Source organism: Falsigemmobacter faecalis (assembly GCF_003863335.1).
In the GTDB taxonomy this organism is placed as follows: domain Bacteria; phylum Pseudomonadota; class Alphaproteobacteria; order Rhodobacterales; family Rhodobacteraceae; genus Wagnerdoeblera; species Wagnerdoeblera faecalis.
In genome coordinates, this window is sequence record NZ_RRAZ01000024.1 from 1 (window position 1) to 56,637 (window position 56,637).

The window sequence follows — 56,637 nt, forward strand, 5'->3', positions numbered from 1 at the left end:
GCTTAAAAAGCGCCACATCCTGTCCAAGAGATGGGGATCACCTCAATCTCACCCTGCGATTAGGATCGATCCATTCGGTCAAAGGTAAAAGCGTTGATGGCACTCTCGTTGTCGAAAGCGAGGTATGGAAAGGTCGGCGAGCCGAGCAGCAGTGCATTGATCTCACCACAGTGCTTCCTCGCGCGTTCGGTGTTGTTGCTCAGTCATTCACCGGAGTAGGGCTGACCGCTGCGACGAACGTTTTTGTGGGTGTGACACGCCCGAGAGAATTTCTCGGGCTTGCACTGCGAAAATCTGAAGCAACGACGTTGGTGGGGCCGGCTATGGACCAAGGCTGGAAAGTTGTTGACTTGGTATCGCTAGCTGCGCAGTTGAATGAGTAAATCAGCTTGCCAACTCGTGAGCGAGGGGAGCGCTGACATAGGTCAGATGACCGTCGGGTTTGACCTCTCACTGTCACAGAAATGCTGCGACACCTACAGCCTCCCTTCCGCCAAATACGGTCATATTACTCATGGGATTCCAAGTAGGCTGGCGAGATAGGACGATTGCCCGCAAAGTCACAAAGAAATCATTTGACATGAGTGCGCACGCAAAACCCCGCTTTTGCGCACTCTTATGCTTCATCCGCAACAAATAAAGGGGATGGCGCTCTCGGCAGGATTCGAACCTGCACTCGTCGGTTTAGAAGACCGCTGCATTATCCATTATGCTACGAGAGCCGAAGCCATTGTCTGTATTCTATCTTTTTGGCTTTCTCAACCAGTTTCTACGCCAGTTTCCTGCCGCAGTGGCCAGAACTCGCGAGGTATCCCGAAAACTCTCGCCTTGCTTTATGAGCCCTTTAGCCAAGTTCGGATGTCCTTAGAGTGAACATCCATGCTTCATCCGTTATACTACGGAGGTAGAAAGCTTTTTAGCCTTATGACGGCTTCTTATAGATCATACTCTAAGCCTTGAAAACCCATTTCTACGCCAATTTCCGGCCGTACTGGCCCCATTTCGACCAGGCACTTAACAGGCTGCTGAAAAAGTCAGCTGCGCAGGACGGTTATTCTTCACCAGGGCCGGTTTTGCTTTGATTTCTCGTCCTAATCGCACGCTTGCATGCCGTGCTTGCCTGAGGTCGTCATGCAGCCGGCAATTTCGGCAGCCTTGCGAGATTGTTGGCGGCCATGGCCCTGATGAAGCGCGCGCATGAATCCGATGCCGCGACAGGCGGTTTGTGCAATGCCTCCGATGATTTTTGCCCAGCCGAACGCGTCCTCGATCCGTTTGCGATGTTTGAGGGACATGGCGTATCCCTTGCGGCATGTAGTCCGACGATCAATGGCTGAGTGCTGTGATTTCCGGGCAGCATGGGGTGTGACACAAGCTTTTCGCAGGTCGGGCACGAAGAAGGCGACATCGAAGTTCCGGTCACCACCCAGCGTCAATCTGCGGGCGAACCCGGGTGACTGACAATGGATCATGCGACGCTGTGCTCTGCCTGTCCATCAGCCTGGGTCAGATCGCCCTGCACGATCAGGCCCGCACGGTTTTCCATCAGCGCATGGCCAGTGTAGCACAGCATGTGCACTGGCACCCCGCGACTTCCTGTAAAGCCGTGCCTGCGGATCCGTTGCCGAGGCATGAGTTGCGTTGCTGCCCGTCTCTGCGCGGAAATCGACTGCCGCATTGCGGCTCTGGAGGTATCTGGCGGGCATCTGGCTGGCTTCGGTATTCTAGGACGTGACTGGCGCGACGGTGGCGGCTTGAGGGCCTGGAGATATGCCTGGAGCATCGCCCCCGGGGTCCTCTCCTCCTTCCGGCGAAAACTCTTCATGGAAGCCCAGGCTTTGACCAGAGTGCCATCAACCGAGAAAGGCTTATCGGACAAGAGAGGCTTTACCTCACGATGGGCAAGGATCGCCGCCATGATGCGGCGGAACATATCCGTGTTCAGCAACCGATCACGGTGCTTGCTGCATACGGCAGGACCCCAGACACGCTCCTCCACGCGCAGGCCGACGAACCCGCACAACAGCAGGTTGTCGGTCATCTGCTCCATCAGCTGCCATTCGGATCGGAGCGCGTAAAGGATCTGCAGCAGGCTGGCACCGGTCAGACGCTCAGGCGAAATCGAGGGACTGGCCTGATGGCTTCAGAGCCCCTGTCGGCCAAGGGTTCAGATTTCCGAACACCTCAGCAGGCCACCAGCCTTGATCCTGTGTCTGGGGGACGCTGAAGGTCGGGGTTGAGGCCACAGGAGGTTTGGAATGGCGGCTTTGGCAGCGCTTAGAGCAGGCGGATATCGCAGCGGTTCCGCTGCCTCCGGCTCAGATCAAGGCCTTTGCGAGGTCTCGCGGCACGCATGCCAAAACGGAGCGCATTGATGCGGAATTCATTGCTGCCTTCATGGCTTTTCGCCCTGAAGCCGGCCGGGAGCTGCCGGATGAAACCATTGTGGCATTAAGGTCTTACACGACCAAGCATGCGCAACTCGTGGAGATAAAGCAGCGCCTGAGAGCGCAGAGTTCGGCGCGACGGAAACAGGATGCGCCAGCGGCTATAAAGACTCTTGATCAGGAACTTATTGTGGCAATCGAAGCCCGGATCCGTGATATCGAGAGCGGATCCGAAGGCTGATCTGCGCCTCTGACGACATGGACGAAGAATGGACGAAGATGAGAGGCTGCTGCGCTTTGTGCCGGGCATTGGCCCTGTTTGTGCCAGCCTTCTGAGTGCAGAAATGCCCGAACCGGGCTCCATGACAGGCCTGGCACCCTCGCCCAGGACAGCGGCGCCCTGAGAGGACGCCGTATGAGCGCTGGCGGGAGAAGGGACTTACGGCAGGCGCTGTTTCAGGCAGCGCTCACGGCTTCCCTGCACAATCCAACTCTGACGACCGCAGCACAGCCTCTGCGCGATAAGGAGAAGCCCCATAACGTCGTGATCATTATAATCGCCGCGCGGCTCGTGGCGATTGCGAAATCAAGGCAGAAATGGAACGCTGCAGCCGGAAAGAAACACAGTTGCTGGCACGTCCCGTCAAAACAAAAACTCAAAGACATGCACGCAACAGCGCCCGGTGAATGGCGCCTGTTCCTCTCCGGCGGGTCGCCGTTTCGACTGCGACTGCCCCCAAAGGGGCCAGGTTCCTTTCCCCCTGGCAGGCTTAACCGCGCAGCACCCGATGTGAGACGGTCTTGCAGGTGAGAGCCGATGCTCCTCCTTACGATATTGACTTGTCATAGTCTTACGAGTGCCTTGAGACTGTCACGGGGACCTGCAGTGAGCCGCTCAGAAGCGGATCAGCCCCGCACAGCCCATGCCGCCCGCCACGCACATAGTGACCACGCCCCATTTTGCCCCCCGGCGCTGCCCTTCGCGCAGCAGATGCCCGGTCAGGCGCGCGCCGCTCATGCCGTAAGGATGACCAATGGAAATCGCGCCGCCATTGACGTTCAACCGATCAGAGGCGATGCCCAGCTCTTCGGCGCAATAGACCGCCTGGCTGGCGAAGGCCTCATTCAGCTCCCAAAGATCAATGTCTTCGACCCGCAGGCCATGGCGCTGCAGCAGGCGCGGCACCGCAAAGACCGGGCCGATCCCCATCTCTTCGGGCGCGCAGCCCGCAGAGGCAAAGCCCGCAAAGCTGCCCAGAACCGGCAGCCCGCGCGTCTCGGCCTCGTGGCGCGACATCAAAAGCACCATCGCCGCCCCGTCCGAGAGCTGGCTGGCGTTTCCGGCGGTGATAAAGCCGCCCTCGCGGACGGGCTTCAGCGCGGCCAGTCCCCCGGCGGTGGTCTCGGGGCGGTTCCCCTCATCGCGGCTGAGGGTGACGCGCTTTGCCGAGGTCTCGCCGGTGGCGCGGTCGGTGACCTGCTGGCTGACGGTCATCGGCAGGATTTCGTCGTCGAAAATTCCCGCCTCCTGCGCGGCGGCGGTGCGCCGCTGGCTTTCCAGTGCAAAGGCATCCTGGGCCTGCCGCGAAATGCCGTAGCGCGCGGCGACCAGATCGGCGGTCTCGATCATCGGATGATAAAGCCCCGGCATATGCTCCGCCAGCCAGTCATTGCGCAGACGCTTTCGGTTGGGATCTGAGGCGGTCAGGCTGATCGATTCAACGCCCCCCGCAATCACCGCGCCCAGACCGTCGAGCCGGATCGCCCGCGCCCCTTGGGCAATCGCATCCAGCCCCGAGGCACAAAAGCGCGAGACCATCACCCCCGCAGAGCTGACGGGCAGCCCTGCCCGCAGCGCGGCCGCGCGGGCCAGGTTGCCGCCCGTGGCCCCTTCGGGATAGCCGCAGCCAAGGATCACTTCCTCAATGTCCTGCGGCTGCAGGCCGCTGCTTTCGACCAGATGACGGATCAGGGGAGCGGCCAGATCCACCCCGGCGGTGTCGTTAAAGGCCCCGCGAAAGGCCCTGCCAATGGCCGTGCGGGTGGTGGCGACGAAAACGGCTTCGGTCATGGCGTCACTCCTGAAAGGGTCCGGGACGGGTCGGTCAGCCGCCCGCCTGTGGCGGCCAGCCCGCGCAGCAAAGCGCAGGGGCGCAGACGGGCATTGCCGGTCTGCTCCGCGTAGTGATCAAGACCTGCGACAATCCCGGCCAGCCCGCGTTCATCGGCGTAAAACATCGGCCCGCCGCGCCAGCGCGGAAAGCCGTAGCCATTGAGCCAGATCGCATCGATATCGCTGGCCGAGGCGGCAATCCCCTCCTCCAGGATCCGCGCGCCCTCATTGATCATCGGCAGGATCAGCCGGTCTGTCAGCTCTGCCTGCCCGATAGCGCGCCGCGTGATGCCCAGCCGCGCAGAGGTGTCGCGGATCAGCGCCGCCACCTCCGGGTCGGGCTCAGGCCTGCGGCCATCGGCGCCGTAGCGGTAATAGCCGCGCCTGGTTTTCTGCCCGAGCCGCCCCGCTTCCACCAGCGCATCGGCGACCGGCGCTGTCTGCCCCGTCGCCTGTCGGTTGCGCCAGCCGATATCGAGGCCCGCCAGATCCGCCACCGCACAGGGGCCGAGCTTCCCGCCAAACGCAGTGAAGGCCGCGTCGAGATCTTCGGGCAGCGCGCCTTCCTGCAACAGCGCCTCGACCTGGGCGGTGCGCTGCGCGAGCATGCGGTTGCCGACAAAGCCATGGCAGTTCCCGACCACCACCGGCAGCTTGCCGATGGCCCGCGCGGTCGCGGTGATCAGATCAATGGCCGCCGGAGAGCTGCGCGGGCCGCGCACCACTTCCACAAGCTTCATCACATTGGCGGGGCTGAAGAAATGCATCCCCGCCACCCGCTCTGGTCCGGATGCAAAGCCCGCGATCCGGTCGATATCGAGATAAGAGGTATTGCTGGCCAGCACCGCATCGGGGCGCGCGATCTGCGCGATCTGGCCGAAGATCTGCTCTTTGACGGCGATGTCTTCAAAGGCCGCTTCGATGATCAGATCCGCGGCGGCAAGCCCGGTCAGAGCGCCCTCAAAGCGGATCGCCGCCAGTTGCGCATCCCGCGCCGCCGCGCTCAGCGAGCCGCGCGCCACGGAATGGGCGTAGCTTTCTTCGACGCGCGCCCGCGCCCGTCCGGCTGCGGCCTCATCGGTCTCGCAAAGCGTCACCGCAAAGCCTTTCGCCGCAAAGGCCATGGCGATGCCCGCCCCCATGGTGCCGCCGCCGATCACCCCGATCTGACGCGGCAGGGCCGGACGCCCCGCGCCACCCGTACCGCGCTCAGCAAAAAACGCATAGCGCAGCGCCTTGGAGCGGGGATGAAGACGCAGTGCATTAAACGCCTCCCGCTCACGGCTCAGGCCCTCCGCCAGGGGCAGATGCGCCGCCGCGCGCAGGCAGTCGATGATGGCCGCGATGGCCGGATCATCGCCGCGGGACTGCATAAGCGCGGCCGCTGCCTCTTCAAAGCCCGCCGCGTCGATCCCGGCAGGGCGCGGCAGGGCGTCCCCCGCTGCAAGGCGCAGCGCGAGGGCCGAACCCGCCTCAATCAGCTCCTCAGAGGGGGCGAGCAGATCCGCCACACCCGCCGCAAGCGCCGCCTTTGGATCCAATGGCTTACCCGAGGCGATCAGATCAAGCGCCCGCACCAGACCCGTCAGAGGCGGCAGGCGCTGCGTGCCGCCCGCGCCAGGCAGCAGCCCAAGCGTCACTTCCGGCAGACCAACACGGGCTTTGGGGCCCAGCACCCGGGCGCGACAGCCAAGCGCCAGCTCCAGCCCGCCGCCAAGGGCCGCGCCATCGATCGCCGCCACAACGGGTTTACGACCCGCCTCAATCTGCAAAATCAGATCGGGCAGCAGCGGCGGCAAAGCGCCCGCCTCAAACTCGCGGATATCGGCCCCCGCGCTGAAGGTCTTCAGCCGCGAGGCCAGCACAATGGCCCGCACACCGGGATCGGCCTCAGCCGCAGTCAGCGCATTTTGCAGCCACAGACGCATCTCATGCCCAAGCGCATTCACCGGCGGCTGCGCCAGCCAAAGGACCGCCACCTGGCCGCGGATCTCACTTTCCATTGTCTCTCTCCCCCTGCTCCCGCCCGCAGCCTGCAGGAGAGAGACCTCTATCGGCAACTCTTTTTGATCTGCAGGCTGCGCCCGGCCCGGACGCAGCCCCTGGTCTCAGCGCAGCACGGCGACCCGCGGATCGGCAGGCCGCTCGGAATAGGGATGCGAGGACGACAGGCCACCGTCGACCGGAATGGCCTGGCCGTTCACATAGCTTGCCAGATCCGAGACCAGAAAGAGCGCCGCCTTGGCGATCTCATCCGGGATCCCGCCACGGCGCATCGGGTTGCGGCGGCCGATCTGGTCCTCCTGCCCGGCCGCCCGCGCCTGGTCATAAAGCCGCTTCGTCATCGCCGTTTCAATCAGGCCCGGGCAGAGCGCATTCACCCGGATGCCGCTGCCCGCCAGCGCTTGAGCGGCGGTCTGCACCAGGTTGATCACACCCGCCTTCGAAGCCGAATAGGCCGCCGGCCCCGCCCCCGCCCGCATCCCCGCCACCGATGCGGTGACGATGATCGAGCCGCCGCCCCGGCGCTGCATCTCGGGCGCGGCGTGGCGGATCGCCAGATAGGGGCCGATCAGATTGACCCGCAGAATTTCGGCCCAGGCCTCAGGCGTGGCATCAAAATAAGAGGCGAGCGGCCCGCCGGTAATCCCCGCATTGGCGAAACAGGCATCAAGCCCGCCAAACCGCTCCCGCGCAAGGGTGACGGCTGCGATCACATCCGCCTCTGCCCCCGCGTCCATTTCCAGCGCTGCCGCCTGACCGCCAGCCGCCTCGATCTCAGCCGCCAGCGCGCTCACGGCGCTGTCGCGATCCCCCAGCACCACCAGCGCGCCCGCCTTTGCAAAACGCAGCGCCGTTGCGCGGCCAATGCCCGATGCGGCTCCGGTGATCAGCACCACCTTACCTTCGATTGAGACTGTCATTCTGTCCTCCCTTGCTCCATACCCGATCCCGCATTATCAGTGCGGTATGCCTGAATTTTAAGGCTTTAGCGCCTCATTCCTTCGTTTTCATTTTCAAAAGGACGGCCTCCCTTGACCGATCCCACCCCTGAGCGCCGCAGTTCCGCAAAGTTTGAGAAGCGCCGCCGTGCCATTCTTGATGCCGCTGCGGTGCTGATAAACCAGCACGGTGTGCGGGGACTGACCTTTGTGGAGGTGGCGAAAGCGGTGGAAATGAACACCACCTCGATCACCTATTACTTCCGCAAGCGCGAGCTTCTGGCCGCGGCCGCGATCGAAGAAACCATCCTGCAGCTCGATGAGATGACCCGCGAAGCGGCGCTGGCCCCGGACCCCATGGCGCGGGTCAGCCGTCTGTTGCGGCTGCGGCTTGATTACAGCGCCGCCGTGCGGCGCGGGGAAAAGCCGCCGCTGGCGCTTTTGGGCGATCTGCGCGCGCTGGAGGATCCGGCGCGGGCCGCGCTGATCAGCGGCTATGCCGAAATCTCGCGCCGGGTGGCCGGATTTTTCGGCCCTCTGGAGGACCGGGGGCTTTATCTGCAGCGCCGCGCCTGCGCGCATGTGCTGCTGGATCTGCTGCATTGGATGCGCGCCTGGCTGCCCGATTTCGCGCTGCATGACTTTGACTTTGTGCATGACGCGCTGATGGATCTGCTGCGCCATGGCTTTCTGGGCGCTGCCACCCCCTGGCAGCCCCATCTCAATCAACCCGCACCCGGCGAGGAGGACAGCAGTGCCGCCTATCTGCGCGCAGCGACCCTGATGCTGAATGCGCGCGGCTATCGCGGGGCCTCTGTCGATGAGATCGCGGCGCAGCTGAACCTTTCGAAGGGGAGCTTTTATCACCACATCGACAGCAAAGACGATCTGGTGCTGGAATGCTTCCGGTCGAGCTACAGCCGCGTGGTGCAGATCCAGGACCGCGCCTCGGCCCTGGCCGGGCCCTGGGGGCAGCGGCTGGCGCAGGTGCTGTCGGATCTGCTGGCCATTCAGTTCGACGCCCGCTTTCCGCTGCTGCGCACCACCGCCATGCAGGCCCTGCCCGCCGAGATGCGGCGCGAGACCATCACCCATGCGGCCTGGATGGCCAATGGCTTTGGCGCGATGCTGGCGCGGGGCGCGGCGGATGGCTCGCTCAGGCCGGTGCATGCCGGGATCGGCGGGCACTGCCTGCTGGCGCTGATCAACTCGGCCTTCGACTTTCACCAATGGCCCGACACCATGCCCTCGACCGCCCGCGCGATCGAGGTCTATGCCGGGGCGCTGGCGCGGGGCCTGCCGCTGACGGCCGCGATTGACGAGGGCTGAAAGGCCCCTCATTCCGCCGCAACCTGGTCAGACCCCTCCGCAATCTGGGCCGCGGGCAGCCGGACGGGCGTGCCGCGGCTGAACTGCAGCGTGCCGTCATCAATCCGGCCGCGCTTCAGGGTTTTGCGGTCCCAGAAATAATCCTGCTCATGGATCCAGGGCCAGGCTTTGCCGTGTTTAGGCAGGCGGTGCGCGGCACGCACGACATAGCCCGAGATGAATTTCAGCGCCGAATTCACATTGGCCACATCGGCCTCATTCGCCGCCGGGACCACCTGGGTATGGCCTTTGCGCTGCATGAAACGCAGCAGGCGGCAGGCATAATCGGCGACCAGATCCACCTTCAGCGTCCAGGAAGCATTGGTATAGCCGGTGAAATAGACGAGGTTCGGCAGGTTCGAATACATAAAGCCCTTGTAGATCAACAGCTTTGAGCGATCGACCGCCTGGCCGTCCACCACAATCTCCAGCCCGCCCAGCGATTCCATCACCAATCCGGTGGCGGTGATGATGAGATCGGCCTCCAGATGGGTGCCATCGGTCATCTCAACCCCGGTCGGCGTAAAGCGGCGGATCTCGCCGGTGACCATGCTGGCCTTCCCCTCTGAGAGGGTACGGAACATATCGCCATCGGGCACCGCGCAGATCCGCTGCTGCCCCGGCAGATAGCGCGGCACGAAATGGGTTTTCCAGTCGTAATCGGGCGGCAGTTCCTTTGCGACCGCGCCGATCAGCATTTTCCGCGTGCCCTCAAGATTGGCAACCATGCGTTTACGCCGTTTCGCGCTGCCAAAAATGGTGCGCCAGCGGGTGATCGGATAGGCGAGTTTCTCGGGCAGCCAGCGCCGCAGGCGGTTGGCAAATTCATCCTCACCCGGGCGCGACACCACATAGGTCGGCGAGCGCTGCACCTGCCAGACATGCGCCGCCTTCTGCGCAAGGGTCGGGGTCAGCGTCACCGCCGTCGCACCCGAGCCGATCACGATGATCTTTTTGCCACTGTAATCAAGGTCTTCGGGCCAGAACTGCGGATGGACCAGCTGTCCCTGATAGTCCTCATAACCGGGCCACTCCGGCAGATAGCCCTCATGGTGGCGGTAATAGCCCGCGCAGGAGAAGAGAAAGCGGCAGGTCAGGCTGCGGATCCCGCCGTCATGAAGCACCTCCAGCCGCCAGATCTGCTCGGCCGAGGACCAGGTGGCGCTTTTGACCTGGTGATCAAAACGGATCATCTGCGTGAGGTGATTTTCCTCGGCCGTCTCGCGGATGTAGTTCAGAATCGCGCCGCCGTCGGCGATGGCCCGGGCATTGGTCCAGGGCTTGAAGGCATAGCCCATGGTATGCATGTCACTATCCGAGCGGATGCCGGGGTAGCGGAAAAGATCCCAGGTCCCGCCGATGCGCGGCTTGCTCTCCAGAATGGCAAAGCGCTGATCGGGGCAGCGGGTTTTCAGATAGCGGGCCACCCCGATCCCAGACAGACCCGCACCGATAATCAGCACATCAAACTCCGGTTGCGTCATGGCCATCCCTCTCACTCCTCCTGCTTTCTCTCTGGCTAGCAAAAACATACTCATCTTTCAAATAGTGTTTGTCCAGAGCGCAGAAAATCGTTTCACTGTGTCGGAACGCAACCGGGCACTGCCCGGAATTTAAGAAGGAGATCCCCCATGCAAAGACTGAAGACCGCAGGTCTGACCCTGTGCCACGACATCGAAGGCGAAGGAAATCCCACTGATCTGCTGCTGATAAGCGGAATTGGCACCCAGATGTTGTGGTGGAAAGACAGCTTCGTGAAGACGCTTGCAGGCCGCGGATTCCGGGTGATCCGCCTGGACAACCGCGACACCGGGCTCTCGGACGGTTTTGAGCAAAGTGGCATACCTGATATTCAGTCAATGATGGCAGACCGCGCGGCAGGGCGTGGATTGACGCCGCCCTACCGACTGGAGGATATGGCCGATGACTGCGCCGATCTGCTGAGCGCGCTTGGGGTTAAAGCCGCCCATGTCGCCGGCGGCTCCATGGGCGGGATGATCGCGCAGCTTCTGGCGATCCGGCATCCCAACCGGGTTTTGTCGCTGACCTCCATCATGTCGGGGACCGGAAATCCCGCGCTGCCTGGTGCCACCCCGCAGGCGCAGGCCGTTTTGCTGCGCCCGCGCCTTTCCCCCGAGACCGACCGCGAGGGCTGGCTTGACGCCTCGGTCTCCGGCGCCCTTATTCTGGGCAGCCCCGGCTATCCCGAGGATCCCGCCGATCTGCGCAGGGCGTCGGAGGCCTCGTTGGACCGTGCCTACCGGCCCAGCGGCTTTCTGCGCCATTATGCGGCCGTCATGGCGGCCCCGGATCGCCGCCCGCTGCTGAACGACCTGCGCCTGCCCGTCACCGTGATCCATGGCGCCGAGGATCCCCTGGTCCGCCCGGAGGGCGGCCGCGATACCGCCGCGGCGATCCCGGGCGCGCAGTATCACGAAATCCCCGGCATGGGGCATAACATCCCGCCCGCCCTTGAGGCGCAGATCGCGGATCTGATCGCCCAAACCGCCGCCCGCGCCTGAGCGCCCTGCCCTGCCCGGACCACCGGGCAGGGATCAGAGCGGGTGATGGCAGGCGACCATCCGCCCCGCCGAGAGCGGGCGCATCTGCGGCACCTCTGCCGCGCAGCGCGGCGAGGCCAGCGGGCAGCGGGTGCGAAACCGACAGCCCGAGGGCGGGTTCAGCGGCGAGGGCAGCTCCCCCGGCACCAGCTGCGGCGCGCCTCTGGCATAATCCGGATCAGGCCGCGGCACCGCCGCCAGCAGCGCCCGGGTGTAGGGATGCGCAGGCCGCGCATAAAGCGAGGCGGACTCCGAGAGTTCGCACATCGCACCGAGATACATCACCGCGACCCGGTCCGAGACATGCCGCACCACCGCCAGATCATGGCTGATGAACAGCATCGTAAGGCCAAATTCCGCCCGGATCTCTTCCAGCAGGTTCAGGATCTGCGCCTGCACCGAGACATCCAGCGCCGAGACCGCCTCATCACAGACCAGAAGCTCGGGCCGCAGGATCAGCGCCCGCGCGATCGAGATGCGCTGACACTGCCCGCCGGAAAACTCATGCGGCCTGCGGTCCAGCGCCTGGGTGCCGTGCAGCCCCACACGGTCGAGCATGGCGATCAGACGCGCCTCCCGCGCGGCGCGCGGCTCGCGGATCCCGGCAATCTCCAGCGGTGCGGAGAGGATCTGCCGGATCGTATGGCGGGGGTTCAGCGCGGCAACCGGGTCCTGAAAGACGATCTGAAACCGCGCCCGGGCCTGCTGCAGCGCGCGGCCGCGCAGCGCGGTCAGATCGGTGCCACCCAGCCGTACCTGCCCGGCCGAGGGGCGGGGCAGCTGCATAATGGCACGCGCGGCTGAGGATTTTCCGCAGCCGGATTCGCCCACCAGCCCCAGGGTCTCGCCCCGGTGCAGGGTGAAGCTGAGCCCTGCCACCGCCTGCAGGCTGCGACCCCGGCCAAGGGAATAACTGACCGTCAGATTGTCGACATCAAGAAAAGGATCGGCGGGCGGGCGGGTCTGGGCATTCATCGGTTCTGTCCCGTCATCTCAGAGGGTGCCAGCAGGCAAAGCTGTGAACTCCGTCGCCCTGAAGGGGCGGCGCATCGGCGCGGCAGCGCGCGGTGGCAAAGCGGCAGCGCGGCTCAAAGCTGCATCCGGGCGGCGGCTCCACCAGATCGGGGGGCCGCCCGCCAATGGCCTCCAGCCTGCCATGGGCGGGGGCGGAAAGCTGCGGGATGGAGTCGAGAAGCGCGCGGGTATAGGGCATCCGCGTCTGCGCAAAAAGCGGGCGCACCGGCGCGCGCTCAACGATGCGACCGGCATACATCACCGCCACCTCATCGGCATGGCCGGCCACGATCCCCATGTCATGGGTGATCAGGATCATCGACATCTGCCGCTCGCGCACTTCGCGGCGCAAAAGATCAAGGATCTCGGCCTGGACCGTTACATCCAGCGCCGTTGTCGGCTCATCCGCGATCAGCAGATCCGGCTCACAGGCCAGCGCAATGGCAATGGCCACACGCTGGCGCATGCCCCCGGAGAGCTGATGCGGATAGCGGTCAAGCTGCAGCCCGGGCTCGGGCAGACCGACCGAGCGCAGAAGCTCTGCCGCGCGGGCGCGGGCGGCAGCTTTGGCAAGCCCCATGTGAAAGACCAGCACTTCGACGATCTGCGCCCCGATGCTCAGCGTGGGGTTCAGCGAGGTCATCGGATCCTGAAAAATCATCGAGGCCCGGCGCCCGCGCAGGCGACGCAGCTGACGCTCGGGCAGGCGCGTGAGGTCCTGACCGTTCAGCAGCACCTGCGCCGTGGCAGAGGTCTCTGCCCCCCGGGGCAGCAGCCCCAGAATGCTGCGCGAGAGCACCGATTTACCGCTGCCGGATTCGCCGACGATGGCGAGGATCTGTCCGCGCTCCAGCCGGAAGGAGACGCCATCGACGGCCTGAAGCATACCGCGTGCGGTGACAAAGGCGGTGCGCAGATCCTGCACTTCAAGGACCGGGGTTTGCAGGGTCATCAGATCGCTCCGCCACGACCGCCTGAGACGCGCCGGCGCATGGCATCTCCTGCGAGGTTGAAACTCAGCACGGTGAGAAACATCACCGCCGTCGGGATCAGGCTGATATGGGGGGCAGCCTCAAGATATTCGCGCCCCTCTGAGATCATGCCACCCCAGCTTGGGGTCGGGGCCTGGACCGAAAGCCCCAGAAAGCTGAGCGAGCCCTCGACCACGATCGCGATGGGAATGTCGATCATCACAAAGGCCAGCAGCGGCCAGATGATATTGGGAAAGACCTCGCGGGTGATGATGCGGAAATCCGAAGCCCCGAGGGCGCGGGCGGCCAGAACATACTCCCGCCCCGTGCAACTAAGGGTCGCGGCCCGGGTGATCCGCGCAGCCGAAGGGATGAACAACAGCCCCAGCGACAGGCAGACCATAAAGAGGCTACCGCCATAAAGCACCGAGAAAAGCAGCAGGATCACCAGCCCCGGAATGGCCAGCCAGCTGTCAATCACAATGCCGATCACCTCATCAATCCAGCCACGGTAATAGCCCGCCGCAAGGCCAAGGATCAGCCCCAGCCCCACGCCGATCACCGGCGCGGTAATCCCCACCGTCAGCGAGACCCGCGCGCCATGGATCACCCGCGACAGCACATCGCGCCCCAGAGGATCGGTGCCAAGCAGATGCCCCCCGGTCCCCGGCGGGGCTTTCAGCGCCATCCAGTCGGATTGATCGGGGGCGGCAAGGCCCAGCACATCCGCAAAGACCGCCGCCAGAGTGACCAGCGCCAGCCAGGCCAGCGAGATCCAGAACACCGGACCCACCCGGCGCGCCTTTTGATGGGCGGCCGCCGCGCGGGCATTGCGGGCCGCCCGATCCATGGGGGCGGCGGTGCCGGAGGGGGCAGCAGGTCGCGGGGCCCTCTCAGCCCGTGAGAGATCAGCCATGACTGCGGGCCTCCCGAACCCGGGGGTCGAGCCAGGCATAGGCCAGATCGACAAGGAAATTCACCGCCACATAGGTCAGCGCAAAGAAAGTCACGCAGCCCTGGATGACGACCAGATCGCGGGTATAAACCGCATGGACCAGCAGCCGCCCGATGCCGGGAATGCCGAAAATCTGCTCCAGAATAATGGCTCCGCCCAATAGCCGCGCCACCTGCAGGCCCAGAATGGTGATGGTGGAAAACCCCGAGGGCCGCAGCGCATGAACCAGCAGAATGCGCAGTGTTCCCATGCCCTTGGCGCGGGCCAGCGAGATGTAATTTTCCTGCAGCGTGCTGATCATCTCAGCCCGCAGGGTACGCATCAGCGCGGTCCATTCCACCAGCGCAAGACTGAGCGCGGGCAGGATCATCGGCTTCAGATTGGCCCAGAGACCCGCACTCATCGGCTCATAGCCGGTGGCCGGAAGCCAGCCGAGATGCAGCGAGACATAATAAATCAGCAGGATCGCCGTCATAAAGCCCGGCATCGAGACGCAGGCGAAGCCCACCGCCGTCAATGCCCGGTCGGCCGGACCATCGGGGCGCCAGGCCCCGATAATCCCCGCCGGAATGGCGAGTGTCAGCGCCATGATCTGCGCCATGACCATCAGCTGCATCGAGACCGGCACGCGCTCAACCAGCGCGTCCCAGACGCTTTCTCCGGTCAGCAGCGAGGTGCCCCAGTCGCCCTGGATCAGACCCGCCACCCAGGAGAGATAGCGCAGGATAACGGGGCTGTTGAGCCCCAGATCCTCGCGGATCGCTTCAATCTCTTCGGGCGACGCATCCATGCCGCCGATCTGATAGGCCGCATCACCCGGCAGAACACTGACCAGAAGAAAGGTCGAAAACGTCACCACCAGCAGAACAATCAGCAGGCGCTGCAGCCTGCGCATCAGATAAGGCAAAAGCGTCCCCTCTCCTGCAGCCCGTAAGCGCCGGTCAATCGGCCACGCGGATGCGCGTCACATCCACGATCCCGCGCCAGGGTTTCGGCATCTCGGTGACCCGCGGGTTGGTGAACACGTGATAGCGCCCGCCACCGCGGTACATCACCGCCACTTCCTCATTCATCCCCGCCACCACCTCGCATTGCAGCTTCAGGCTGTCTTCGCGGGTGGAGGCCAGACGCATCTTCTCGGCCAGGGCATCAAGCTCCGGGTTTGAGACGCCGCTGAGATTGGTCGTCGAGCCGGAATGGATCGCCGAGAACAGCTGCGGGGCCATGTCGGCACTGTCCGGGAAGCGCCAGCCGATGATGTCATAGTCATGGGTGTAATAGCGCCGCATCAGCGTGGACTGATCGACCGGCTCCAGCACCACCTGAACGCCGACCTGCCTGAGCATCTGCTGCATCAGCTCGCCCAGCTCGCGCCCGCGGGAGGTGGCGGTATGAACGAAATTCAGCGGCGCCACGGCACCGACCTCCGCCAGCAGCTCTTTGGCCTTTGCCGGGTCATAGGCGCGGTAATTATCGGGCCCGCAGTCCACATTGGTGCCCAGAGGATGCGAGACCACCGGGCGGGTATTCTGCCACGAGACCTGCACCAGAGCCGCCTGGTTCCAGGCATGAGCCACGGCCGCGCGCACCCGCTTGTCCGACAGAGGCGCTTTGCGCGCGTTCAGGATAATCGTCTCGGCCCCGGCGCCGTCGATGATATGGGGCTTCAGACCCGGGTCCTTCAGCGCGTCATGGATGGTCTGCCCGCGATCGGTCCAGAGCACATCAATATCGCCCGATTTCAGCGAGGCATAGCGGGTCTGCGTGTCCGGCAGAAAGCGGAAGACAACCTGATCCAGCGTGATCTCATCTGAGGCCCAGTAATCCTCAAACCGCTCAGCCACGATCCGGTCCCCCGAACTCCAGCGCGCCATGCGGAAGGGTCCGGTGCCGATGGGATTGCGGTTCTGCGTCCCCGCGTCCACGGCTTTATGCGACGGGATCGGCCCGCTCATCCCCGTGCTCGCCAGCATCAGCGGCAGCGCGGGCCAGGGGTGTTTGAGATGAAATTCCACAACATGCGGATCAATCTCGACAACCTTGCTGATCGCCGAAAGCGTGCTGCGCGCCGCCGCCTTCTGCGCCGGATCGAGCGTGCGGTTGAAGTGATGCGCGACATCCGTGGCGGTGAAATCAGAGCCGTCGTGGAATTTCACGCCCGGGCGGAGTGTGAACGTCCAGACGGTCTGATCGTCACTTACGCTCCACTCCGTCGCCAGCAGCGGGCGGAATTCACCGGTCTCATAATCATACTTCAGAAGCGGCTCCTGAATCGCCCGCATGGTGATCTCACCTGCCGGATCAAGCGAGCCCCCCTGCACGGTATCAAAGCCGCGCAGTTCAGATTCCAGCCCGACCGCCACGCTTCCCGCCGCAGCGGCTGAGGCGGCGCTCAGAATGGTTGTCGCCAGCAGCGCGGCCACAGGCCGACACCACATCCGCCATGCAGGATGCCCGGACATTGAATACTCCTCCCAAAGTAACCCGACTCTTCCACCGGGCAGGTATGAGACTATGCGATATGGCGCGAATTGCTATACCCAATACTCAAAAAATTAACTTCCGCTTCAGAATTTTCCGTATGTGACCTGTCTGATTTAAATAACTCAACGGATTACCCTGTGGCGCGTGACATACTGATAACTCAAAGCCAGATCCGACCGGTCGCCGCATACCCAGGTCGTGACCGCGCCCGCTCCCCCTTATCGGCAAAGCGGGCGCCACCTCAGCCAGCGGTTTCCGACCGCCTGCGGCGATCCTCGTCGCGCAGCGCGAGGCGAGAGGTTTTTCCCACCGCCGTGCGCGGCAGATCCGTGCGGAATTCCAATTCCTGCGGCATCTCATGCCGCCCGATCCGCTCTGCGAGAAAGCGGTTCAAGGCCTCAAGCGTGAAGGGCTCTGCGCCCTGGCGCAGCACCACAAAGGCCCTGGCCGCCTCTCCGCGGTAAGGGTCGGGAATGCCGATCACCGCCACATCCGCAACATCGGGATGCTCATGGATCGCCCGCTCAATCATCACCGGATAGACGTTGAAGCCCGAGGAAACGATGAGATCTTTCTTGCGGTCGACGATATAGAAATAGCCGTCGCTGTCGCGGTAACCGATATCCCCCGTCATCAGCCAGCCATCAACAAAGGCCTCCTGCGTGGCCTCAGGCCGGTTCCAGTACCCGCGCGTCACCGAGGGGCCGCGCACGCGCAGCTCGCCCCGCTCCTCAGGTCCCAGAACCCGGCGCGGATCCCCGGCATCGACGATCTCAATATCAATCCCCGGCACCGGAATCCCCACGGTGCCCTCTTTGCCAGGCGGCAGATCGGGCGGAATATTGATCCCTACCGGCGAGGTCTCGGTCATGCCCCAGCCGCCACGGATATTGACCCCGGTAAGCTCGCGCACCCGGCGCATCACCGCCACCGGCAAAGGCGCACCGCCCGAGACGGCATAATTGATCGAAGACAGGTCTTTCCCGGCAATCCCGGGCTGCTGCAGAAGGGCAATCCACATCGTCGGCACACCGCCAAAGGCCGTGATGCGGTGCTCATGGATCAGATCAAGCGCCTCTGCGGCATCAAAGCGCTGGCGCAGATAGACCTTCGCCCCCTCATTGAAGCGGCGCAGCAGATTGGTCGTCAGACCGAAGATATGAAAGAGCGGCGTATAGACCAGCGCCCGCTGGTCGCTGCCATATTGCGGCTCAAGGCGGAAAAGCTCACCATAGCTCTGCACCGCGGCCGCCAGATTGCGCTGGCTGAGGATCGCGGCCTTCGGCTCTCCCGTGGTGCCGCCGGTATATTGCAACAGCGCCACGTCTTCGCCCGTGACGGGGACCTCCGGAAGGTCTGCACCGGCATGGGGGTGCAGAAAGCCTTCCGCATCTTCGGCATAACCCGGCAGGGGCACCACCGGCGGCGTCACCCGGTCTTCACAAAGCAGAATGCGCAGATCCGGCAGCGCCTGGCGCAGACCCGCGATACGGCTGAGACCGCTCTCGCCATTCACCCCGATCAGCCAGCGCGCACCGCTGTCGGTCATCTTATGAGCAAGCTCGCGCGGCGCATCGAGCGGCGAGAGATTGACCACCGTTCCGCCCGCTGCCAGCACCCCCAGAAACCAGACCGGCTGCCAGTCCGTATTGGGCAGATAGAGCGCCACCCGATCGCCGCGCTGCAGGCCCGCCGCCAGAAACGCCCGCGCCACCCGGGCCACCCGGGCGCGCAGATCACCATAGGTCATTTGCGCGCCGTAATACTCCAGCGCCGGATTGCCCGCGAATTCCGACATGGCGCGGCGCATCAGCTCATTCAAAGTCGCCACGGGCGGATTGTAATCTGCCCGCACCCCCGGCGGCAGCAGGTGAGACCAGGGGCGGTCAGACATTGCGCGCACTCCCGGCCTGATCACGACCCGCATCTGTGTAGTTTTCAAGTATTTGGTATGCTTTACACGGCTGCATCTTCACCCCCTCCCAAGGGACATTTCCGCTCTGTCCGACGATATGAACCCGTGAGGGGTCCAAGGATCAACAGCCCTCCCGCTGCTGCTGAGAACCCAGCCCCGATCGCAAATCCGACAGAACCCGGCCTCAAACCTGCAGAAAAGCTAGACTTCAATGACAGCTATGTCAAACGAACTGCCGCGGGCGCCCTCGTTTTCGCAGGCGCAACCTCCCCATCCGGCAGAGCGGATGCTTGGCTCAGATATAGAGGATTGCGCTCTCGCCCGACCTGAGGCACAGATGGTCGAAAGCACGTTTTCTTGGATTGAGTATGGAAAGCATCCTGCGAACCCGCGCGTCTGACCCGCAGCCCGGAGCCGGGGTGTGAAACGCCCCGGCCGGATCTGGGGAGAGGTCAGCCCCCGCACCGCCCTTGGCACGCTGGCTCTGGCGCTCTGCGGCGGGGCGCTGGCGGCCTGGCTCGCCCTCCCGCTGGCCTGGCTTCTGGGCTCGGTCTTTGTGGTGGGGCTCGCCGCGGTGCTCGGGATCTCGCCGGGGCCGGGCCGGGTGGATCTGCCCCCCATCGCCCGCAGCCTCGCCATTCCGCTGCTGGGCGCGGGGATCGGCGCGGGCTTCACGCCCGAGGTTGTCGCGGGCATGCCGCAATGGTGGGTGACGATCCTGGCGCTTGGCCTCTATCTGCCGCTGCTGCACCAGATGGTTTACCGCATCCTGCGCCGCTCTGCGCATCTTTCAGAGCCAACGGCCTTTTACGCCGCCGTGCCCGGAGGCCTGGTCGAATCCGTCCAGATGGGCGAGGCGGCGGGGGGCGATGTGCAGATGATGACCCTTTTGCATCTTCTGCGGATGATTGCCTGCGTGCTGCTGATCCCGCCGGGGCTTGCGCTGGTCTCAGGCCAGGATCTCAGCCGGCTGCCGGTCAGCCCGCAGGGGGCGGATCTGGCCTGGTGGCGGGCGGCGGCAGAGCTGATCGTCATCAGCCTTGCGGGCGCGGGCCTTGGGCATCTGCTGCGCCTTCCGGCTGCGGTATTTTTCGGCCCCCTGCTGATGAGTGCCCTGGCCCATGCGACCGGGCTGAGCACCGCCACGCTCTCCCCTCTTGTGATCATTGCCGCGCAGGTCGTGATCGGCGCCGGGCTGGGTGCGAAATTCGTGGCGATGTCGCCGCGCCTTCTGCTGATCGCGCTGCGGCTGACGCTGTTCACCTCTCTGGCGAGCGGGACACTCGCCATCGGATTTGCGCTGGCGCTGTCGCGCCTTGCAGGTGTCGACGGCTACGCCGTGTTCCTGGCCTATGCGCCGGGCGGTATTATCGAGATGTCGCTGATCGCGATGAGCATGCAGCTGAACCCGATTTTCGTCTCCAGCCACCATCTGCTGCGGATCGTTTTCGCCCTCATCGGAGTGCGCCTGATGGCCCCCGCCACCGCGCGCCCGCCGGTTGCCGGCACTCACTCTGCGCGCCGCGGAAAAGCCGTCAGATAAAGCCGGGAAGGTATACCCGAGGCTGTGCCCCGGCACCACGGCGGTTCCTCGCCTTGGGAAAAGCAGGCCGGCATTTGCGCGGCCCTGAAGAACCTGGTGCCTGGTGTAAGATCGGCCCCGGCCCCTCCGCTGGCAGGCTTGGGATCAAGGCGGGCTCCGGAAAAGCGCAAGGCCGCAAAGCGGGAGATCAGTTCTGAGCCCCCCTAAAGCCAGCTCTTCCGCAATCGGAGCTGCCCCGGTTCTGTTCCGGTCAGCCTGCTGAAAAGGGTTTAAGGCCTTACTCTGATCCGGCAGCGGGACGCGGAGGCGACGTCCCCAGGCCGGATCCCGCCTCTTTGCACCATAGACATGCCCTGATTTCGGGCAGGACTGCCTGTCCCGCAGGCGGCGGGAGCCGCGCCGGAAGAAAGGCAAAAAGCAGTTCGCCTGCAGGGCATTTTTTGCTTTACTGCGCGACAGAGCCCTCCTTAGAGGGCCCATCCCCCGGGCATCCGGCCGGACCGGACGGGCGTCAGTGCCGTCAGGCCCTGGCGGGCGCATCGGGAAGGCATCTCCTGCGGCAGCGACGACACCCTGCGGCAGAGAGACCCCAGTCAGACCAGGAGGCTCATGGCACGCTATCACATTGATCTGGGCGGACATCGCCACGCTTTTCCGGATCTGGCGGATCTCATGGCCAAAGCCACGCCGCGCAGATCCGGCGATGAGCTGGCGGGCGTGGCGGCGCGGGACGCCGAAGAGCGGGTGGCCGCGCAGATCCGGCTGGCCGATCTGCCGCTGAAGACCTTTCTCACCGAAGCGCTGATCCCCTATGAGCGCGATGAGATCACCCGGCTGATCATGGACAGCCATGATACGGCCGCCTTTGCGCCGGTCTCCTCGCTGACGGTGGGGGGGCTGCGCGACTGGCTGCTGTCGGATCTGGCAAGCCCGCAGGCGCTGGCCGCGCTGTCCCCTGGGCTGACGCCGGAAATGGTGGCCGCAACCGCCAAGATCTGCCGCAACCAGGACCTGATCCTGATTGCCGCCAAATGCGAGGTGGTCACCCGCTTTCGCAATACCCTGGGCCTGAGGGGGCGGCTTTCGACCCGGCTGCAGCCCAATCACCCGACCGATGACCCCCGCGGCATCGCGGCCTCGGTGCTTGACGGGCTGATGTATGGCAGCGGTGATGCGGTGATCGGCATCAACCCCGCCACTGACAGCCCCGGGGCCACGGCAAAGCTGCTGCACCTGCTTGATGAAGCGATCTCGCGCCATGAGATCCCCACGCAGAGCTGCGTTCTGGCCCATATCACCACCTCGATAGAGCTGATCTCGCGCAATGTGCCGGTGGATCTGGTCTTTCAGTCGGTGGCCGGGACCGAGGCCGCCAACCGCTCTTTCGGCATCGATCTGGCGCTGCTGCGCGAGGGCCGTGAGGCGGCACTGTCGCTCAACCGCGGCACGCTGGGGCAAAATGTGATGTATCTCGAAACCGGCCAGGGCTCGGCGCTTTCCGCCGGGGCGCATCACGGCTGCGATCAGCAGACGCTGGAGACGCGGGCCTATGCAGTCGCCCGCATGGTTGAGCCGCTTTTGGTTAACACCGTCGTCGGCTTTATCGGACCGGAATATCTATACGATGGCAAACAGATCCTCCGCGCGGGGCTGGAGGATCACTTCTGCGCCAAGCTCTTAGGCCTGCCGATGGGCTGTGATATCTGCCACACCAATCATGCGGAGGCCGATCAGAATGATATGGATGATCTGCTGACGCTGCTTGGCGTGGCGGGGGTCAATTTCATCATGGGAATCCCCGGATCGGATGATGTGATGCTGAACTATCAGACCACCTCGTTTCATGACGCGCTGTATCTGCGCCGGGTCCTGGGTAAAGACCCCGCGCCGGAGTTTCAGGACTGGCTTTTGGCAAAGGGCATCGCAGCAGCGGACGGCCCCGGACGGCTGGCTGACAGCGCGCCACAGCTTCTTTTGCCGGGGCTTGCCCCATGAGCGGGCTGCGCCCCGATCCCTGGCAGGGGCTGCGCCAGCTGACGCCCGCGCGCATTGCGCTCGGCCGCAGCCTGCCCACGGCAGAGCATCTGCGGTTTCAGCTCGATCACGCCCGCGCGCGCCGCGCCGTCCATTATCCGCTACCTGCCGCGCAGATGGAACAGGACCTGGCAGGTTTAGGGCCGCCGGTGCTGCGGCTGCACTCTGCCGCGCCGGACCGGAGTGTTTATCTGCAGCGCCCGGATCTGGGCCGCAGGCTCAGTGAAGCCTCCGCCGCGCGGCTGACGCCGGGGGAGTACGATCTGGCGCTGGTGGTGGCGGACGGGCTCTCTGCTCTCGCCATTGAGGCCAATGCAGCGGCCTTTCTGCAGTCCTTTCTCGGTCATCCCGCCATGGCGGGTCTGCGCATCGCCCCGCTGACGCTGGTGGAACAGGGGCGCGTGGCCATCGGCGATGAGATCGCCCACCGGCTCGGCGCCCGCCAGGTCGCCGTGCTGATCGGCGAACGCCCGGGGCTCTCTTCGCCCGACAGTATGGGGATCTATTTCACCCATGCGCCCCGGCCTGGGCTGACGGATGAGGCGCGCAACTGCCTGTCCAACATCCGCGCCGCAGGTCAGAGCGTGCAGGATGCCGCCGCACGGCTGGCCTGGCTTTCGGTCAATGCGCGGGTGCGGGGTCTCTCCGGGGTCGCGCTGAAGCTGGAGGCTCTGCTCTGAGCGCGCGCACCTGACCGAAGCTGCGCCAGAATAGCCCGCCCTGACACCAAACACCCCCGACCGCTAACGGTCGGGGGTGTTTACGTTTTCTGTCCCGCCAACCGGCAGTCGGATGGCATCGCCGCACAGGGATGCAAAACCGATGCCCCAGGCCCCGGCTGCCCAGGTAAAAACACCGGGCATGCAAAATTGCATACAGCTTCTGCCGGATTTTTGCACAAAGACTGCATGCATTGCAGGAATTTCCATCTTCGCCTTGCAGCCGCGTTTTTTCCTGCGGGCGTCAGCTTGCCCGTTCCGCTGCCCGGGCAGAAAGCTCGGGAAGTAGCCTATCCGCTTATCAGTGACTGCCCCCTCCCCCCGACCGCTCAGGCCTGACGGCTTTTGCGGACCGGTCCAGAATTGCCTGAAGAACGGACCAGATATGACCTTTTCCATGACCCGCCGTGCGCTTTTGCTCGCCCAGCTTGCCCTCGGCCTCAGCGCCTTCGCCTTTCCCGCCCATGCCGATGCCGATGCCCGCAAAGACATTCTGGTCGTTGTCGGCGAACAGGGGCCGAACTCGCTCGACACGCTGACGCCGACCGCCAATGACTACACCCGCTTCGTCGCCTGGCATGCCTATGACCGCCTGGTCTCCTTTGGCACCAAAGTGAATGCCGATGGCGTTAAGACCTACGACAAAGACACCATCACGCCCGAGCTTGCCGAAAGCTGGGACGTGATCGACGGCGGCAAAGCCTATATCTTCCACCTGCGCAAAGACGCGACCTTCCACGATGGCTCGCCGGTGGAGGCAAAGGACGTCAAATGGTCCTTTGACCGCGCCCTGGCCGCAGGCGGCTTTCCGCAGATCCAGATGGATGCAGGCTCGCTTTCGTCCCCCGATCAGTTTGAAGTGATCGACAGCCATACCTTCAAAGTCTCGGTGCCCGATGGCAATAAACTGGCGCTGCCTGATCTCGGCGTGCCGATCCCGATCGTCCTCAACGCGGACCTCGCGCTGTCACATGCGACGGCTGAGGACCCCTGGGCCAATGCCTGGCTGGCCAATAACACCGCCGGCGGCGGCGCTTATAAGGTGATCAAATTCACCCCCGGCAGCGAGCTGATCTTTGAGCGTTTTGACGACTGGAAGAACGGCCCCGTCCCGGCGATGAAGCGGGTGATCTACCGCCAGATCTCCTCGGCGGGCACCCGCCGCGCGCTGCTGGAAAAAGGCGATGCGGATGTCTCGCTGGGCCTGCCGCCGAAGGATTTTGCCGAAATCGCGCAGGACGACCGCCTCAAAGTGATTGGCGTGCCGAAACAATCCTCGCTGGTCGGCCTTGAGCTGAACCTGAAAGATGAGCACTTCTCGAACCCGAAGGTGCGCGAGGCCGTGGCTTACGCGATCCCCTATCAGGACATCATCGACAAAGCCTGGCATGGCCGCGCCAAAGGCATGTTCGGCGCCGATCCGGCGGCAGGCTATGAGGCTTCCTGGCCGGTGAAATCGCCCTATTACACCGATCTCGACAAAGCCAAAGCGCTGCTGACCGAAGCGGGCTACCCGGAAGGCTTCACAACCAACCTTTTTTTCGATCTGAGCAACTCGACCATCTATGAGCCGGCGCTGCTGCTGATCCAGGAAAACCTGGCCAAAATCGGTATCACCTCAGAGGTGGAGAAAGTCCCGGGCGCGAACTGGATCGCGCGTCTGCTGGACAAGAAGATGCCCGCTGTCTTTACCGGCTTCTTCGCCTGGCTCGATTATGCCGATTACCACTTTTACTGGACTTATCACGGCGGCAACAATTCGGTCTTCAACACCTCCGGCTATCAATCGGCTGAGTTTGACGCGCTGATCGATCAAGCCCGGTTTGAAACCGATACCGCCGCCTATGAGGCGCAGCTGAAAGAGGCCATCGCGCTGGCGATGAAAGATCTGCCGAAGATCCCGATCGCCCAGGATTTCCACGATGTGGCCTTCCAGAAGAACATCGACGGCTATGAGTATTGGTTCAATTCACATCTGAACCTGCGCACGCTCGTGAAAAACTGACGCCTGCCGCATCCCCCCCTTGAGACGACCCTGAGGAGCATCGCCATGCAGCGATATGTCGACGGCCTTTATCCCTGGCCCTTTGACGGCAACCTGAAGCCCGAAAACACCGCGATCCTGGTGATCGACATGCAGATTGATTTCTGCGCCGAAGGGGGATGGGTGCATTCATGCGGTGTGGATCTGGCCAATACCCGCCGCCCCATCGCGCCTTTGCAAAAACTGCTGCCCGCCTTGCGGGCGGCAGGCTACACGGTGATCTATACCCGTGAAGGTCATAAACCCGATCTTTCCGACCTGCCCGCCAACAAGCGCTGGCGCTCGCGGCAGCTGACCGGCAGGGGTCTGGGAGATATGGGGCCTTTGGGCCGTTTTCTGGTCCGGGGCGAGCCGAACTGGGACATCATTCCTGAGCTTGCGCCGGAACCGGGCGATCTGATGATCGACAAGCCCGGCAAGGGCTCTTTCATGGCCACCGATCTTGATGAGGTGCTGCAGCGGCGCGGCATCCGCAACCTGATGCTCTGCGGCGTGACCACCGACTGCTGCGTGCAGTCCACCCTGCGCGATGCCAATGACCGCGGCTATGAATGCGTGATGCTCGAAGACTGCTGCGGCTGCGCCGATCATCAAAACCACCTCGATCAGGTTGAGATGATGCGGATCATGGGCGGGCATTACGGCTCGGTCTGCGCCTCGACCGATGTTCTCAAAACGCTGGAGGCCTGAGCCATGACCGCAACCGCTTTCCCTCAGGTCGCCTCTCAGCCCTATGCCTGGCCCTTTGACGGCGGCTTCAGCCCCGCAGAGACCGCGCTGATCCTTATCGATATGCAGATCGATTTCGTCGGGGCTGAGGGCTGGTGCGCGCAGTCGGGCGGGGATGTAAGCCGCATGGCCGCCGCCGTCGCCCCCACCAGAGCGGTGCTGGAGAAGATGCGTGAAAAAGGCTTCACCATCATTCACACCCGCGAAGGTCACCGCGAAGATCTGGCCGATCTCAACCCCAACAAGCGCTGGCGCTCGGCACGGCTTGGCGCGGAAATCGGCGCAAGCGGCCCGCATGGCCGGATGCTGACCCGCGGCGCGCCGGGCTGGGATATTGTGCCCGAGCTTTACCCCGCCGCCGGTGAGCCCATCATCGACAAGCCCGGCAAAGGTGCTTTCTGGGCCACCGATCTTGAACATATCCTGCGCGTGCGCGGCATCCGCAATCTGATCTTTACCGGCGTCACCACGGATTGCTGCGTGCATACCACCATGCGCGATGCCAATGACCGTGGCTTTGAATGCATGCTGCTGGAAGACTGCTGCAATGCCACGCTGCAGAAAAACCACGAGACCATTTTGCGCATCACCAAAATGGGCCACGGCATTTTCGGCACGGTGGCCAGGTCTGACGATCTTCTGGCAGCACTGGCATAACGGTCATGACAGGCTTCATCCTGAAACGTCTGGCCAGTGCGGTCCCCTCGCTTTTCGGGGTGATGGTGCTGACCTTTGTGGTCTCCCGGGCGATGCCGGGGGATCCGGCGGCCTTTTTCGCCGGACCCGCCGCCACGCCTGAATCCATCGCCCGGGTGCGCGCGCAGCTGGGCTTTGATCAGCCCATCGTGTGGCAGTTCCTCGATTATATCACCGACCTTCTGCACGGCGATCTGGGCCTGAGCTTTGCCTCGGGCCAGCCGGTGCTGGACGATCTGATGCGCCGCCTGCCCGCCTCGATGGAGCTGACGCTGCTGGCGCTGGTCATCGCGCTGGCGGTGGCGCTGCCGATGGGCATTCTGGCCGCCGTAAAGCCCGGAACCTGGATCGACCATATCTGCCGCGGCTCGACCACCCTGGCGGCGGCGCTGCCGTCGTTTTTCATCGGGCTTTTGCTGATCTATGTCTTTTACTTCCGTCTCGGCTGGGCGCCTTCGCCCATCGGGCGGCTGGAGATCTGGTATTCTTCGCCTGCGGAAGTGACCGGATTTTACACCATCGACGCCCTTCTGGAGGGCAATTTTGAGACCTTCCGCGCGGCCGCCGCGCAGCTGGTGCTTCCGGCGCTGTCGCTGTCGCTCTTTGCGCTGGCCCCGCTGGCGCGGATGACCCGGGCCTCGATGCTCGGGGTGCTGAATGCGGAATTCATCACCACCGCCACCGCCCTTGGTCTTTCGCGCCGCACGATCCTGATCAATTACGCGCTGCGCAACGCCATGATGCCCATGATCAATATCATCGGCATGGTCTTTTCCTTCCTGCTCGGCGCCAATGTGCTGATTGAGCAGGTCTATGGCTGGCCAGGCATCGGCTCTTATGCAGTCGAGGCGGTCTTGATCTCAGATTATGCCGCGATCCAGGGCTTCGTGGTGATAATGGCGGTGATCTATATCCTGCTCAATCTCATCATCGACATTACCAATACCATCATCGATCCGAGGGTGAGCCATGACGCGTGATCTCTCTCAGAAGCGGCCCTCGGGGCTGCGGCGGGTGGCCGGGAACCTGGCCTTCATTCTGAAGCAAAGCCCGCTCACCCTCTTTGCTGCGCTGATCTTTGCCGGCCTCGTCTTTGTGGCGATCTTTGGCCCCTGGGTGGTGCCCTATGGCCCGCTCGAAAGCTCAGCCAATACGCTGCAGCCGCCAGGCCTGCAGCATCTCTTTGGCACCGATCATCTGGGCCGCGATATCTTCTCGCGCACCCTGGTGGCGGCGCGGATTGACCTCGGCATCGCGGTGGCGGCTGTCGCGATGTCCTTTGCAGGCGGTCTGATCCTGGGCGCCATCGCAGGCTATTGGGGCGGCTGGACCGACCGCATTCTGGGGCGGCTGTCAGATACCATCATGGCCTTCCCGCTGTTCGTGCTGGCCATGGGGGTGGTGGCCGCCCTTGGCAATTCGATCTGGAACATCATCCTGGCGACGGCCATCATCAACCTGCCCTTCTACATGCGCTTTGCGCGCTCTGAGGTGAACGCGCGGCTGGGTGCCGGCTATGTGGAGGCCGCGCGGCTGACCGGCAACAGCCGGATGCAGGTCCTGTGCCTGCATATCATCCCCAATATCCTGCCGCCGATGATGGTGCAGATCTCGCTGAACCTTGGCTGGGCCATTCTGAACGCGGCGGGTCTGTCGTTCATTGGTCTCGGCGTGCGGCCACCGACCCCGGAGTGGGGGATCATGGTCTCGGAAGGGGCGCAGTACATCATCTCGGGCGAATGGTGGCTTTTCTTCTTCCCCGGACTCGCACTGGTGCTGGCGGTCTTTTCCTTCAACCTGCTGGGCGATGGTCTGCGCGACCTGCTCGATCCGAAAGGGCGTGAATGATGCCGAGGGCTGCCGATGTTCCGATCATTGAGGTCGAGGATCTGAATGTGCGCTTCCGCACCCGCGAGGGGCTGCTGCATGTTCTTGAAAACGTAAGCTTCTCACTGCGCCGGGGCGAGACCATGGGCATGGTCGGGGAAAGCGGCTCAGGCAAATCGGTTTCCGCCTATGCGCTGACGCGGCTTTTGCCGAAAACCGCCGATGTTCAGGCCGGAACGATGCGCGTGGCGGGGCTCGATTATCTGAGCGCGCCGAAGGCGGATATTGAGGCGCTGCGCGGCAAGACCATCTCGATGATCTTTCAAAACGCCCGCGCCGCGCTGAACCCGATCCGCCGGATCGGCGATCAGATCGCCGATGTGCTGCACCGCCACTCGGGCCTGACACGCAAAGACGCCCGTGAAGCGGCCGTGCAGGCCCTGGCAGAGGTGAAAATCCCTGACCCTGCGGCGCGCTACAAATCCTATCCCTTCCAGCTGTCCGGCGGCATGTGCCAGCGGGTGATGATCGCCCTTGCCCTCGCCGCCCGGCCCGAGATCCTGATCGCGGATGAGCCGACCACCGGGCTTGATGTGACCACCCAGGCCGCCATCATGGATCTGATCCGCGAGAAAGCGGCCTCTGAGCGGATGACCACCCTTCTCATCACCCATGATCTCGCGCTTGCGGCCGATTACTGCGACCGCTTTGTGGTGATGCATGCAGGCCATGTCGTGGAAAGCGGCGCGACCGGGCCGATCTTTGCGAGGCCCGCGCATCCCTATACCCGGCGTCTGCTGAAGGCGACGCCGGACGGAACCTCGGCGCTTTCTGATCTGGAGCCGATCCCCGGCAATCTGCCGGATCTGCGCAAAGCGACCACGCTTTGCCGGTTCGCCGCGCGCTGCCCGCATTACGCAGCAGATATTTGCGATGTGCCGCAGAAACTGCGCCCCGCCGCAGGGGCTGTCTGGCCCGCGCATCACGTGGCCTGCGCCCGGGCCGCAGACCTGAATGCAGAGGCTGCCTGATGTCTGATCTTCTGGAACTCACCCGCCTGAAACAGCTCTATCCGGTCAAGGGCGGCCATCTTCATGCGGTGGACGATGTCTCTTTCTCCATCGGCAAAGGCGAGAGCCTGGGGCTGGTGGGCGAAAGCGGCTGCGGTAAATCCACTCTGGTACGGCTGATTTCCCGCCTCGTTGACCCGACAGAGGGGGCGATCCTCCTGAACGGGCGCGATATCGCAGGCTGCCCGGCGAAAACCTTTGGTCGTGATGCCGACCGCCGTCGGATCCAGGTGGTCTTTCAGGACCCGACCGACAGCCTGAACCCGCAGTGGCGGGTGGGGAAATCCATCGCCGATCCGCTGCGCCGTCTGACCAAAGGCATGTCTGAGGCGGAGATCACCAAAGCGGTGGCGCTGGCCGCAGAGCGCTCGGGCCTGCCGGTGGCGCTGCTGGACCGCTTTCCGCACCAGCTGTCCGGCGGGCAGAAAGCCCGTGTGGGGATCGCCCGCGCCATCGTGCTGGAGCCGGAGCTGCTGATCCTTGATGAGCCGACCTCGGCGCTCGATGTGTCGGTGCAGGTGCTGATCCTGAAGCTGCTCGATGATCTGCGCAGCCGCCTCGGCATGAGCTATCTCTTCGTCAGCCATGATCTGAATGTGGTGCGGATGATCTGCGACCGCGTGGCGGTGATGTATCTCGGCAAGCTGGTCGAAATCGCGCCGACGGAGGCGCTGTTTGAAAACCCGCGCCACCCCTATACCCGCGCGCTTCTCTCCGCCATTCCGGGCCGCAGCGAGGGGCGCATCACCCTGCAGGGCGATGCCCGCAGCCCGATCAATCCCAATCCTCATGTCTGCCGCTTTTATGGCCGCTGCCCGGTGGGGCAGGACCGCTGTGCGCAGTCCGCTCCGCTTTTGACATTCGCGGCGCCGGATCACGGCGCGGCCTGCCATTTTGCCTGAGGACTGCGTCATGACGCTGAATCACAAAGACTATTCCAAACTCTCCGCGGCTGAGATCGTTGCTCAGGTGAAGGCGGGCGATATCTCCGCCCGTGACGTAACAGAAGCAGCCCTCGCGCGCATGGCCCTTGCCGAGCCGCATATCCACGCCTATTGCCACCCGGCCCCCGATCTCGCCCGCGCCATGGCCGATGCGGTGGATGCAAAGATCGCCGCCGGAGAAGATCCCGGCCCCCTCGCCGGTGTGCCGGTGGGGATCAAGGATCTGGTCGCCACCAAAGATCTGCCGACCGTGATGGGCTCGAAATACTACCTCGGCTTCATGCCGGAGGATGACGACATCTCGGTCGCGCGTCTGCGCAAAGCCGGGGCGGTGATCCTTGGCAAAACCAATGTGCCGGAGTTTGGCTATTCCGGCGTCGGCCACAACCCGGTCTTTGAGACCGCCCGCAACCCCTGGAACCTGGCCATGACGCCAGGCGGCTCGTCCGCAGGGTCGGCCGCCTCGGTCGTGGCGGGGGTCTCGCCCTTTGCGATTGCCTCAGACGGCGGCGGCTCGATCCGTATTCCGGCCTCGCTCTCGGGTCTGGTGGGCTTCAAAGCCTCGATGGGGCGGGTGCCGCTTTGGCCGGGCTGTCGCGATCCGCGGTTTCCGGGGCTGTCAGGCTGGGAGTCGCTGGAGCATATCGGCCCGGTTGCCCGCACGGTGAAAGATGCCGCCCTGATGCTTTCGGTCATCTCCGGGCCGGATATGCGCGACCGTCACACCATTCCGCAGGATTTCGACTGGATGGAGGCCTATGAAGAGCCGCTGCCGCGCGGCCTGAAGATCGCCTTCTCAGAGGATTTCGGCTTTCTGGCCGTCGATCCGGAAGTGCGCCGCCTGGTGCGTGAGGCGGCCTTTGCCTATGCCGAAGCGATCGGGGCAACGCTCACCGAAGTGGATCCCGGCCACCGCAACCCGCGCGACGCCTTTACCGCGCTGATCATGGCCGAAAGCGATCTGAAGGGCATGCGCGCCATGCTGTCCGGGCATCCGGAGTATATGTCGCCCCATCTTGCGGCGATGATCTCACGCGACTGGACGGCGGAAGATTTCACCAATGCCAATATGGTCCGCAAGGAAGTGGTTGAAGCGCATTGGAAACTGATGTCGCAATATGATCTGCTGATCTCGCCGACCCTCGCCGTGCCGGCCTTTCCGGTGCATATGCAGGGGCCCGAGAAGATCGACGGGCAGATGGTCTCAGGCTTCACCTGGTCGGGCTTTTGCCAGCCGTTCAACTTCACCGGACAACCGGCGGTCTCGCTGCCGGCGGGTCTGACGAAAGAGGCGCTGCCCGTGGGTCTGCAGATCGTGGGTCCGCATCTGGGGGATGCGCTGGTGCTGCGCGCGGCGCGTGCCTTTGAAGAGGCGCGCCCCTGGGCGCATCTGAGCGCACCGCTGGTCGATATGCTCGACCTGGCCTGAGGGGATACGCGCAAATGGTCAAAGCAGATCCCGCAAGCAAGGCCCGTGAGCCGATGGCCAGCCGCATCGTGCGGGAGCTGACGGAGGCCATTCTGACCGGTCGCCTCGGCTCGGGCGCGCGGCTCGAAGAGACGCTGATCGCTGAGCATTTCGGCGCGTCCCGCACGCCGGTGCGCGAAGCCCTGCGCGAATTATCCGCGCTTGGGCTGGTTGAGATGGCCCCGCATCGCGGGGCCTCGGTGGCGCGGATCGATGACGAAGTGCTGCTCGACCGGTTTGAGGCCATGGCGGAGCTGGAGGCCGTCGCCGGGCGGCTGGCCGCTTTGCGCATCACGCCGGAGGCGGCGCAGGGGCTGATTGCAGAGGTGGAGGCAGCGGCCTCCCTCGTCGAGGCGGATGATCGTGAGGGCTTTCGCGCCCATAACCGCGCCTTTCACAACGCCATCTATGAGGCCACCGGTAACCAAACACTGATCCGGGCCATCCGCCAGGTTCGCATGTCGGTGGCGGTGTTTCGCGCGCGTCAGTTCGATCTCGCCCGCCGCCTCGAAAGCTCTCATGCCGAGCACCGCGAGATCGCCGCTGCCATCGCCGCAGGCGACGCCGTGAAAGCGGCGGATCTTTTGCGCCACCATCTGCTGATCGTGCGCAAAGCGGCGGCGCAACATTTGAGACAGACCCGGATCGCCCCCCTGTGATCCGGGATGAAAGACAGGAAATTTAATGACTTATCAAGAGATCCTGCTCGCCGTCTGTGGTGCGCATCTCTCGGGCATGGCGCTTAATCACCAGCTGACCGGGTTGGGGGCAGAGCTGCGCGAGACCACCACCACGGCTGCGGATTATCAGCTTTATGCCCTGAACGACCTCGCCCCGCCGCGGCCCGGGCTTCAGCGGGTGGCCGAAGGCACCGGCCATGCGATCGAGGTTGAGATCTGGGCGCTGAGCCCGGCAGCCTTTGGGGCTTTTGTGGCGGCCATCCCCGTCCCCATGGCCATCGGTATGAACCGGCTGATCGACGGGCGGTGGGTGAAGGGCTTTGTGGCCGAACCCATCGCGCTCGGCCAGGCCGAAGACATCAGCAGATCCGGCGGCTGGCGCGGCTATTGCGCGGCCCTCACGCATTCAAACGGAGAGATGAAATGACCCTGACCTGGGACCCCATGACCGGATCGCTGGATCTGGCCACCCTGCGCCGCGCCTTTGACGGCGGCCTGACGCCCACCGCGCTGATCAACGCAGTCTACGACCGCATCGAGGCGCGCGGCGAGGATCACGTCTGGATCACCCTTTTCCCCCGCGAAGAAGTCCTCGCCCGCGCGGCGGATCTGGAGGCAAAGGGCCGCTCAGACGACCAGCCCTTCTGGGGTCTCCCTTTCGGGGTGAAGGATAACTTCGTGATGAAGGGGGTTCCGGCCTATTCGGCGGTGAAAGCCTGGAAGCACATCCCGCAGGAGACCTCCTGCACGATCCAAAAGCTGCAGGATCTGGGGGCGATTGCCCTTGGCACCCAGAATATGGACCAGCTGGGGATGGGGCTTGTGGGGGTGCGCACGGACTTCGGCATCCCCGCTTCGGTCTTTGACAAGGACTATATCTCAGGCGGCTCAAGCTCCGGGGCGGGCGTCTCGGTTGGCGCGGGGCTTGTCAGCTTTGCGGCCGCCAATGACGCGGCAGGCTCGGGCCGGGTGCCCCCGGCGCTGAACGCAATTGTCGGCTATAAACCGACACCCGGCCTTGTGCCACGGGCCGGGAAATCCCCGGCGGGGATGTGCGGCTCGGACAATATGCTGACGCTGAGCGTGGCGGATGCGGTGGAGCTGCACAATGCCTGGTTCACCTGGGACCCGAGTGATCCGAACTCAAAGCCCGAGGCGGAGGCCTTCCGCATCACCCTGGCTCCGATCCCGGCAGCGTTCCGCTTTGCGATCCCCGATCAGCAGTCGATCTTCTTTGATGGCGACGCCGAGGCCGAAAAGCTGTTCCGTCACTCGGTCGAGGTGCTCAAAAGCCTCGGCGGTGAGGCGGTTGAGGTCGATGTCAGCGATTATCTGACCGTGGCCCGCATGCTCTATGAAGGGGTCTTCATCGCGCAGCGCCATGCGAATTTCCACCAGCGCTTTGATCAGGACCCTTCGGCGCTGCATCCGGCGACCGCAGAGATCCTGTCCTGGGGCGCGAAATGGACCGCGACCGAAGTCTTCAAGCAGATGTACATCGTCAATGCTGCCAAACAAAACTTCCGCAAGCTGTTGAAAGAGGTGGATTTCCTCGTCACTCCGACCACCCCCACCACCTATACGATTGCCCGGCTGGAAGCCGATAATATTCGCCTGAATGCCAATATGGGCAGCTATACGAACTTCGTGAACCTGCTCGATCTGCCCGCCATCTCCGTGCCGGCAGGGCGGCGGCCGGATGGTCTGTCGCTGGGTACCATGCTGATCGGCGGCACGCTTGAAGATGAAAAGATCTGCCGCTTCGGCCATGCGCTGCAAAGCGCGATGAATCTGCCGGTCGGCATCACCGGAACGCGCCCGTCAGAGATGATCTGACCGCTGCGCAAAGAAAGACAGGGCAGAGCCATGGGCTCTGCCCGCCTGCATCAGGCCGCGGTCTCAAGGATGCGGATGAAATCTTCCGGGCCGGTGATTTCACGCGGGTTGGTGCGGCCCCAGATGTCCTGCATGGTATAGTCGGCGATGGTCGCGAAACGCTCGGGCGTCACACCGACAGCCGAGAGCGAGCGCGGCATGCCGAGCGAGGTGATGAAGGCGCAGGCCAGATCCCCGGCCGGGGTCCCGGGCGCGCCAAAGGCCGCCGAGATGCGCTTTTGCCGCTCGCCGTTCACTTCCGCATTCCAGCGCAGCACGAAGGGCGACATCACACAGGAGGTATAGCCATGCGGCACATCGCAAAGCCCGCCCAGCACATGGCCGATGGCATGGCTTGCGCCCATCGGCACGCCGCCGATGATCGGCAGCATCGACTGCCACACGCCGATCTGGCATTTCAGCCGCGCGTCGAGATCCTGCGGATCGGCTTTCACCCGCGACAGCCCCTCAATCAGCAGCCGCAAAGCACTTTCGGCAAGCCCGTCGCAATAATCATTCGAGCGGAAGGACTGCAGCGTCTCAATCGCATGATCAAGCGCGCGCACCCCGGTCGAGAACCAGAGCCATTCGGGGGTATGCTGCGTCATGGCCGGATCAAGGATGATGCTGACCGGGGCCATCAGGCGGTGCTCATAGCCCTGCTTATGGCCGGTCTCACGATCCGTCGCGCCCGAGAGCGGGTTGAACTCACCGCCCGAAAGCGTGGTCGGCACGCAGATCGTGCGGATGCTCTGCGGGCGAAACTCCGGCAGCGCGGTCGGGTTGATCAGCTGGCCTTCGGCATTCACCTGGATATGCAGACGCCCCATATCGGCGGCGGTGCGGATATCATTGGACAGGCAGATCGGCACGATCTTGGCACAATCCGTGACCGAGCCCCCCCCGACCGAGACGATCAGATCGGCCTTGCAGTCCCGCGCCATCTCGGTCGCTGAGATAACATCGGTGCGCGGCCCATGCGGAGCAACCCCGCTGAAGGTCGCGGCATGGCGCGCGCCAAGCGCGGCCTCAATGCGGCTGATTTCATCGGTGCTTTCACGCAGCGAGGCGCTGGTGATCAGCATCACCCGGTTCGCGCCCAGAAGGGCCGCTTCGGCGGCCAGAGCCTCAGCGGCGGGCTGGCCAAAAATCACCCGCTCGGTAGCGGTCAGGATAACGGTTCCGGCAGATATGGTCATAGAGCTTCCTCCCATGGGTGTAAGACCCGGCCGCACCCCCTCCTCCGGGGCGCGCGGTGGCCGGGCAGTTGGTCAGGCAGTGGCGGTAAAACGCTCGCTTTTCAGGCGGATCCCCGAGGCCTCGCGGTCCCAGGTGTCGGGGGTCACGGCTTCGGCGCGCAACTCGTGCTTCAGCACTTTGTTGGACGGGGTTTTCGGCAGCGCCGGCAGCACGCGGATGTAGCGCGGGATCATGAAATAGGCCATGCGCGGGCGCAGCCATTCGATGAGTTCGGCCGGATCAAGGCTGCGACCCTCAACCGGGGCCACGATGACCATGACGTCATCCTCCGCCAGATCCGAGGGCACGGCCACGGCGGCGGCTTCGCTGACATCGGGATGGGCGGCGACCTCGGCCTCCACCTCAAAGCTGGAGATATTCTCGCCGCGGCGGCGGATCGCGTCTTTCATACGGTCGACGAAGAAGTAATTGCCCTCTTCATCCTGCTGAAACGCATCGCCGGTGTGGAACCAGCCATTGCGCCAGGCTTTGGCGGTGGCCTCAGGATTTTTGTAATAGCCCGAGTTCATCCCCCAGGGACGGTCAGAGCGCAGGATCATCTCACCGGTTTTGCCGCGCGGCACTTCGCAGTCGTTCTCATCGACCAGACGCACCTCAACACCGGGGCGGGCTTTGCCACAGGTGCCGCGCACCCTTGGGTTGGCTTCTGAGATGATCGGCGTTGAGATCTCGGTCATATTGAAGATCGTATGAACATCGACCCCAAAGCGGCGGGCAAAGCTTTCGGAATTGGCCGCCAGCGGCACCATCAGCACAAGACGCAGCGGGTTTTCGGCATCCTCCTCGCGGGGGGGCTGCTTTTCAAGAAAGGTCGCCATAACGCCCAGAAGAAAGGCCACGGTGCAGTGGTTGTTGCGGATGGTCTGCCAATAGGTCGCGGTCTCAAAGCGCTCCACCACCGCGAAAGAGGCCCCGCGCGCCAGCATGCAATACATCGGCCCCATGCCACCGATATGGAACATCGGCGAATTGATGAGATAGCGGTCGGTGTCGCGCACGAAGGTCCAGGTCTCAGGCCCCGCATTGGTCCACAGATGCAGATAAGACGACAGCACCCCCTTGGAGGGACCCGTGGTGCCGGAGGTGAAGATGATCGACTGCGGATCCCAGGGCTCAATCGGGCGCTTCAGGGGCTGCAACACGCCGGAGGCGGGCAGCATGCTCTCTGCCCAGGTTTTGACCGGGAGCGGCGCATCGGCACCGTCGCCGGACCCGAGCAGCAGGATCTGTTCGAGCCGGTGCAGCCCAAGCCCCGCCAGTCGCCCGGTCAGATCGGAATGCACCACCGCCAGTTTCGCATCCGAAACCTCGATCACATGCTCCAGCAGGCGACCCTTATAGGCGGTGTTGATCGGCACATAGACCGCGCCGATGTAGTTCAGCGCGAAGAACAGCCGGATCTGCTCGCGGCTGTTGGGGGCAAAGACCAGCACGTGATCGCCCTGGGCCACGCCAAGCGCCTGAAGCCCAAGCGCGGTCTGCAGGATCAGCTCGCGGAAGGCGGCGAAGCTCCATTCCTCGCCGGTATCGTCATAGCGCACGAAGGTCGCTTCGGGTGTTTCGCGGGCAAAGCGGTCGATCAGATTGCGCGTGACCACGCGGTCGCGGGCCGGGATGCGCGGATCGGTGGTTTCGGGAACGGCGGGCGCGTCGATACAGCTGAACATGAAGTCCTCCCCAATGGTGTCGGGCGGTGCGGGTCCGGAGTTCTCCTCCGCCGGACCCGGCCGCAGATGGTTTCAGGCGCACGCAGCCTGTGCGGTGGCGGCCGGTGTCAGCTCAAAATCTTCCGGCCTGGCCCGGCGTGTCATGCGCCAGAAGTCATCATTGCGCCAGGGCGTAATGGCAACCACCCGGCCGCGCGAATTGCGGTACCAGTTCTCCATGCCCGGATGGGTCCAGACCATGCGCGAATGGGCCTCATCCACGCGGCGGGCATAGTCTTCATAGACCGGGGATTTCACCTCAACCGCCGCGAGATTTTCGCGCAGCATCATCTCAAGGACGCTCATCACATAATCCATCTGGTTCTCGATAGAACTGATGATGCTGCCGCCATGGCCAAGCCCCACATTGGGACCCAGAAGCGTGAAGAAATTCGGGAAACCCGCCACCACAGTGCCCAGATAGGCCTGCGCGTCATCGCCCTTCCAGACCTCACGCAGGCTCGCGCCGCCGCGCCCGATGACCGGCAGAGAGCCAAGGATTTCCGCCGCCTTAAAGCCGGTGGCAAGGATCAGCACATCGGCCTGATGCCGGCTGCCGTCCGAGGCGGTCAGAGTATCCCCTTCAATCTTCGTAAGCCGTTGATCAACCAGAGTTACATCGGGCCGCGCCACCGTGCGGTACCAGCCATTGTCGAGCAGCATCCGCTTGCCGAAGGGCGGAAAATCCGGCAGCACCTTCTCCAGCAGGTCCTGGCGGGGCCCGAGTTCGGCCTTCACGTAATCGGTGAACATGCGGCGGTGATGATCATTGGTGGCGTTCAGCGCGCGCTCGGGGTGCGGCCAGTCGGGGTCTTTCTGCAGGCTTGGGTGGATGCGGTCGTTGAAGGTCCAGGCAAGGCGCTGGCGGTACCATTTTTGATAAAGCGGCACATTGGCCAGCAGCCAGCGCACCGGATCCGGCACCGCACGGCGGAACTGCGGGAAGGGCGCGGCCCATTGCTTTGAGCGGGCAAAGACCGTGAGATGGGCGGTCGCATCGGCGATGGCCGGGACGATCTGCATGGCGGTTGCGCCATTACCGACCACAGCCACTTTTTTTCCTGTAAGATCAAGGTTCTGCGGCCAGTGCGCGGTATGGAAGGACTGACCCGAAAAACTCTCCAGCCCCTCAATCGGCGGTACCAGGGGCGTGTTCAGAACCCCCACGCCCGAGATGACGATGGCCGCGCGCTCCTCGGTGATCCGGCCATCGGCGTGGCGGATGCGGACCTGCCATTCGCGGCTTTCCTCCAGCCAGCGGGCCTCTTCGACCGTAGCCTCAAAGGTGGTGTGGTCGGCTAGGTTAAAGCGCTCGGCGACACCGCGGAAATAGGCGTAAAGCTCATCGCGCAGGGCGAAATACTGCGCCCAGTCATGCGGGGCAAAGCTGAAGCTGTAGATGTGGTTTGGTGTGTCAACCCCGCAGCCGGGATAGCGGTTTTCATACCAGGTGCCGCCGAAAGCGTCGTTTTTCTCAAAGATCTGAAAGGGGATCCCCGCCTTTTGCAGCCGGATTGCCGCACAGATCCCCGAGACCCCTGCCCCCACGATCAGCGCCCGAAAGCCCGCGCGCTGCGGCAGCGGCGCAAAGCGCCGTGCCTGAGGCCCGATCCCAAGGCCCGCAGCGATGTTTTCGCCATAAGCCTCAGGCACATCCTCGCCCATCGAGACCGAGAGCATGCGGGCGAGCAGCTCCGGCGCGGGACTGGCAAGGGCCACCTCTCCCGTCTCGCTCCAGCGGGTCAGGGCCGCGCAGGCGGCGTCGCGGATTTCGCGCTGAATCTCCGGTGGCAGGCGGGCATCGTCATTGTCATCAAGCCCGCGCGGGCGCAGCGGGCGATAGGGCGCCTCCAGCCATTTCAGATCCGCCGTCAGCTGCACCAGAACCATCAGCAGCGTCGGAATATTGGCACTCTCAACCGCCTCCTCCAGGCGGGTCAGATCAAGCCGTTCGGCGATTTTCTCTATATCGGACATAGGCTTACTTCCTCCCGAGGATGCGGCGCACCCTCCCGCCCGGATCCGGGCCTTCTCTTTCACAGTCCGTCTCCGGCTTGGTCTTGACCGGCTGCGACTCTGCGGATAGCGTCTGAAACACTCGTCTAAAACAGATGTTTTATCCAGTCGTTTATATCTGTCAAGCGGGCTCTCGTGTCACCCGGATGTGACGCGAAGGAAGGGAGGGGGGAAGATGACGTCAGCCGTGAGTATCCGCGGAAGCTGTGCGCCCGAATTTGCGCGGCTCGGTGCGGAATTTGAGCGCAATTTCACCCATCGGGGGGAATTGGGCGCGGCGCTCTGCCTTTGGCATGAGGGGCGGAAAGTGGTGGATCTCTGGGGCGGGCTGACCGCGCCTGAGGGCGATCCCTGGCAGGAGGAGACGCTGCATCTGGTCTTTTCCTGCACCAAGGTGGCCAGCGCGCTTTGCCTGCATCTGCTGGTGGAGGAGGGCAGAATCGACCCCGATGCGCCCCTCAGCGCGGTCTGGCCGGAACTGCGGGCGGGTCAGTTGGGCGGCACTTTGCGCATGCTTTTTGACCACAGTCTGGGCCTTCCGGCGCTGCGCGCGCCCTTGCCCGGTGATGCCATGCTGCGCCCGGATCTGATGGAAGAACGGCTGGCCGCCGAAGAGCCCTGGTGGGTCCCTGGCACAGGCCAGGGCTATCACGCGCTGACCTTTGGCTTTCTGGCCGGTGGGCTGGTGCGGCGGCTGACGGGCGAGAGCCTGGGGACGTTCTTTGCGCGCCGGATCGCAAAGCCCCTGGGGATTGAGTTCTACATCGGCCTGCCCGAAGCCCTTGAGCCCCGCGTCGCCCCGATTGAGGCGCACCGCAGCCGTCGGGACGCCCCCGAGACCGCCTTTCTGCGTGCCGCAAAGACGCCAGGAAGCGCGACCCATGCCTTTGTTTTCAACTCCGGCGACTGGGCCGCGCGCGGGGTGAACAGCCGCGAAGGCCATGCCGCGGAAATCGGCGCGGCCGGGGGTATTTCCAACGCCCGTGGGCTGGCCGGGCTTTTTGAAGCGCTGACCGAAGGCGGCCACCGCCTTGGCCTCAGCCGCGACCGGATTGCGGCATTTTCCACCGCCACCTCGGCCTGCCACTGCGACCAGGTGCTGCGGGTGCCCGCGCGCTTTGGGGCGGGCTTTATGCTGGGCATGGACAACCGCGCCCCGACCCGGGGGGGGGAGGGGCTGATCTTCGGGCGCAGCGCCTTTGGCCATATCGGCATGGGCGGCTCGCTGGGGTTTTCCGACCCCGGGGCGGGGCTCTCCTTTGGTTATGCGATGAACCGCCAGGGCCCGGGACTTTTTCTCAACGAAAGGGGGCAGGCGCTGGTTGATGCCGCTTACCTCTCGCTTGGCTACCAAAACAGCGCGCCGGGGTTCTGGCAGCGCTGATCTGACGCCGCAGTCATCCATCAGGGAGGATAAGATGACGCTTTTGAAAACCACGCTTCTGACCGCCGCACTTGGCGCGGGCCTGGCCACCAGCCCCGCCTTTGCGCGCGAGCTGAACTTCGCCATCGGCCATCCGCCTGGCTCTTATACCATTCAGGGCGGTGAGGAATTCGCCAAAACCCTGTCGCAGGAAACCGGCGGCGCATTGAGCGCGAAGGTTTATGCCATGTCGCTTTTGAACATGGCCGAAACTTCCTCCGGGCTGCGCGAGGGGCTGGCCGATATTGGCACCGTGATGTCGACCTATTTCCCGGCAGAATTTCCGGCGACGAACTTCCTGCTGGATGCCTCGATGCTGTTGAACCTGATGGGCGAGGAGGCGGCGAAGGTTGCGGGTCCCGCCTATGCCGGGGCGATGGCGGAATATGTCATGCTGAACTGCCCGGAATGCACCACCGAATTTGCCGCGCAAAATCAGGTCTATACCGGGGCTGCGGGCACGCCGGGCTATGGGCTGAACTGCACCCGCCCGGTGGCCAGCCTTGAGCAGATGAAGGGCGCGCGTCTGCGCATCGGCGGCGCGGCCTGGGCGCGCTGGTCTGAGGCGGTGGGCGCGACCCCGGTCACCATGTCGGGCAATGAGATGCTGGAGGCGCTGTCGCAGGGCGTGCTCGACTGCATCGTGCTGGCGGTGCCGGATGTGCAGAACTTCGGCATGGGGGCCTCGGTCAAACATGTCACGCTGGGTGCGCCGGGCGGGGTCTATATTGCCTCGCTGACCAATGTGAACCGTGAGGTCTGGCAGGAGCTGTCAGAGGCGGAACGCGGTGCCTTTATGAAGGCGGCGGCGCGCGCCAATGCGGTGGCGACCTGGGCCTATCACGCGGGCGAGGCGGAGGTGCTGGAGAAGATCCGCGCCGGCGGCGTGCAGGTGCATCAGGCCGATGCGGCCCTGCGTGACGCCTCTGCCGCCTTTGTTGAGCGTGATCTGGCCGCCATGAGCGAGACGGCGAAGGGCAAGGGCCTCGCCCGCGCGCCGGAAATGCTGGCAGAGTTCCGCCCGCTGGTTGAGAAATGGGTCGGGCTGACCAAAGATATCAGCGATGCGGAAGCGCTGACCGATCTTTACTGGCGCGAGGTCTATTCCAAAGTCGATGTGACCCGCCACGGCTTCTGAGGCAGTCGCTTCGGGGCAGAGCTGCCCCGAAGCACGCCCGCCTTTTCAGGATATTTCCATGACATTGCTTTGGACCATCGCCACGCGGGTCACGCGGCTGGGCACCATCTTAGGTGGCATCGCCATCGCCATGATGATGCTGCACGTGAGCTTTGATGTGCTGTCGCGCCATCTGTTCAACAGCCCGCTGCCGGGCACGCTGACCATGGTGACCTATTATTACATGATTATCGCGACCTTCGTGCCGCTGGCCCATGCCGAGCACAAACGCGCCCATATCTCGGTCGAAGTGCTGACCGAGCGGCTGCCGCAGCGGCTGCAGCACCATCTGCAGGGCTGGATGTATCTGGCGACCGGCTGCGTCACCGGGCTTCTGGCCTGGCGATCCGCCACCGATGCGATGAAGGCGATGAAACTCGGGGCCTCGCAGGTTCAGGGCGCTGAGACCATTGCGGTCTGGCCCGCTTATTTCGCCCTGCCCTTTGGCGCGGGTCTGATGACGCTGCTGTTGGCTTTGCGCTTTGCGGCCTATCTGACCGGCCGCAGCGAAACCCTTGAGACGGAGGCTGCAGCATGAGCGGCGTTGAGCTGGGACTGGCCGTCATTGGCCTGCTGCTGGTGCTGATCGCACTCAGAATGCCGATCGGCTTTGCGCTGACCGGGGCCTCTTTTATCGGGCTCTGGGTGATGATGGGCTGGCGGGTGGCCTGGGGCTCGCTGGGGGTGATCCCCTATCAGTTTGCGGCCAATTGGGTGCTGAGTTCAGTGCCGATGTTTCTGCTTCTGGGCTTTATCTGCTATCATACAAAGCTGACCCAGGGGCTGTTTAACGCGGCGCGTCTGTGGCTTTCGGCCCTGCCGGGGGGGCTGGCGATTGCGTCTATTTTCGGGGCCTCGGGCTTTGCCGCGGTCTCGGGCTCCTCGGTGGCCTGTTCGGCCACTATGGGGCGGATCGCGATCCCCGAGATGCTGAAAGCGCGCTATCATCCGGAGCTTGCCACCGGCACCCTGGCGGCGGCGGGCACGATTGGTGCGCTGATCCCGCCTTCCATCATCCTGATCCTTTACGGCATCATCGCCCAGATCCCGGTGACCGGGCTCTTTCTGGGCGGTCTGGTGGCGGGGATCCTGACGGCAATCGGCTATATCATCGTCATCCTGGTGCGGGTCAAACTCGACCCCTCGCTGGCGCCATCCACCAGCGAGCGCGCGCCGATGTCCGAAAAAATGGCGGCGCTGAAGGAGACCTGGCCGGTTATTCTGCTGATCATCGCCATCTTCGGCGGACTTTTCAGCGGCGTCTTCACCCCGACCGAGGCCGGGGCCACCGGGGCTTTCACCGCCCTGCTGATCGCGGGCCTGAAGCGCACGCTGACGGTAAAGGCTTTCATCGATTCGATCCTTGAGACGGTGACCACCACCAGCTCGCTGATCATCATCGGGATCGGTGCCAGCCTTCTGACCCGGTTTCTGGCGCTGTCGGGCACCGGCGACTTCCTGAGTGCCGCCGTGCTCAGCCTTGGGGCGGATCCGATGGTCATCATCATCGGGATCGTGGTGCTTTACCTGATCCTGGGGATGTTCCTTGAGCCGATCGGCGCCATGCTGCTGACCCTGCCGATCGTGCTGCCCATCGTCAGCGAAAGCGGCTTTTCGCTGCTGTGGTTCGGGATTTTGCTCTGCAAACTGCTGGAGATCGGCATGATTACCCCGCCGGTGGGCATGAATGTCTTTGTGATCAAAAGCGTAACGGGCAATCTGATTTCCACCACGGCGATCTTCCGGGGGGTGCTGTGGTTTCTGGTCATGGATCTTCTGATGGTCGCCCTTTATATCCTGTGGCCTGATCTGATCCTGGCGCTTCCCGCAGCCTTTGGCTGATCCCCCGCAGTCCACCGACTTTCAGAAAGCCTGCCGATGTCCCAAGCCGCCTTTCCTGTTCCCGATGCCGAGAGCCTCAGCGATCCGACGCCTGAAAAAATCAAAGCGGCGGCGCTGAAGCTGTTCTCGTCACGCGGGATCGACGGGGTCTCGGTGCGGGACATCGTGACAGAAGCCGGGCTGCGCAACGGCGCCTCGCTGCATTATTACTTCGGCTCGAAAGACGGGTTGTTGCGCGCGCTTGTCACCGACGGGGCGCGCCACTCCGACGGCGCCCGCGCCCGCGCGCTTGCGGCACTGGAGGCGGGCGGCGGGCCGAAACGCGTGCTCGATATCCTTCGGTTGCTGATTGATGTGGAGACCGGCCTTTACGGGGGCGGGACAGGGGCGGGTTTTGGTCATATGCGCTTTGTCGTGGCCATGCAGATCAACCACCGTCGCCTCTTCACCGAGGCTCTGCGGGAGGTGGAGAACCCGGCCTATCTGCGCTGTCTCTCGCACATTCGCCGGCTGCTGCCGGAGATCGCAGAGCCGGTGCTGAACCAGCGTCTCATTCTGATGTATATGATGCTCTGCACCGCACTCGGATCACGCGAGGCCGCCCTCTCAGAGCCCGAGCCCCGCAGGGGCCTTTGGGGGATGGAGGGCATTCTCGATAATCTGGCGCGTGGCATGACCGCCTTCCTCTCTGCCCCCTCTGAGGAGGAGACCGGGATCTGAGCCAACGGGAAACCGCAGGGCGTGTTTGCACAAATGCGGCGGCGGCAGGATGTGCTTCTCTCCCCTGGTCCGCCTCAGGAGCGCTGTTGCACACCCCGGCCTCTGAGCAGACTTCTCCTTAATCGCCCGTTGTTTATGGAACGCGGGCTGTCGTCGGCGTGCCGGGAGCCGCGAAGCGGTTGAGGAACGCCATCGGTCCGAGAGAGACTGCGAAGAGCACGGAGCTGCACTGCTGCAACCTGTCTGTCGAATGCCTTTGCGATGAGCCTTTGTCCGGGTAGTTTGATGCAATTCATTTTCGTCTCCCCCCAGCTGCGACGATGAGACCCGCTCCATTTGCCCCAGAGGCGCCAGGACCTGTGCCGGTCATCATGGCACGCCCTGGCACCGTCGGTGGTGGGTGTCCATAAACAGGCATTTTTTCGGGGCGGTATAATCGCTACCGCACCTCTGGCAGTGACAGCCGCCTGTGTCGTAAGCCCCGTCAGCGGTCACGCAGGCGATCTTCTCTTGCAGAGCGATCTGGCTGAGCAGATCCGGCAGGACCGGCGCATCACCGATAGCACCTGAGGTGACGTCAACAGCGCGGACCTCCGGTGTTTTCTCATCAACGGTGACATGGACCTTACGCCCGTCGGGCCATGATTTCGCCATCGGTTCGAGAAACCATGACGAGGAACGCTTAGAACCGCCATGTTTGCGCCACTGCCGCTCACCTTCCCCCCCCTTCACCATTGGGCTCGGACCCATGATGCCTCAATGGCTCAGTGGCTATCAGAAGGTGCAGGCTCTCTTCGCGGCAATCGGGGATCACTATGTTCAAGGTCTTCTGACGGCGGCTTAACCTGCTGAAGTCTGGGACGGACCACGGAAATCCTGAAAACTCCGGCAGGTTCTCCATGAACCCTGTGGCCTGCCCCAAAGGCAGACCTGAACGGCGTTCGTCGGGCAGACCAATCGCCGGGCATTTCATCCCCCGGATCAAATGCTTATCCTGCTCATACCCGAACTGTTTTCTGATCCTCCTCATACCTCCGCCGTCTGCACCTCTGCTATATCGATGTGGAAGAAGCCGATCGGGTAGCGCTTGAACTTTTGCTTTTTGGGCTTGTCGCCGCTGACGTCCTCAAGCCGGGAAATACCGTGACGCTACAAACAGCGGTGAAGAGCAGACCGGCTGAGATGCGGGATGCTGGGCTGGAGGGCATAGAGACAGTCATCCAGGGGAAGCAGGGTGTGGCGCCGGAAGGCCACGACAATAGCCTCTTCTCCCTCGGTCAGAACGGTCGAACGGGGCTCTTTTGGCCCCGTCTTCCGGTCTTCAACCGAAGATCTCTTGCGCCACTTGGCGACCGTCATTGGGTTGATCCCGAGTTCCCGGCTCAGGTCCGAGAGCACTCAAGCCTGCCTTTGAACCAATGGCAGGCAAGCCCTCATTATTGCTGCTCTGACGGCGTGCGTAGTCGTGGCGCATCCATGACGAATTTGTCCCATAGGGCATCCTTCCATCCCCTTGAAAGGATCACACCATCAAACCGTAGGATCAAACAGCTATGCCGCGATCGGGGGGCTGATCATACGTCCTCTTCCCCGCCCCGGATCGGTGTTGGCTTTTCCAGGTGCCCCGCTGACGCAGCGGTTTCGGCCAGAGCCGCTCTTTACGGGCAGGCTCCCGTTCCAGCACCCGGATCCGCTTGCGCTCCTCCGGTGAGATTAGCGCTGTTGCCGCACTGGGTCTGATGAATGTGACGGCTTTCGCGCAGGACAGTGAGAGGCCTTTGCATGGCGGACCCGGTCATTCGCAGCCTCGCAGGCCTGCCGCCAGGCTTTGATCTGCTCGGCGTAAAATCCGCGCTCACGGCACCAGGCGGCTCAATCAGCCTTCGGCACAGCTGCGAATGTGTCACGCGAGCTCCGGCATCCGGCCAAAGCTGGTCTCGCCCCCGCGCGGCGCCGGTTCTGCAGCACCGCTTCAGAGATCCCCTCCTCCAGCGACAACTGTCGAAGGGAGGTTATGGTCGGCGAAAGCCTCCGCTTTAAAACTGCCGTTTTATGATCTGGTGAACAGCCCGCGTCATCTGCCTGCCCTGCCCCCTCAAATTCGAGAGACATTCAGGGATCGGGACAATTCCCCTGACACAGCGCCGCGTGAATGCGCGGGGACCCCCTGAGGGCCCCCGCGACCGCTTCAGAACCTCGTGCTCAGACCGACGAAGATCTGGCGTCCGGGTTGACCGTAGTTGCGCACCGTCTGGTAGCGCTCATTGAACAGGTTTTCTGCCCGCAGCCAGACATCGGTGCGCTCCGTGACCTGGTAACCGAGGCTCGCGTTGACCAGCGTATAATCCGGCATGCGGGAGGCAGGGGCCGGCCAGATTCCATTGTCGCTGAAATCTGCAACATGATGAACGCTTGCGCGGGCGGAAAGTTTGTCGCTGATCCGGCCCTCGACGCCAAGCGCCAGATCATGGCGCGGCACACGCACCGCCACCGTCCTGACGCCGTTGTTCAGCGTATAGGCATCAGTATAGGTGTAGTTCCCAAAGACCTTCCAGCCCTCGGTAAAGGCGTAGTGACCGGTCACTTCAGCCCCGCGGGTCAGGGTCGTGCCAGGGGCCTGTTCATAGGTGCTGCGACCAAAGCTGATCCGGTTCTCGATCTCCGTATCAAAGAGGGTGACCTGCAGCGCAGCGCTTTCGCCCCACAGATATTCCGCCCCAAGCTCAAAGGTGCGGCTGGTCTCAGGTTTCAGATCACGGTTGCCGTAGTTACTGTAGAGTTCATAAAGCGAAGGCGCCCGAAATCCCGTCGAGGCGACAGCCCGGATCACCCAGGCCTCTGAGGGCCGCCACGCAGCCGCCGCCCGCCCGCTTGTTTTGGTGCCAAAGGTCTGGTGATCATCGCGGCGCAGGGCCAGAGAGATATCCAGATCCTGCCGCGGGGTCAGAAGGACTTCGCCAAAGACTGCTCGGGTGATGACCGAGCCCTGATCGCTCCCGGCCGCGAAGGTTTCCTTCGTATAATCCGCGCCCCAGTTGAGGGAGAGCCGGTCAGAGGTGGTCCGGTTGCCTTTCCAGCTCAGCTGATCGCGGTCCCCTTCATATTTTTTGACGAAACCCAGCGGGTACTCCCGCAGGGTCGAGACCCGCGACAAAGCCAGCTCATGCAGCGTCTCGCCATAGCGCGCCTCGGCAAAGACCCGGCCCCCGCGCAGCCGGCCCGTCTCAAACTCGCCGTTGTCTCCGGTCTGGCTGTCAAATTCTGCGTAGCTGTCACGCAGGAAGCCGTTCAGCCCGAGCCGCAGATCTTCGGTCAGATCGTAAGCGCCGTAGAATGTCAGCATGCTCGCGCGGAAGGCATCCTTCTCCGTACCGGCGGCATAGGCGGAAATGCCGTCCGTCGAGGTGCGGCTGGCCGAGAAGGCGAATTCTCCGCGGGCGGTCTTTACGCCGACAGAGGCCGTCGCGCTTGCGGACCGCGCCGAACCGGCCTCAACGGTCACCTTCGCCTCAGTGCCCTCCGCTTCGGCCCGGAAGGTCGTGATATCAACCACCCCGCCGATGGCTTCAGAGCCGTAAAGGGCCGACTGTGAGCCGCGCAGAACCTCAATCCGGGACAGGTTCCCGGAGGTGGTCGAGCCAAAATCATAGCTGCACTGCGTGCCCGAGGGATCTGCCACGTCAATGCCGTCGATCCGCACCCCGATGTAAGGCCCGGCCAGACCGCGGATCCGCAGAGCCGTCGAGGTGCCGATACCGCCGTTGCGGCTCATGGAGAGGCCGGGCAGCCGTGCGAGCTGCTCGGCGACTGCGGTATTCCCGGTGCTCTTCAGATCCCCCGCGGTCAGCACGGTGACGCTGGCACCTGTGCGGCTCAGCGCAACCGGGGCGCCTGAGGCGCTCAGGGTGATTTCTTCAAGGCGGACGGTCTCAGGCAGATCGGATGCTGCGGCTGCACTGATCTGCGCAAGTCCGATGACGGCGCATAAGGCAAGATAAGACACTGATGAGGATCGCATGGATCTCTCCCCTTAAACCCGGCGACCCGGGCCATGACAATTTGAGCCGCAGGGCACTGAGCCTTCTGCGAGCGACGGATTGTCACCTCTGCGGGATTGCCGCTCCCCGGACGCGCCCCGCGCCCTGGATGGGTGATCGTCGGGACAGGTCTCCTGACTTGCGGGTCAGCGCGTGCGGCCCACCTTCCCATACCCGAGGGTACAGTGGTGTTCGGACCGTCGCTCGCCGCTTACAGTTGCGGGGGCAGTCGGGGATTTGCCGGTAATCCGGCGCACCCCGTTCCCTATTAAGCCGCTCTCACGGCATCTCGACCTGTCGGTTCTGCCTGCAGTGGGGAGGAACTGTCAAGCGGGCAACCACCGCGCCAGTCCGTGTTTAATGGCCGTCGAATAACGCGCAGATGCCGGTGCACGCTTCACTGGCCCTGAGCCTGCAATCCTGAGCCTGCGACAGGGAGAGAGCGCCTCCTCCGCGCGCGGCTTTCACTTGCCCGGCGTCGCCGCAGACCCGGCGAGAAGGCCTCCGTCGATTGTCAGCTCAGCGCCGGTCATATAGGCCGCGTCATCCGAGGCCAGAAGAACCGCCAAAGCCGCCACCTCCTCCGGCCTGCCAAACCGCCGCAGCGGCGTGTCGGCGACCATTGCCGCCTCCCGCGCCGCCCGATCCGGCCCGCTTCCCAGCATCGGCTCCCACATCGGGGTCATCACCGCAGCGGGATGGATGGAATTGCAGCGAATATTAAGCCCCTGACCCGCGCAATAAAGCGCCACGCTTTTGGTGTGATTGCGGATCGCCGCCTTTGACGACGCATAGGCCGCCGCCATCGGGATGCCGACCAGCCCTGAACGGGAGGAAATGTTGATGATGGAACCCGATTTTCTGGCGCGCATGGCCCGGATGGCATAGCGACAGCCGAGAAAGGTGCCATCCAGATTAACGGCATGTACCGCCCGCCAGTCGGCAAGCCGCGTATTCTCCGGATCCTGCGCAGGTGCCGCGCCTTCGAGGCCGGTTATCCCGGCATTGTTCACCAGCACATCGAGCGCGGGGAACCGCTCCGCAATGGCGTCCCAATCGGCCTCCTGCGCCACGTCGAGGCGCACGAAGAGCCCGGCTGTTTCATCCGCTACGGCCCTGCCTCGCTCAACGTCGATGTCGGCGATGATCGTGAAAGCGCCTTCGCAGGCAAAGGCCCTGGCAATGGCCGCACCAATGCCGCTGGCCGCGCCGGTTATCAGTGCAGTTTTTCCCTGAAGTCTGGGCATGAGCAACCTCGTGACACATGAGACGTAAATCCTGCCCTATCCGGCTGGTGTTGCAAACAGTCAGATAACCCTGCCCCCCCCTGGCGCCGGCCCATGCCATCCCTCCCATCCGGACGGATAGGCTGTGATTGAGCGGCCCGAGGTCAAAACGTCAGGGTTGAGCGAAGGCCATTGGCTGATGGCTGTATCGGCGGTGACGGGACTGACACGGCCTGCAACAGAGATCGCCAGCAGGGGGGTGCTTTTCGGTCCCGCACCGCGGACATCCACTGCCGGATCCCGATCCGCTCTACCCTCATTTTTCAGGTTGCAGGCGCGAAGGTTCAACCGGATTTCCGCATCAGCGCTCTTCCGCCCTCTGGTCCGGAAACGGATCGCGCCCATCCCGGCCCTGATGCTGCCGAACCCATGCCCGCCCCCTCTGCGGCGGAAGGTTATGGATGCTGTCGATGCAGTCAGTCTGACCTCTGCGCCTCCCCCGGCATAGGCTCCTGCGTCCAATGCGTGATCGGCGCCCTTAGCCCGCCGTGCCGTGCATCTGCACCAAGCAGCCGCCACAATCGCGGGTCCGGTCGCATTGTAAGTCCCGCCCGCTTTCAACAGACGACACAGGTGCCTGGTTGGCCCGACATCCTCAGGCGCCAGCAGCTTCGGCAGTCGCGCGAGAGTGTCAGCCACCATCGTCAGAATGACGCGCGCCCGACCGGCTCGGCTCCGCGAAAGAGGGTCCGGGCCATGCCGCCGACGGTTTGGCCCGAGGCGAGCGTTTGCGGTGTCTGATCAAAAGGGCGGAGCCCTTGGGGCCTGTGGTGCAGCTGTCGATCACGTTCCGTGCACTGTGCAGAGTGACGCAGACCAGCGACAAAGGTGGCCGCGTCAAACCCCTTCTCCACGCTGGCGCGGCGAGCCGGGGCAACGAAGGTGGATCATGTCCTGTGCGGCGCGCTGTTCCGCGTGGCAGGCGGCCCGGGTGAGGTCGCTCCTTTTGCAGGATCAAACCGGATCGGTTCTCCTTCAGCGCATGGCCGGGAGAGCCCGGCATGGCCTTGGTGCCAGGCGATTTTTTGTAAGGTCGCGTGCCGGGATTCGCCGTTGAGGCAGGAGTGGTAGTGCAGCGGCTCTGACCCCGGAAATTCACTGCTGCATTGCGGCTTTGGCAGTTCACCGGGGCGCTCTCAGAGGTGGTCGGGAGGGGGCGCACCCGGGCTCTCCGGCCCCTGCGGTCCATCGGACTCGTCGTCCGGGGACCTGTCGCAGAGCTTCGGGATCCACAGAGCTGAACCGCACTTCGCTGAAGACAGGACGGCGAATTCAGATTGACGGAGCCGCATATCTCGGGCGGGATCTCCCTATGATCCCTGGGCCGCAGCCGGCCTGAGACAGGTGAAAGGGAAGACACCAGGATGAGCACAGACCTGATCCGCGACAGCGCCGAACGGCTGTTCGGGCCCAAAGGCGGCAGCCGCGCGCCCGCCGCCCTCTGGCGCGAGACGGAAGCGGCAGGCTTTGGTCTCGCGCTTCTGAGCGAGGCGGAGGGTGGCTTTGGTCTGAGCACGCGGGATGCACTGGAGCCTTTAATCATCGCCGCCCGCTGCGCAGCACCGGTGCCGCTGGCCGAAACGATGCTGGCGAACTGGCTGCTGGCGCGCAGCGGGCAGGGGCCGTCGGAGAATGCCTCGGTGGTGGTATCGGACCTTGCGCAGCCCGTCCTCTGGGGTCCGGCAGCCACTGAGGTGCTGTGGCTCGATCCTGAGGGTCATGTGACACGCCTGCCCGCCGGGGTCTGCACCTGGACGCCGTTGAGCTCCCTCTCGGGCGAGCCAATGGAGCGCCTTTTGCCCCCGCCACCGGGGGGCATCCGGTTTGATCCCGGCGTCAGCGCGATGCATCTGCGCGCCATGGCAGCCCTGCTCAGGGCGGCGCAGATCTCCGGCGCACTGGAGGGGGTGGTGCAGTTGAGTGTGAGCTATGCGGCCGGGAGGGTGCAGTTCGGACGCGCCCTCGCGGGGTTTCAGACGATCCGGCATTATCTGGCACAGATGGCCAATCAGGCCGCCGCCGCCCGGGCAGGCATTGCCATGGCGGCCGCCGCCGCAGATCAGGGCGATGTCGGGAGCTTCATTGCCCTCGTCGCAGCCGCCAGGATCCGCGCGGGTGAGGCGGTGGGCCCGGTCACCGACCTCGCCCATCAGATCCATGGCGCGATCGGCTTCAGCGAAGACTATCCGCTTCATCAACTGACCCGCAGGCTCTGGCTCTGGCGGGACCTCGACGGCGATGAAGCTTACTGGTCCGCCCATCTTGGCGCCAGGCTGATGGCGGGCAAAGAGCGGGGCCTATGGGCGCAGATCACCGAACTGCAGGGAGGAAGCCTCTGATGGAACTGCCGGAATTTCCCGTTCCCCCCGCTGCGGGTCCCCACGCCGCCCTGCGCGCGGAGGTCCGTGCCTTTCTGAAAACCGCCCTGCCGCGCGGCTTCTCAGAAAAAGACCGCGCTCAGAGCTGGACCGGGTTTGACGCGGGTTTCAGCCGCGCATTGGGTGCGGCAGGCTTCATCGGCATGACCTGGTCGCCCGACTATGGCGGCCATGGCCGCAGCTTTGTCGAGCGCCAGGTGGTGCTGGAGGAACTTCTGGCAGCAGGTGCGCCGGTCGCCGCGCATTGGATCGCCGATCGTCAGAGCGCACCGATGATCCTGCGCAATGGCACCGAGGCGCAGCGCCGGGAGATCCTGCCCAAAATCGCCGCAGGCACCTGCTATTTCTGCATCGGCATGAGCGAGCCGGACAGCGGCTCGGATCTGGCCTCGGCCCGCAGCCGGGCTGAGCGGCGCTCTGACGGGCGCTGGACGCTGAGCGGCACCAAGCTCTGGACCACCTATGCCCATAAATCACACTATATGATCTGCTTTTGCCGCACCTCGGCCTCAGAGGTGCGGCACGGCGGCTTCAGCCAGTTTCTGGTCGATCTCTCGCTTCCGGGGATCACGATCCGCCCGGTCCGCGATATCTCCGGCGCGCATCACTTCAACGAGGTGCATTTCGACGAGGTCATCCTGCCCGAAGACGCCCTTCTGGGCCGTGAAGGCGAAGGCTGGGCCCAGGTGATGGCGGAACTCTCCTTTGAGCGCTCGGGGCCCGAGCGGTTTCTCTCCTCCTTCCCCCTGGCCGAAGCCTTTCTGCGCGCAGCCCCCGACACCGAAGAAAGCCGCCGCGAACTGGGCCGTCAGGCCGCGCATCTGATGGTGCTGCGGCAGATGTCGCATTCCGTGGCGGGTCGTCTGCAGGCCGGAGAGCGCCCCGATCTTCATGCCGCCATCGTCAAAGATCTCGGCGCGGATTTTGAGCAGCAACTGCCCGAGCGGCTGCGCCCCTGCCTGAACCCGCTGTGCGCCGACGACAGCTACCGCGAGACCTTTGATCATATCCGCCAGGCCGCGCCCTCATATTCGCTGCGCGGCGGCACCCGTGAAATCCTGCGCGGCATCATCGCCCGCGGCCTTGGACTGCACTGAAGGAGCCTGCCATGACCCTTGTGACCTATGACGCTGCCCCGGACGGGATTGTGACCCTGACCCTCAATGCGCCCGCGACGCGCAATGCGATCTCGGATCTGCCGATGATCGAAGCGATCCTCGGCGCGCTGTCGCAGGCCGAAGCGGATCCGCAGGCGCGGGTCATCATCCTGACCGGCGCGGGGACCGCCTTCAGCGGCGGCGGCAATATCAAAGCCATGTCGCCTGGTCAGGGCCTCGTTGGCCATGAGCCCGGGCAGACGCGGCGCAACTACCGCGCCGGAATCCAGCGCCTGCCGCTGGCCTTTGAGGCGCTGGAGCTGCCGGTGATTGCCGCCGTTAATGGCCCGGCCATCGGCGCGGGCTGTGATCTGGCCTGCATGTGCGACATCCGCGTTGCCGGGCGATCGGCGCGCTTTGCAGAAAGCTTTGTGCGGCTGGGCATCGTGCCGGGTGATGGCGGGGCCTGGCTTTTGCCGCGTGTGGTAGGCTTTGCCCGCGCCTCGGAACTGGCGCTCACCGGAGAGATGATCGACGCGGAAACCGCGCTCAGCTTTGGCCTGGTGACCCATCTGGTCGAGGATGCAGACCTGCTGCCCCGCGCCCGCGCGATTGCCGCAAAAATCGCCGCCAATCCGCCCGATGCCGTGCGCATGACCCGCCGCCTGCTGCGTCAGTCCTGCAACACCACCCTGCCCGCAGTCCTCGATATGTCCGCCGCCATGCAGGCTGTTGCCCATGCCAGCCCGGACTATCTGATCGCATTACAAAAAATGCTCGATGGCGGAGGCCGCAAATAGCAGCCGCCGCTGTTCAGGGCATATATGCTCCGGATACCCGCCGGGTGCAGACGATGCCTTTAGCCACGTGGGTCCACAGCGATCCCGGCGCAGACGGAATGAAGCGCGAAGAACCGGGCGCGGGCGATCACACCTGCACCCGGGCGCAGTTCATTGCCTAAGGGCTGGCAGATCGGCCGCCTCCTGGCTCTGCCCGGCCGCACCAAAAAAGGGGTAATGATCGACATTGCAAACCCGGTGTCCGGCACGCGTCTGTGAGGTGGCCAGACAACACCATGTGGTTGTTGAAGCCTTTACTTTCGACACATTGCGCCTCTATCATATTGATAATGATATTATTTCTTAAAGAAATCCGGGCCGGGCCTGCTGCTCCGCCACCAGATTTGAGCTGCCTCCCCCGCGCGGGCGATGCCAATCTGATCCAGGGCATGGACGCTCCGATGAGCGTGACAGGACAAGCAGGCGAAGAGCCACAAAGACAGGTCTGCCGGTCGCAGATCTGTTCACCGTCCTCTGTGCCGTAAGGGCCGGTCACTGCGCCTGCACCAGAGAGCCACGACACCGATTGCTCATCCTCCTGGCCTCTGTCGCGATCTTTAAAATTCGGGCGATGTGCCAAACTTCCCTTGGCGCACGGCCAAAGCGAAGCAAAACCCTGGACAGCTGCGCGCACTCCGCAGCCTTCCAGGCCTCGACGATCCTGGGCTGCCCCCCGATCATGCCACCATCGCAGCGCGAACAGTCCACCGCCCGCGCCAAAGGCATGGCCCGAAAAGGCGATCAGCAGCGTTTCTGATCCCATCTGATCGACACTATGGGCGTTGCAGCTAAGCCTGGCGACAGCACCAGCCAAACCCCCCATTTTTCGATGCGCCCGTCGCGCAGCCCAGATGCATGCCATCAAAACGCGGCTCAAGCCCTGCCATATTCCTGGCAATTTTGGTTTCCTGCCGGAAACCAGTGCAGTTCTGAGCCTCTGAAGGCCTGCACAATCCACTGATTTCCTGCGCAGGCTCTGGCGGAGCCCAAGATCCACGAATATTGCGGTGGACGACAGCGTTAAGTGTTTGAGAACAAATCGCAAAACAGAGTTGGTCATTGAGGCTATTCAGGGCAGTATAGAGGGAGATGGCTCGGTTGGTCTGAACAGGCTCCGGGCGTTTTCTAAGTGGCTTTCCGCCTCGGTCAGGCCGCTGCCGCTTCGGGCATTGGCAGGTTGCCAAGCAGGCTTGACCCGGGGTTTTCCCGCCAAGCGATAAATGCGGCGGCGGCTGTTTTAAAAGGTCAGATATCGGCCGATCCCGGCGCGGGCTTCGGATACGCTGGCGCAGGCACGCAGGTAAACCTCTTCATATTTGATGGTCCGCCACAGGCATTCGACGAAGACCTTGTCGCGGCTTGCCATCCATGCTGATCCTGATGGCGGGCTCGGCCAGCGCCCTGATGAAGTCTGCCGAGGTGCACTGTGCCCCCTGAACGCCCTGCTCAGCGTCACGTCGCCATTTGCGCCCAGTTGATCTCCTGAGCCCGTTTGCGAATTATGCCGGAAACTTCGCGGGCAATGTCGCGCTTGAGGCAGCGGATGGCGTCCCTCTGCGTGCTGTCAGCCGCGATCCGCCTTGTGAGACAGGCCTGCGTCATCGCGTCCCCGCGCAGGCGCCCAACGGCACGCCCTCTTCGCAGCCCGCTCACCTCCGCGGTTCAGGCGATGTCTGGTGGTCTTGCCGATGATGCCGGCACCGGGCTCCCACCGCAAAGGCCACAAAACCCGCCTCCGGGGAAAGGCCTCAGGATTGTCGCCGGCTGTCAGCAAAAGTTGCGCGGCACGATGCCCCCAACCGCGGGCCGGGAAAGCCCCTCCGGTGCCAGATCCCCGACGGTGGCTTCGCATATAACGTCCGGATCTGCGATGTCATCATGGTACTTGAGGGAGCGGCGCGCCAGGAATCGCAAAGAGATCCGACAGGCCTCCTCACCCTGCCGATATCCCGTCATGTCCGGGCGCCAGGCCACGAGCCTGCGGATCAACGGCATAGGGGTCATGCTGCGCAGGATCCGGCGCGCCTGCAGAACTGTCCTGCGGCAAACCCGCAGAACTCCGAGACTTTCCACCAGACCGTCCCGACCAGGGGGCGTCACCCTGCGGCGCTCTCTGCGTCGAAAGTCTCGTTCCTGCCACTACCTCTGCCTGCGCGCCTGTCCGGTCCCGCCCCTTCGGGGACATCCATGGAGGCCGCCTGCGAATAGCGCAGGCGCCCCGCGCCATAACTGCCCAATCCTTTGCAGCTCTCCGAAGGAGTATCCGTCGTCGAATGATTTGGAACAGCCGCGCTGATTTTGTAGCGGATGGCCTGGGCTCATCGGGTTCAGGCTATGCTGCTTGACGCTGGTGGTTCAAGCGGCGGTTTTGGATGGTCTGCTGTTTGATGCGCCTCCTTTCAGCGAGGATGGTTTCACCGCGACCTGAACTGGCCCCCATTTCGACCGGACATGTAAGCACCAATTTGGAGGCTTAGACCCGATGATCGCTGTGTGAACTGACTGGGTCGGCGGCCT

General features: G+C 63.8%; 42 protein-coding genes, 1 tRNA gene, 5 pseudogenes and 1 riboswitch. Of the genes and pseudogenes, 27 read left to right on the plus strand and 21 right to left on the minus strand.

What is annotated here, in order from left to right; genetic code table 11:
* Nucleotides 1-383: hypothetical protein (locus tag EG244_RS21005; RefSeq protein WP_233589030.1), on the plus strand; the 383-nt coding region annotated here is incomplete at its 5' end.
* A 263-nt stretch (nt 384-646) separates the two neighbouring features.
* On the opposite strand, the gene EG244_RS14770 is transcribed toward EG244_RS21005, so the two are convergent.
* From EG244_RS14770 to EG244_RS21510, 3 genes and pseudogenes are all read right to left on the minus strand, one after another.
* Nucleotides 647-722, minus strand: a tRNA-Arg gene (locus EG244_RS14770).
* A 407-nt stretch (nt 723-1,129) separates the two neighbouring features.
* Nucleotides 1,130-1,693, minus strand: a pseudogene (locus EG244_RS21505) (IS5/IS1182 family transposase); the annotation flags it as partial.
* Between the two features lie 108 nt (nt 1,694-1,801).
* Nucleotides 1,802-2,131, minus strand: a pseudogene (locus EG244_RS21510) (transposase); the annotation flags it as partial.
* A 92-nt stretch (nt 2,132-2,223) separates the two neighbouring features.
* On the opposite strand from EG244_RS21510, the gene EG244_RS20700 reads away from it, so the two are divergent.
* Both EG244_RS20700 and EG244_RS21515 read left to right on the plus strand, forming a co-directional pair.
* Nucleotides 2,224-2,628, plus strand: a complete 405-nt coding sequence (locus tag EG244_RS20700) for an IS110 family transposase (protein ID WP_267900287.1) — start codon at nt 2,224-2,226, stop codon at nt 2,626-2,628.
* A gap of 78 nt (nt 2,629-2,706) precedes the next feature.
* Nucleotides 2,707-3,198, plus strand: coding sequence for a transposase (locus tag EG244_RS21515; protein ID WP_407644048.1), 492 nt, complete (start codon nt 2,707-2,709; stop codon nt 3,196-3,198).
* Nucleotides 3,199-3,282: 84 nt separating this feature from the next.
* Here EG244_RS21515 and EG244_RS14790 read toward each other — a convergent pair whose 3' ends face one another.
* From EG244_RS14790 to EG244_RS14800, 3 genes are all read right to left on the minus strand, one after another.
* Complete coding sequence (locus EG244_RS14790) at nt 3,283-4,458, minus strand: acetyl-CoA C-acyltransferase (RefSeq protein WP_124965818.1); 1,176 nt, start codon at nt 4,456-4,458, stop codon at nt 3,283-3,285.
* Nucleotides 4,455-6,503: a 3-hydroxyacyl-CoA dehydrogenase NAD-binding domain-containing protein gene (locus EG244_RS14795; protein ID WP_124965819.1), complete on the minus strand. Its 2,049-nt coding sequence runs from the start codon at nt 6,501-6,503 to the stop codon at nt 4,455-4,457. The genes EG244_RS14790 and EG244_RS14795 overlap by 4 nt, the downstream gene beginning before the upstream one ends.
* Nucleotides 6,504-6,608: 105 nt before the next feature.
* On the minus strand, nt 6,609-7,424 hold the full coding sequence (locus tag EG244_RS14800; RefSeq protein ID WP_124965821.1) for an SDR family NAD(P)-dependent oxidoreductase: 816 nt from the start codon (nt 7,422-7,424) through the stop codon (nt 6,609-6,611).
* Between the two features lie 111 nt (nt 7,425-7,535).
* Between EG244_RS14800 and EG244_RS14805 the strand changes: the two genes are divergently transcribed.
* Nucleotides 7,536-8,771, plus strand: coding sequence for a TetR/AcrR family transcriptional regulator (locus tag EG244_RS14805; RefSeq protein ID WP_124965823.1), 1,236 nt, complete (start codon nt 7,536-7,538; stop codon nt 8,769-8,771).
* Between the two features lie 8 nt (nt 8,772-8,779).
* Here the strand turns inward: EG244_RS14805 and EG244_RS14810 are convergent, their stop codons facing one another.
* On the minus strand, nt 8,780-10,300 hold the full coding sequence (locus EG244_RS14810; RefSeq protein WP_233589031.1) for a flavin-containing monooxygenase: 1,521 nt from the start codon (nt 10,298-10,300) through the stop codon (nt 8,780-8,782).
* 141 nt (nt 10,301-10,441) lie between these two features.
* Here EG244_RS14810 and EG244_RS14815 point away from each other — a divergent pair, with 141 nt between their 5' ends.
* Complete coding sequence (locus EG244_RS14815; RefSeq protein WP_124965825.1) at nt 10,442-11,332, plus strand: alpha/beta fold hydrolase; 891 nt, start codon at nt 10,442-10,444, stop codon at nt 11,330-11,332.
* 33 nt (nt 11,333-11,365) lie between these two features.
* Here the strand turns inward: EG244_RS14815 and EG244_RS14820 are convergent, their stop codons facing one another.
* The 6 genes from EG244_RS14820 to EG244_RS14845 form a co-directional block, all read right to left on the minus strand.
* Entirely contained in the window at nt 11,366-12,346 is a 981-nt protein-coding gene (locus tag EG244_RS14820; protein ID WP_124965826.1) for an ABC transporter ATP-binding protein, read from the minus strand.
* Nucleotides 12,347-12,359: 13 nt separating this feature from the next.
* Complete coding sequence (locus tag EG244_RS14825; protein WP_124965828.1) at nt 12,360-13,337, minus strand: ABC transporter ATP-binding protein; 978 nt, start codon at nt 13,335-13,337, stop codon at nt 12,360-12,362.
* A complete protein-coding gene (locus EG244_RS14830; protein WP_199737991.1) occupies nt 13,337-14,272 on the minus strand; it encodes an ABC transporter permease in 936 nt (311 codons plus the stop codon). The genes EG244_RS14825 and EG244_RS14830 overlap by 1 nt, the downstream gene beginning before the upstream one ends.
* Nucleotides 14,265-15,218, minus strand: coding sequence for an ABC transporter permease (locus EG244_RS14835; RefSeq protein WP_199737992.1), 954 nt, complete (start codon nt 15,216-15,218; stop codon nt 14,265-14,267). Before EG244_RS14835 ends, EG244_RS14830 begins: the two co-directional genes overlap by 8 nt.
* A 34-nt stretch (nt 15,219-15,252) precedes the next feature.
* Nucleotides 15,253-16,773: an ABC transporter substrate-binding protein gene (locus EG244_RS14840; protein WP_124965830.1), complete on the minus strand. Its 1,521-nt coding sequence runs from the start codon at nt 16,771-16,773 to the stop codon at nt 15,253-15,255.
* 263 nt (nt 16,774-17,036) lie between these two features.
* Nucleotides 17,037-18,689, minus strand: a complete 1,653-nt coding sequence (locus EG244_RS14845) for an AMP-binding protein (protein WP_158617319.1) — start codon at nt 18,687-18,689, stop codon at nt 17,037-17,039.
* A 442-nt stretch (nt 18,690-19,131) separates the two neighbouring features.
* Between EG244_RS14845 and EG244_RS14850 the strand changes: the two genes are divergently transcribed.
* The 14 genes from EG244_RS14850 to EG244_RS14915 all read left to right on the plus strand — a co-directional run bounded on the left by EG244_RS14850 (nt 19,132) and on the right by EG244_RS14915 (nt 34,300).
* Entirely contained in the window at nt 19,132-20,253 is a 1,122-nt protein-coding gene (locus EG244_RS14850) for an AbrB family transcriptional regulator (RefSeq protein WP_124965834.1), read from the plus strand.
* Between the two features lie 609 nt (nt 20,254-20,862).
* A complete protein-coding gene (locus EG244_RS14855; protein WP_124965836.1) occupies nt 20,863-22,248 on the plus strand; it encodes an ethanolamine ammonia-lyase subunit EutB in 1,386 nt (461 codons plus the stop codon).
* A complete protein-coding gene (gene eutC / locus EG244_RS14860; protein ID WP_124965838.1) occupies nt 22,245-22,967 on the plus strand; it encodes an ethanolamine ammonia-lyase subunit EutC in 723 nt (240 codons plus the stop codon). Before EG244_RS14855 ends, eutC begins: the two co-directional genes overlap by 4 nt.
* Before the next feature lie 424 nt (nt 22,968-23,391).
* Nucleotides 23,392-25,011 (plus strand): ABC transporter substrate-binding protein, encoded by a 1,620-nt coding sequence (locus EG244_RS14865; protein WP_124965840.1) that lies wholly within the window; start codon nt 23,392-23,394, stop codon nt 25,009-25,011.
* 45 nt (nt 25,012-25,056) lie between these two features.
* Nucleotides 25,057-25,740: a cysteine hydrolase family protein gene (locus tag EG244_RS14870; protein ID WP_124965842.1), complete on the plus strand. Its 684-nt coding sequence runs from the start codon at nt 25,057-25,059 to the stop codon at nt 25,738-25,740.
* 3 nt (nt 25,741-25,743) lie between these two features.
* Nucleotides 25,744-26,436 (plus strand): cysteine hydrolase family protein, encoded by a 693-nt coding sequence (locus tag EG244_RS14875; protein ID WP_124965844.1) that lies wholly within the window; start codon nt 25,744-25,746, stop codon nt 26,434-26,436.
* Nucleotides 26,437-26,441: 5 nt separating this feature from the next.
* Nucleotides 26,442-27,455, plus strand: coding sequence for an ABC transporter permease (locus EG244_RS14880; RefSeq protein WP_124965846.1), 1,014 nt, complete (start codon nt 26,442-26,444; stop codon nt 27,453-27,455).
* Nucleotides 27,445-28,323, plus strand: a complete 879-nt coding sequence (locus tag EG244_RS14885; protein ID WP_124965848.1) for an ABC transporter permease — start codon at nt 27,445-27,447, stop codon at nt 28,321-28,323. Before EG244_RS14880 ends, EG244_RS14885 begins: the two co-directional genes overlap by 11 nt.
* On the plus strand, nt 28,320-29,333 hold the full coding sequence (locus tag EG244_RS14890; RefSeq protein WP_124965850.1) for an ABC transporter ATP-binding protein: 1,014 nt from the start codon (nt 28,320-28,322) through the stop codon (nt 29,331-29,333). Before EG244_RS14885 ends, EG244_RS14890 begins: the two co-directional genes overlap by 4 nt.
* The gene (locus tag EG244_RS14895) at nt 29,333-30,274 is read left to right on the plus strand and encodes an ABC transporter ATP-binding protein (protein ID WP_124965852.1); all 942 of its coding nucleotides are present in this window, start codon (nt 29,333-29,335) and stop codon (nt 30,272-30,274) included. Before EG244_RS14890 ends, EG244_RS14895 begins: the two co-directional genes overlap by 1 nt.
* Before the next feature lie 10 nt (nt 30,275-30,284).
* Nucleotides 30,285-31,745: an amidase gene (locus EG244_RS14900; RefSeq protein WP_124965854.1), complete on the plus strand. Its 1,461-nt coding sequence runs from the start codon at nt 30,285-30,287 to the stop codon at nt 31,743-31,745.
* A 14-nt stretch (nt 31,746-31,759) separates the two neighbouring features.
* Nucleotides 31,760-32,443: a GntR family transcriptional regulator gene (locus EG244_RS14905; RefSeq protein ID WP_124965856.1), complete on the plus strand. Its 684-nt coding sequence runs from the start codon at nt 31,760-31,762 to the stop codon at nt 32,441-32,443.
* A 25-nt stretch (nt 32,444-32,468) separates the two neighbouring features.
* Nucleotides 32,469-32,891 carry an allophanate hydrolase-related protein gene (locus EG244_RS14910; protein WP_124965858.1) on the plus strand — a complete coding sequence of 141 codons (423 nt, stop codon included), beginning with the start codon at nt 32,469-32,471 and terminating at the stop codon, nt 32,889-32,891.
* A complete protein-coding gene (locus EG244_RS14915; RefSeq protein ID WP_124965860.1) occupies nt 32,888-34,300 on the plus strand; it encodes an amidase family protein in 1,413 nt (470 codons plus the stop codon). The genes EG244_RS14910 and EG244_RS14915 overlap by 4 nt, the downstream gene beginning before the upstream one ends.
* Before the next feature lie 50 nt (nt 34,301-34,350).
* Here the strand turns inward: EG244_RS14915 and EG244_RS14920 are convergent, their stop codons facing one another.
* The 3 genes from EG244_RS14920 to EG244_RS14930 form a co-directional block, all read right to left on the minus strand.
* The gene (locus tag EG244_RS14920; RefSeq protein ID WP_199737993.1) at nt 34,351-35,538 is read right to left on the minus strand and encodes an iron-containing alcohol dehydrogenase; all 1,188 of its coding nucleotides are present in this window, start codon (nt 35,536-35,538) and stop codon (nt 34,351-34,353) included.
* 72 nt (nt 35,539-35,610) lie between these two features.
* The gene (locus EG244_RS14925) at nt 35,611-37,266 is read right to left on the minus strand and encodes an AMP-binding protein (RefSeq protein WP_124965864.1); all 1,656 of its coding nucleotides are present in this window, start codon (nt 37,264-37,266) and stop codon (nt 35,611-35,613) included.
* Between the two features lie 72 nt (nt 37,267-37,338).
* Nucleotides 37,339-39,282 carry a flavin-containing monooxygenase gene (locus tag EG244_RS14930; protein WP_124965866.1) on the minus strand — a complete coding sequence of 648 codons (1,944 nt, stop codon included), beginning with the start codon at nt 39,280-39,282 and terminating at the stop codon, nt 37,339-37,341.
* Nucleotides 39,283-39,496: 214 nt separating this feature from the next.
* On the opposite strand from EG244_RS14930, the gene EG244_RS14935 reads away from it, so the two are divergent.
* The 5 genes from EG244_RS14935 to EG244_RS14955 are packed head-to-tail and all read left to right on the plus strand — an operon-like array spanning nt 39,497 to nt 44,483.
* Nucleotides 39,497-40,705: a serine hydrolase domain-containing protein gene (locus tag EG244_RS14935; protein ID WP_124965868.1), complete on the plus strand. Its 1,209-nt coding sequence runs from the start codon at nt 39,497-39,499 to the stop codon at nt 40,703-40,705.
* A gap of 34 nt (nt 40,706-40,739) precedes the next feature.
* The gene (locus EG244_RS14940; protein ID WP_124965869.1) at nt 40,740-41,882 is read left to right on the plus strand and encodes a C4-dicarboxylate TRAP transporter substrate-binding protein; all 1,143 of its coding nucleotides are present in this window, start codon (nt 40,740-40,742) and stop codon (nt 41,880-41,882) included.
* A gap of 58 nt (nt 41,883-41,940) precedes the next feature.
* Entirely contained in the window at nt 41,941-42,459 is a 519-nt protein-coding gene (locus EG244_RS14945) for a TRAP transporter small permease (protein ID WP_124965871.1), read from the plus strand.
* Entirely contained in the window at nt 42,456-43,763 is a 1,308-nt protein-coding gene (locus EG244_RS14950) for a TRAP transporter large permease (protein WP_124965873.1), read from the plus strand. The genes EG244_RS14945 and EG244_RS14950 overlap by 4 nt, the downstream gene beginning before the upstream one ends.
* 36 nt (nt 43,764-43,799) lie before the next feature.
* The gene (locus EG244_RS14955; protein ID WP_124965875.1) at nt 43,800-44,483 is read left to right on the plus strand and encodes a TetR/AcrR family transcriptional regulator; all 684 of its coding nucleotides are present in this window, start codon (nt 43,800-43,802) and stop codon (nt 44,481-44,483) included.
* A gap of 218 nt (nt 44,484-44,701) precedes the next feature.
* On the opposite strand, the pseudogene EG244_RS21010 reads toward EG244_RS14955, so the two are convergent.
* The 4 genes and pseudogenes from EG244_RS21010 to EG244_RS14980 all read right to left on the minus strand — a co-directional run.
* A pseudogene (locus tag EG244_RS21010) lies at nt 44,702-45,414 on the minus strand (IS5 family transposase); the annotation flags it as partial.
* A gap of 101 nt (nt 45,415-45,515) precedes the next feature.
* Nucleotides 45,516-45,977 (minus strand): annotated as a pseudogene (locus EG244_RS14970) (IS481 family transposase); the annotation flags it as partial.
* Nucleotides 45,978-46,671: 694 nt separating this feature from the next.
* A complete protein-coding gene (locus EG244_RS14975; protein ID WP_124965881.1) occupies nt 46,672-48,501 on the minus strand; it encodes a TonB-dependent receptor plug domain-containing protein in 1,830 nt (609 codons plus the stop codon).
* A 126-nt stretch (nt 48,502-48,627) separates the two neighbouring features.
* Nucleotides 48,628-48,827: riboswitch (cobalamin riboswitch) on the minus strand.
* A gap of 157 nt (nt 48,828-48,984) precedes the next feature.
* Complete coding sequence (locus tag EG244_RS14980; RefSeq protein WP_124965883.1) at nt 48,985-49,767, minus strand: SDR family oxidoreductase; 783 nt, start codon at nt 49,765-49,767, stop codon at nt 48,985-48,987.
* Between the two features lie 1,403 nt (nt 49,768-51,170).
* Here EG244_RS14980 and EG244_RS14985 point away from each other — a divergent pair.
* The 3 genes from EG244_RS14985 to EG244_RS14995 are packed head-to-tail and all read left to right on the plus strand — an operon-like array spanning nt 51,171 to nt 54,081.
* Nucleotides 51,171-52,145, plus strand: a complete 975-nt coding sequence (locus EG244_RS14985) for an acyl-CoA dehydrogenase family protein (protein ID WP_124965885.1) — start codon at nt 51,171-51,173, stop codon at nt 52,143-52,145.
* Nucleotides 52,145-53,281: an acyl-CoA dehydrogenase family protein gene (locus EG244_RS14990; protein ID WP_124965887.1), complete on the plus strand. Its 1,137-nt coding sequence runs from the start codon at nt 52,145-52,147 to the stop codon at nt 53,279-53,281. The genes EG244_RS14985 and EG244_RS14990 overlap by 1 nt, the downstream gene beginning before the upstream one ends.
* A gap of 11 nt (nt 53,282-53,292) precedes the next feature.
* Entirely contained in the window at nt 53,293-54,081 is a 789-nt protein-coding gene (locus EG244_RS14995; protein ID WP_124965889.1) for a crotonase/enoyl-CoA hydratase family protein, read from the plus strand.
* A gap of 1,226 nt (nt 54,082-55,307) precedes the next feature.
* Here EG244_RS14995 and EG244_RS15000 read toward each other — a convergent pair.
* Nucleotides 55,308-55,556: pseudogene (locus tag EG244_RS15000) on the minus strand (IS3 family transposase); the annotation flags it as partial.
* Nucleotides 55,557-56,637: the final 1,081 nt, after the last annotated feature.

Bases quoted from the DNA above. Each gene is read 5' to 3' on its own strand.
- EG244_RS14855 (WP_124965836.1), top strand. From the start codon at position 20,863: ATGGCACGCTATCACATTGATCTGGGCGGACATCGCCACGCTTTTCCG.
- EG244_RS14935 (WP_124965868.1), top strand. From the start codon at position 39,497: ATGACGTCAGCCGTGAGTATCCGCGGAAGCTGTGCGCCCGAATTTGCG.
- EG244_RS14995 (WP_124965889.1), top strand. From the start codon at position 53,293: ATGACCCTTGTGACCTATGACGCTGCCCCGGACGGGATTGTGACCCTG.
- EG244_RS14870 (WP_124965842.1), top strand. From the start codon at position 25,057: ATGCAGCGATATGTCGACGGCCTTTATCCCTGGCCCTTTGACGGCAAC.
- EG244_RS14925 (WP_124965864.1), bottom strand. From the start codon at position 37,266: ATGTTCAGCTGTATCGACGCGCCCGCCGTTCCCGAAACCACCGATCCG.
- EG244_RS14980 (WP_124965883.1), bottom strand. From the start codon at position 49,767: ATGCCCAGACTTCAGGGAAAAACTGCACTGATAACCGGCGCGGCCAGC.
- EG244_RS14890 (WP_124965850.1), top strand. From the start codon at position 28,320: ATGATGCCGAGGGCTGCCGATGTTCCGATCATTGAGGTCGAGGATCTG.
- EG244_RS14905 (WP_124965856.1), top strand. From the start codon at position 31,760: ATGGTCAAAGCAGATCCCGCAAGCAAGGCCCGTGAGCCGATGGCCAGC.
- EG244_RS14830 (WP_199737991.1), bottom strand. From the start codon at position 14,272: ATGGCTGATCTCTCACGGGCTGAGAGGGCCCCGCGACCTGCTGCCCCC.
- EG244_RS14810 (WP_233589031.1), bottom strand. From the start codon at position 10,300: ATGGCCATGACGCAACCGGAGTTTGATGTGCTGATTATCGGTGCGGGT.
- EG244_RS14880 (WP_124965846.1), top strand. From the start codon at position 26,442: ATGACAGGCTTCATCCTGAAACGTCTGGCCAGTGCGGTCCCCTCGCTT.
- EG244_RS14945 (WP_124965871.1), top strand. From the start codon at position 41,941: ATGACATTGCTTTGGACCATCGCCACGCGGGTCACGCGGCTGGGCACC.
- EG244_RS14875 (WP_124965844.1), top strand. From the start codon at position 25,744: ATGACCGCAACCGCTTTCCCTCAGGTCGCCTCTCAGCCCTATGCCTGG.
- EG244_RS14940 (WP_124965869.1), top strand. From the start codon at position 40,740: ATGACGCTTTTGAAAACCACGCTTCTGACCGCCGCACTTGGCGCGGGC.
- eutC (WP_124965838.1), top strand. From the start codon at position 22,245: ATGAGCGGGCTGCGCCCCGATCCCTGGCAGGGGCTGCGCCAGCTGACG.
- EG244_RS14865 (WP_124965840.1), top strand. From the start codon at position 23,392: ATGACCTTTTCCATGACCCGCCGTGCGCTTTTGCTCGCCCAGCTTGCC.
- EG244_RS14985 (WP_124965885.1), top strand. From the start codon at position 51,171: ATGAGCACAGACCTGATCCGCGACAGCGCCGAACGGCTGTTCGGGCCC.
- EG244_RS14950 (WP_124965873.1), top strand. From the start codon at position 42,456: ATGAGCGGCGTTGAGCTGGGACTGGCCGTCATTGGCCTGCTGCTGGTG.
- EG244_RS14930 (WP_124965866.1), bottom strand. From the start codon at position 39,282: ATGTCCGATATAGAGAAAATCGCCGAACGGCTTGATCTGACCCGCCTG.
- EG244_RS14840 (WP_124965830.1), bottom strand. From the start codon at position 16,773: ATGTCCGGGCATCCTGCATGGCGGATGTGGTGTCGGCCTGTGGCCGCG.
- EG244_RS14900 (WP_124965854.1), top strand. From the start codon at position 30,285: ATGACGCTGAATCACAAAGACTATTCCAAACTCTCCGCGGCTGAGATC.
- EG244_RS14910 (WP_124965858.1), top strand. From the start codon at position 32,469: ATGACTTATCAAGAGATCCTGCTCGCCGTCTGTGGTGCGCATCTCTCG.
- EG244_RS14955 (WP_124965875.1), top strand. From the start codon at position 43,800: ATGTCCCAAGCCGCCTTTCCTGTTCCCGATGCCGAGAGCCTCAGCGAT.
- EG244_RS14975 (WP_124965881.1), bottom strand. From the start codon at position 48,501: ATGCGATCCTCATCAGTGTCTTATCTTGCCTTATGCGCCGTCATCGGA.
- EG244_RS14915 (WP_124965860.1), top strand. From the start codon at position 32,888: ATGACCCTGACCTGGGACCCCATGACCGGATCGCTGGATCTGGCCACC.
- EG244_RS14800 (WP_124965821.1), bottom strand. From the start codon at position 7,424: ATGACAGTCTCAATCGAAGGTAAGGTGGTGCTGATCACCGGAGCCGCA.
- EG244_RS14825 (WP_124965828.1), bottom strand. From the start codon at position 13,337: ATGACCCTGCAAACCCCGGTCCTTGAAGTGCAGGATCTGCGCACCGCC.
- EG244_RS14885 (WP_124965848.1), top strand. From the start codon at position 27,445: ATGACGCGTGATCTCTCTCAGAAGCGGCCCTCGGGGCTGCGGCGGGTG.
- EG244_RS14895 (WP_124965852.1), top strand. From the start codon at position 29,333: ATGTCTGATCTTCTGGAACTCACCCGCCTGAAACAGCTCTATCCGGTC.
- EG244_RS14815 (WP_124965825.1), top strand. From the start codon at position 10,442: ATGCAAAGACTGAAGACCGCAGGTCTGACCCTGTGCCACGACATCGAA.
- EG244_RS14795 (WP_124965819.1), bottom strand. From the start codon at position 6,503: ATGGAAAGTGAGATCCGCGGCCAGGTGGCGGTCCTTTGGCTGGCGCAG.
- EG244_RS14790 (WP_124965818.1), bottom strand. From the start codon at position 4,458: ATGACCGAAGCCGTTTTCGTCGCCACCACCCGCACGGCCATTGGCAGG.
- EG244_RS14820 (WP_124965826.1), bottom strand. From the start codon at position 12,346: ATGAATGCCCAGACCCGCCCGCCCGCCGATCCTTTTCTTGATGTCGAC.
- EG244_RS14845 (WP_158617319.1), bottom strand. From the start codon at position 18,689: ATGTCTGACCGCCCCTGGTCTCACCTGCTGCCGCCGGGGGTGCGGGCA.
- EG244_RS14920 (WP_199737993.1), bottom strand. From the start codon at position 35,538: ATGACCATATCTGCCGGAACCGTTATCCTGACCGCTACCGAGCGGGTG.
- EG244_RS14990 (WP_124965887.1), top strand. From the start codon at position 52,145: ATGGAACTGCCGGAATTTCCCGTTCCCCCCGCTGCGGGTCCCCACGCC.